Raw genomic sequence first — 57,671 nt, forward strand, 5'->3', positions numbered from 1 at the left:
CCCGCGAATTCCGCTATTGAAGGACGCGGCAATCGTTCCGTCCTCTCCGCGAGCATTCCGCGTTCGTCGATCCGTCTCGCCGGTGCGCAGGTTCAATGCAGCTTTACCTCCCGATCGCCGATCTTCCGGTCAACGTCTTCCTGGTGCTCGCCATGGGCGCGGCGGTCGGCTTCGTCTCCGGCATGTTCGGCATCGGCGGCGGCTTCCTGATGACGCCGCTTTTGATCTTCATCGGCATCACGCCGGCGGTCGCGGTGGCCTCCGTGGCGAGCCACATCGCGGCCTCCTCCTTTTCCGGCGCCCTCTCCTATTGGCGGCGGCGCGCGATCGATCCGGCGCTGGCGAGCGTGTTGTTATGCGGCGGCGTGACCGGCACGACGCTCGGCGTCTGGACCTTCACCCAGCTGCGGGCGCTCGGCCAGCTCGACCTGATGATCGCGCTCTCCTACGTCGTGCTGCTCACCACGGTCGGCAGCCTGATGTTCTCGGAAGGATTGCGCGCCTTGATGCGGACCCGGCGCGGGGCGCTGCCGCCGCGCCGCACCCACAACTGGATCCACGGCCTGCCGCTGAAGATGCGGTTCAAGCGCTCGAAGATCTATCTCTCGGTCATCCCCGTGGTGATCGTCGGCATCGTGATCGGCTTCATCGGCGCCATCATGGGTATAGGCGGCGGCTTCATCCTGGTGCCGATCATGATCTATCTCTTGAGGGTGCCGACCTCGACGGTGATCGGGACCTCGATGGTTCTCACCGTCGTCACCATGCTGTTCGCGACCATGCTGCACGCGGCGACCAATCACCTCGTCGATGCCGTGCTGGCGCTGATCCTGATGGTCGGCGGCGTCACCGGCGCGCAGTTCGGCGCCCGTGCCGGCCAGAAGATCCGCGGCGAGCAGCTGCGGCTGCTGCTGGGCTTGCTCATCCTCTCGGTCGGAATCCGCTTCGCGATCGAGCTGGTGATCCAGCCCTCCGATCTCTTCACCATCCGTGAGCTCGGAGTGAGCCGATGAGGCGCATGCTTCTCGCCATCGTCCTCGTCCTGCTGCTCGGCGGCGCTGCGCGGGCCGAGCGGCTGATTGTGTCGGTCTCGAATCACCGGGTCACGGTGACGCCGAACTATTCCGGCGAGGAGCTGGTGCTGTTCGGCTCGGTCGAGAAGGATACGACGACGCCCGCGGACCGCACGGCCTACGATCTCGTCGTCACCGTGATGGGCCCGCGCGCCGACATGGTGACGCGGCGGAAGGAGCGCACCTTCGGCATCTGGATCAACACCGACTACCGCCAATTCCTGCAGGTGCCGAGCTATCTCGCGCTGTTCGCCAACCGCCCGCTCGACGCCATCACCTCGCCCGAGATCGCGCGGCGGCAGCAGATCGGGCTCAACAACGTGCTGCTGACGCAGCGGGTCAGCGGCGACTTTGCCGACGTGGTGCCCAACGATGCGTTCCGCTCGGCCTTCATTCGCCTGCGCACCCAGCGCGGGCTCTACCGCGAAGACGGAAGCGCGGTCACGTTCCTGACGCCGACGCTGTTCCGCACCGGCATTCCGCTGCCCGCGGAGGTGCCGATCGGCACCTATGAGATCGAGATCAAGCTGTTCGCCAACGGCGCGTTCATCGGCAAGACCGAGACCGCGTTCGAGATCGTCAAGGTCGGCTTCGAGCAGTTCGTCGCCACCACCGCCCGCCAGAACGGCCTGATCTACGGCCTCGCCACCGTTGCGATGGCGCTGATGACGGGGTGGATGGCCTCGATCGTGTTCAGGAAGGACTAGCCCCCCGTCATTGCGAGCGCAGCGAAGCAATCCAGACTGCCTCCGCTGCGGCAGTCTGGATTGCTTCGTCGCAAGAGCTCCTCGCAATGACGATAGTGAACAGCGGGGCCTCCACCTACACCACCGCCTTCGCCGGCCGCGTCACCAGATAGATGCCGAGCGCGACCGGAATGATGCCAAGCAGGTCGCGCGCCTCGATGTGCTCGCCGAGGACGAGGAATGCGAACAGCATGCCGAGCGGCGGCATCAGGAAATGATAGGCGCTGGCGGCGGTGGCGCCACACGTCTTCAAGAGACGAAACCAGAGCCAAGAAGCGATGATCGAGCCGCCGAGCACGAGAAAGGCGAAGGCGCCGATCAGGCTCGGCGTATAGTCGATCGCGTCGACATCGGCGAAGGTGAGCGCGACCGGTGTCAGTACGATGCCGGCCGCGAGGTTCTGCACGCCATTGCCGATCCACAGGGATCCCTTCGGCGCCAGCAGCTTGAACAGGATGGTGCCGGCCACGATCGAAGCGAGCGAGGCCAGCGTGAAGACGATGCCGTGCAGCGAATCGGTGCCGACCGACAGGCGGTGCCAGACGATTGCGGTCACGCCGATGATGCCGAGCAAGAGGCCGCTCGCCTTGCGCCAGGTCATGCCTTCGCCGAGCAGCAGCGCGGCAAGGCCCGCGGTGAACACCGGATTGGCTGACACGATCAGGCCGCCGAGGCCGGCGGAGACCGATTGCAGGCCGGTGTAGCCGAGGCCGAGATAGAGCGCATTGTTGGCGATGCCGAGCAACGCGAAGATCGCGGCATCGCGCCACGACAACGACCAGGCTTCGCCGCGGATCAACGTGGCGCCCAGGATCAAGATACCCGCGAGCGAGAAGCGCGCGGCGAGCAGGATCAGCGGCGGGCAATGGGTGACGCCGATCTTGCCAGCGATGAAGGCGTAGCTCCAGAGCAGGCAGAACAGGCCGATCGCGAGCGGCAATGTGTTGAAGCGGCTGCGGGGGGCGGGAAGCGAGCTGGCGAGCGACATGAGGGGCATTCTCGGATGTTTTTTTCTGCCCTCGATCTAGGGAGGCCGCTTGCCATTTGGAAATTAAATGATTAACTCGCGCCCAGTGGATTTCTTAATGGAGGCGGCCGTGCTCGATCTCGAGCTGCTGCGCAGCTTCGTCTCGGTGGTCGAGGCCGGCGGCTTCACCCGCGCCGGCGAGCGCGTCCACCGCACGCAATCGACCGTGAGTCAGCAGATCAAGCGGCTGGAGGAGGATGTCGGTCAGGTGCTGCTGCACCGCGACGGCAAGGACGTGCGCCCGACCGAGGCCGGCGAGCGGCTGCTGTCCTATGCGCGGCGATTGCTCTCGCTGGCCGAGGAGGCGCGCGACGTGCTGCGCCAGCCTGATAGCGATGGCGCGATCCGGCTCGGCATCCCCGAGGACTTTGCCGCGTACCGGCTGGCAAAACTGCTGGGCGCGTTCTCGCGCTCGCATCCGGGATTGCGGCTGGACGTGCGCGCCGACCAGAGCAAGCATCTCGCCCGCGATCTCCAACGCGGCGAGCTCGACCTTGCGCTCTACAAGCGCGAGGCTGGCGCGAAGGACGCGATCGCGGTGTGGCCGGAGCGGGTGCACTGGGTCACCAGCAAGAGCCACCCGGTCGACGTCAACGTGCCGTCGGTGCCGCTGATCGGCTTTCCGCTCGGCTGCATCTACCGCGCCGGCGCCATCCACGCGCTGGAAACGGCCGGCCGCGCTTGGCACACCGCCTACACCTCATCGAGCCTCGCCGGCATTCAGGCCGCGGTCGCCGCCGGCATGGGCCTCAGCATCCTGTCGGAGATGGCGATCCAGACCGACCACCGCGTGCTGACGGCGAAGGACGGCTTTGCGCCGATCAACAAGACCGAGGTTGCACTGATGGCTTCGCCGGATGCGAGCCCGGCGACGCTGCGGCTTGCGGACCGTCTCGCGGAGTTTTGCGATACGGTGCAGAGCAAGGCGGCTTGAGCTCACCAAACCTCCTACGGCTCTCAATTCGCTGCGGATATCAGCTTGTCGCCGCACGCGCTTGCGTAAAACTTACCGCCGCATTGGCGCTTGATCGCAGCGCAGCGGGCTGCGGGCGACGCCTTCTGCGGCGCTGTGAAGCCGCAGCTGAGGCCATCGGCGCTGCGACCGGTCGTGCCGGCGGCAAACGCCGCACTGGTGGCGCTGATGCAGACGACGAGCAGGGCCGCAGTGGCGATTTCGATCAGCAGTCTCACGGTCCGCTTCTCCACACTGATGGCTGAATCTTTCGTAATCTAGCACCGAATCTGGGTTTCTCCGTGCTCCTCCGGGTTCCCAATTCGGCCCATTCCTTGCATAAATTTGCGCCAGCGCAGTGCACGGCCTCGCGGGCGACAGTTCCGGTGCAAGGGCAGGACGCGTACAGTTAAGAGTTGTTTCGACCTAGGAAGTAACGGCTTTGCAGGATTCATCGTTCCAGCCCAGTTTTCCGGCCCCCGGGCAGCCCATCGACGAACTCGCGCTGGCCGAGATCAAGGGCGCAATCCTGGCAAAGCTGCGCCTTGCCATCGGCAAGGACGCTGGCATGGCGACCAGGCACGATTGGTACCAGGCCGCGGCGCTCGCGCTGCGCGACCGCATCGTGCATCGCTGGCTCACGGCCGAGAAGCACAGCTACGACGCCGGCCGCAAGCGGGTTTACTATCTCTCGCTCGAATTCCTGATCGGCCGGCTCTTCACCGACGCGCTCAACAACATGGGCCTGCTCAAGATCTTCGAGGTCGCGCTCGGCGATCTCGGCGTCTCGCTGCCGGAGCTGCGCAAATGCGAGCCGGATGCGGCGCTCGGCAATGGCGGCCTCGGCCGGCTCGCCGCCTGCTTCATGGAGAGCATGGCGACGCTGTCGATCCCCGCGATCGGCTACGGCATCCGCTACGATTACGGCCTGTTCCGTCAGATCATCAATCAGGGCTGGCAGCAGGAATATCCTGACGAATGGCTGAGCTTCGGCAACCCCTGGGAATTGCAGCGACCCGAGGTGATCTACGACGTCAATTTCGGCGGCGGCGTCGAGCATGTCGACGACAAGGGCCGCGACCGCTCGATCTGGCATCCTGCTGAAACCGTGCAGGCGATCGCCTATGACACGCCGATCGTCGGCTGGCGCGGCCAGCACGTCAATGCGCTGCGGCTGTGGTCGGCGCGCTCGCCCGATCCGCTCAAGTTAGATGCCTTCAACAAAGGCGATTACGTCAGCGCCAGCGCCGAGCAGGCGCGCGCGGAGGCGATCTGCAAGTTCCTCTATCCGAACGACGAGAGCCCGGCGGGCCGCGAGCTGCGGCTGCGCCAGGAATATTTCTTCGTCTCCGCCTCACTCCAGGACCTGGTGAAGCGGCATCTCGCCTCCGACGGCCAGCTGCGCAACCTCGCCGGCAAGGTCGCGGTGCAGCTCAACGACACCCATCCGAGCCTTGCCGTCACCGAGCTGATGCGGATCCTCGTCGACCTCCACAATTTCCGCTGGGACGAGGCCTGGAAGATCACGGTCGCCACCCTCTCCTACACCAACCACACGCTGCTGCCGGAGGCGCTGGAGACCTGGCCGGTCGAGCTGTTCGAGCGGCTGCTGCCGCGGCATCTGGAGATCATCTACCGCATCAACGTGCAGCATCTGGCGCTCGCCGAAGCGCGCTGCCCGGGCGACATCGACTTCCGCGCCTCAGTCTCGCTGATCGACGAGAAAAGCGGCCGCCGCGTGCGCATGGGCCAACTCGCCTTCGTCGGCTCGCACCGCATCAACGGGGTCTCGGCGATGCATTCGGACCTGATGCGCGAGACCGTGTTCCACGACCTCAACCATCTCTATCCCGGACGGATCACCAACAAGACCAACGGCATCACCTTCCGACGCTGGCTGATGCTGGCGAACCCGAAGCTGACCGATTTGTTGCGCGAGAGCTGCGGCGATGCCGTGCTCGACGATCCGACCCAGCTCTCGCTGATCGAGGCGCGCGCCAGCGACGTCGAGTTCCAGAAGAAGTTCCGCAGCGTCAAGCACCACAACAAGGCCCAGCTCGCCCGCCTGATCGGCGAACGGCTCGGCATCAGGGTCGACCCGGGCGCATTGTTCGACGTGCAGATCAAGCGCATCCACGAGTACAAGCGCCAATTGCTCAACGTCATCGAAACGGTCGCGCTGTACCAGGCGATCAAGGACGAGCCGAACGGCAATTGGGTGCCGCGGGTGAAGATCTTCGCCGGCAAGGCGGCGGCGAGCTATCGCTACGCCAAGCTGATCATCAAGCTGATCAACGACGTCGCCGAAATCGTCAACAACGATCCCGCGATTGGCGGTAAGCTCAAGGTCGTGTTCCTGCCCGACTACAATGTCAGCCTCGCCGAGGTGATCATTCCCGCGGCCGATCTGTCCGAGCAGATCTCGACCGCGGGCATGGAAGCCTCCGGCACCGGCAACATGAAGCTGGCGCTGAACGGGGCCATCACCATCGGCACGCTCGACGGCGCCAATATCGAGATCCGCGACCATGTCGGCACCGAGAACATCGCGATCTTCGGCATGGAGGCCGGCGACGTGATGATCCGGCGCAAGCAGGGCCTGGATGCCTCCGACGTGATCCGCAGGTCGCCGAAGCTGCAGCGTGCTATCAACGCGATCGGCGCTGGCGAGTTCTCGCCCGGCGACCCCGGCCGCTTCGAATCCATCGCGCACGCGCTGCGCTATCTCGACCATTACATGGTCAGCGCCGATTTCGATTCCTACTACGAGGCGCAGCGCGCGGTCGATGCTCGCTGGCAGGTGACGCCAGCCTGGACCCGCGCCTCGATCCTCAATGTCGCGCGCATGGCCTGGTTCTCGTCCGACCGCACCATCCGCGAATATGCCGAGGAAATCTGGAACGTGCCGGTCAATCCGACCACGCCGTTGCTGCCGAACCTGCGCGACGCCGCAGGCTGATTTTTCCGCGGCGTGGAAGCGGCCTTACCTGCGAGGTTATTGCTTTAGCAGGATAGCCATCATATCACGGCTTGAGATTTTTCTGGCCGGAGTTGATCGTGCCTGTCGGCGAGTATGTCACCCCGGATGGGCAGTTTCGATTCCTCGTCATCTGTCCCGATGGGGACTGGACGTTGGGTTTCGACGGCTTCCCCTGGCACACGCACGGCAGCATCCTCGCCAGTCTCTCCGGGAAGGACGAGGAAACTGCCATCGACGACTTCGTCGCCCACCTGACGAGCGGCAAGAGCATCATCGCTGTAAAGCGCATAGGAGGCTCGATCACAGACGTCTGGGTTACAGACGATCCAGCGGATGATGCCCTGAGTTCGCGGCAATTTGGCCCCGATGACGAGACGATGGAGTTTCGTCGTTGGGACGGAAGCTCAGTAGAGGTCTAACCCATGCACGCCAAGCTCCTGCACCCATTCGACGAGGCCACGCGCATCACCGCTGGTGACAGCAGCTGGCAGGGGCACACCAGCGACGATTACTGGGCCTTTGTCGGCCCGTTCGGCGGCGCCACCGCCGCGACCATTTTGCGGGCGCTGATCGAGCATCCGCAAGCCGCCGGCGATCCGCTCGCCCTCACCGTCAATTATTGCGCGCCGATCGCCAATGGTCCGTTCGATCTCGACGTGCGCCTCGTCAAGGCCAACCGCTCCAGCCAGCACTGGAGCGTCGAGCTCAGCCAGGGCGGCGGCGAGGTCGCAACGCTCGCCACCGCGGTGTTCGCCGAGCGCCGTCCGTCCTGGGAGCACAGGGTGGCGCAATATCCGGATGCCAAGCCGTTCGAGCAGACGCTGCCATTCCCGAAGATCTCGGCATCCTGGGCCAACCAGTATGAATTCCGCTTCGTCGAGGGCGAGATGCGGATCGGCCCGCCGCAGGCCGAGCCCGCCAGCACCTACTCGAAGATCTGGATCAGCGACCGCACGCCGCGCAAGCTCGACATGCTATCGCTGATGTCGATGTCGGACGCCTTCTTCGGCCGCATTTTCCACGCCCGGCGCGAGCTGGTGCCGTTCGGCACGGTGTCGCTGACGACCTATTTCCACACCGACGCCGAGGAGCTCGCGGCTGAAGACATCACGCGCGTGCTGGCGACGGCGGATTCGAAGATCATGCACAAGAGCTACGCCGACCAGAACGCCGAGCTGTGGTCGCCGAACGGGCGGCTGCTCGCGACCACGACGCAGATCGCGTATTTCAAGGCGTAGCTGCTTCCGCGAACTCGTCATTGCGAGCGCAGCGAAGCAATCCAGAGATCTTTCCGCGGAGGCGGTCTGGATTGCTTCGTCGCAAGGGCTCCTCGCAATGACGGTGGAGGGATCTCGCCACAAGCAAAAAGGGCGGCCGCGAGGCCGCCCTCTTCGCATCCAAGACCGAGCGACCTTACTCCGCCGCCAGCTTCACGTCCGGGGCAGCCGCGCGCACCTCGGCGTCCACCTGTGCTTCGAACTTGGCAAAATTCTTCTGGAACATGCCGACCAGGGCGCGGGCGGTCTTGTCGAACTCGTCCTTGTCCTTCCAGGTATTGACCGGGTTGAGGATCTCGGCCGGCACGCCCGGCAGCGCGGTCGGGACCGCGAAGCCGAAATACTTGTCGGTGCGGAATTCGACGTTGCGCAGCGAGCCGTCGAGCGCGGCGGTGAGCAGCGCGCGCGTCACCTTGATCGGCATGCGCGAGCCGACACCATACTTGCCGCCGGTCCAGCCCGTGTTGACCAGCCAGCAATCGACATTGTGCTGGGCGATGAGGTCGCGCAGCATGTTGCCGTAGACGGATGGATCGAGCGGCAGGAAGGGCGAGCCGAAGCAGGTCGAGAATTCCGGCTGCGGCTCGTTGCCGAGACCGCGCTCGGTGCCGGCGACCTTGGCGGTGTAGCCGGACAGGAAGTGATACATCGCCTGCGCCGGCGAGAGCTTGGCGATCGGCGGCAGCACGCCGAAGGCGTCGGCGGCCAGCATCACCACGTTCTTCGGCTGCGGCGCGCGGCCGGTGCGCGAGGCGTTCGGGATGAAGTCGAGCGGATAGGCCGAACGCGTGTTCTCGGTCTTGGAGCCGTCGTCGAAATCGACGACGCGGGTGTCCTCATCGAGCACGCAGTTCTCGAGCACCGCGCCGAAGCGGGTCGAGGCGGCATAGATCTCCGGTTCGGCTTCCTGCGACAGCTTGATGCACTTGGCGTAGCAGCCGCCTTCGAAATTGAAGACGCCGTTCGGGCCCCAGCCGTGCTCGTCGTCGCCGATCAGCGTGCGGTTGGGATCGGCCGACAGCGTCGTCTTGCCGGTGCCCGACAGGCCGAAGAAGATCGCGGTGTCGCCCTTGGCGCCGACATTCGCCGAGCAGTGCATCGGCATCACACCGCGCTCGGGCAGATAATAATTCAGCGTCGTGAAGACCGACTTCTTCATCTCGCCGGCATAATAAGACCCGCCGATCAGGACGATCTTGCGGGCGAAATCGATCGCGACCACGTTCTCCGAGCGGCAGCCATGGCGTTTAGGATCGGCGCGGAAGCTCGGCATGTCGATGATGGTGAGCTCCGGCACGAAGGTCGGCAGCTCGATCGCCTCGGGGCGGATCAGCAGCGTGCGGATGAACAGCGAGTGCCAGGCAAGCTCGGTGAAGACGCGCGTCTTGATCCGGTAGGCCGGGTCGGCGCCGCCATAGAGGTCCTGCGCGAACAGGCGCTTGCCTTCGGCGTGCTTGAGGAAGTCCTGGTAGAGCGTCTCGAATTGCTCTGCGGTGATCGACTGGTTGCCGGCCCACCACATCTTCTTGTCGGTGGTGGCGTCGCGCACCGTGAACTTGTCCTTCGGGCTGCGCCCGGTGAACTCGCCGGTGTCGGCGCAGAGCGCGCCGTCGGCGGAGAGCACCGCCTCACCCGCTGCCAGCGAGTATTGATAGAGTTGTGGCGCACCCAGATTCCAGTGAACCTGCTTGAGATTCTTTAAGCCGAATTTGTCGGCGCCGAAGGCACCGTTGCGCACGCCCGTCTCTTGCACGAAAAATCCCTCCTAGAACCCGCGACATCAAGCGCGGCCAAGTTTGGCGCCGTCGCGATCACCGTGAATATGGGCCGTTCGGCCTCGGCTGAACGACCTAATAATGATGAACGCCGGCGTTGCCAAGCTGATCCCGCAGGATTTGGTTTATTCAAGGACCGCGCCAAACGCCGCGCATGTCAGCTCTGAAAGGCCGCATCGAGAATGTGCGGATGATCGCGCAACCAAATGCACATCTGCGCGTTATGTCCGGTTATTGCGACGCACAATCACTGCGTCAACACCCCTATCTTACCTCGCCCTCTCCGATCAACGCGAACGGTCCCCACATCGCGGGATAAGCGTTGCGCGGCGACGAGGCGTCGTCGAGATAGGTTAACATCGCGCGGCGCAAGGCTTCGGCGCGGCCGAGCTTTGGCTCGTTCTTCAGCAGCTCGAACGTCGACGTGGTCAAGCGGGTCGCAGCCTCCGAATCCACGGCCCAATGCGACACCAGGAGCGCGCGAGCACCTGCGTAGAAGAACGAGCGCGCCAATCCCGACAACGCCTCGGCACCGGGCTTGTCGCCCGCGATGGTGTTGCAGGCGGACAGAACAACCCAATCGGCATTGAGCTTGAGCTGGGCCACTTCGCTCGCGGTGAGAAGACCATCGTCGAGCTCCGTCGGCTGGTCGGGGATGGAGAGCGCCAGCGAGGGCTCCCCCAATCCCTTGACATCGCCGGCGACGAGGCCGTGGGTGGCAAAGTAGATGATGCCGTATTGGGCAAGCGCTGCACGCTTGAGCGTCGTTTCGCTGGCGTCGCGGCCGAGATGGATGTCAGCCTCGGCAGCGCCGACGTCCCTCGCCACCGCGTTCAATTCGTCGGCGGTATCGGGCAGCTGCGGCAGCGCCTGGGCCAGCCGCGCACGATCCACGCCTGCGCCGCGCCAGAAGTCGGCATAGGCGATCGTCGCGATGCTGCGTGCGGCGACCTTGCCGTTCGCGGCACGCCGGTCGGCAGGCCCTTCGGCTGCAGGGTTGAACACGGGATCGCCGAAACCGGTCATCGGCTTGACGCTTTGATCCCTGCGGGCAAAAGCGCGCAGCGATTTCAGGCTGATCACCGACGGCAGGACCGAAACGGCCTGACGCCGCAGCAGCCAGGCAGCACTGCGATAGCCCTCGAGCCGGTCCGGGATCGCAGCCTGTGGCTTCTCTGTGACCAGCAGATGAAACGGCAATGCGGTCAATGCCGCCGACGGCACGACCAGCAGGTTGCGCTTGTCCTTGGTCAGCGCCTCAACCGGGCCGAGCAGCGCGACATAGAGCTCGTTGGCAAGACCGAGGTCGAACAATCCCGATTTGCCGGATGCATCGCGCGCCTTGCCGACATCGAGCCCCCTGCGGAAGGCCGTGACCTTCTGTGCGACCGCGTCCGCTCCGAGCGGAATCTCCTTCCAGTCGACGCTCTCGCGCGTGATCGCGACGACATAGCTCCGCCTGTCGACGACGGAATAGACCACCATCGCCTCGTCGGACGCCAGCAGCGGCTGGATGTCCTTGACGGTCAGCGGCAGCGGGTTGGATAGCGAGGAATAGTCGGGAAACTCGACGGCGAGCGTCTTCTGCAATCCATTGCGCGCGCCCGCGATCGCCGCAATCCGCACGCGGCTGCGCTGCTCGGCCGCGACGTCGCGCTGCGCCGATGGCTTCGACACCGCAGCGATGATCGCCTTGTCGAGCGCTTCCGACTCGGCCGCGAGATCCTGATCCTTGCGCACGAGCTCGGCGAGCCGGTCGCTGCCGGCGGCGAGCCGCACCGCGAGCTTGTTCACGGCAGAAGCGGCAGAGGATTGCGTGCCGCGCTGGATCGCAGCAAGCGCATCGTCGAGCGCCTTCTCGCTCGCCAGCAGCGATTGCTGCCGTGCCGCGAACAGGATCGGCAGCACGACGCGCAGCTGCGCACGATTGGCCGCAAGCGTCTTCTGCGCCGACGGCAAGGCATCCGCCGTCCGCCCCGTCGCCTGCAGAAAGTCGGCAAGATTGCTCGTCGAAGTCGCAACATCAGGGTGATCCGGCCCGAGCGCGCGTTCGCGGATCGCCAGCGCGCGACGATACAGCGGCTCGGCATCGGCAAAACGCTGCTGGTGCTGGTAGAGCCCGGCGAGATTATTGAGCGAGCGCGCGACGTCGGGGTGTTCAGGCCCCAGCACCTTTTCGCGGATCGCGAGCGAGCGCTTGATCGGCGCTTCGGCACCGGCGTCGCGATTGAGGTCGCGCTCGACCTGTCCGATGTTGTTCAGGACGGTGGCGACCGCGGGATGCTCGGGACCGGCAGCCTTCTGATAGATCGCGAGCGCACGGCGGAACAGTGGCTCGGCATCGGCCGGACGCTGCTGCTTGGCGTAGAGCGTGGCGATATTGTTGAGGGATTGACCGACGTCGGGATGCTCGCGCGGCAGCGCCTTCTCGCGCACGGCAAGTGCACGCTTGAACAGCGGCTCGGCCTCTGCGAAGCGACCCTGCCGCTGATAGAGCGCGGCAAGATTGGTCAGCTCGGCCGCAATCAGGGCGTTGTCGGAGCCGAGCGATTTTTCCATGAGTGCGATCGCGCGCTTGTAGAGCGGCTCAGCCAGATCGTCCCGTCCCTGACCGGCATGGACCTGGCCGAGATTGTTCAACGCGCCCGAGAGATCGCGGCCGTTGTCCTTCTCCAGGCTGGCGACCATCGCCTGCGCCAACGGCAGCGCTTCCGAATATTTTCCGGCACCGATGAGCGCGGTGAGCCGCGCGCTCTCGGCGGCGAGACCTTTCTGCGCAAGGGCTGGCGTGGCGAGCAAGGTGGTGATGGCGAGCGCGAGAGCCGCCGTCCATGCCAAACGTTGACGCGTCATGACCCCTCTCGCTGCGAGCCCGAAAACCATCACGGTCATGGGTCGCGGCGATCGGTAGCCGCGTTCAAGCGGTTGCGCCCTGGTCCACCTTCGTGCGCGCTTCGCCAGCGAGACGGACCAGCATCTTGCGAAGCGCCGTGCCATCCGTCACCCGCTCCGGGAAGTCCAGCCGCAGCGTTGCCTGGCCGACCTGCATGTCGAGGCCTTCAGGATCACAGCCGGTACAGCGCCAGTCGCCCTCGGTGGCGCCGAGCAGCTTCGTGGCATAAAGATTGAGGGCGTCGCGATGGTCGGCGTTCATGTGCTCGACGGCGCCCTCCTCCGCCGCCAGCAGGTCCTCGGCGCCGGTGAGGTCCGTCAGGAATTGCTCCGGCTTGAGGTCGACGATCCGGCCAAAGCCGGCGACCAGATGTGTTCCCGTGGGCCGGATCCGGAAGAAGGAGAAATCCTTAAAAGAAACAAAGCCTTCTGCCGAGGGATGAGCACTCAGATACCGTCGCTGGAGCAGATCCTTGTTGGAATCGGCCTCCTCGGCCCGGCCGGACAGCATGATCCGGGCGCCTTCCAGGGGATCGCCGGCCGCGCGCTCGTCCAGCATCAGCGAGACCCTGGAGTCCGCGAGGACGTTCTTGGTGTGCACGGCGAGGCGCGAGATCAACAGGATCGGCGAGCCGTCGGGATGGCTGGCCAGATTGACCAGGGAACAATAGGGATCGCCGCTGCCGGCCATCAGCGTCGCCAGAGCCCCCTGCCGGGACCGCCTCAGCAGCGATTTGGCGAGCTTTGCGGGGTCGAAATCGGGGGTCGGTTGCATCGGCTTTCTCGGCTCAGGTGGTTGCAAGGAGGGTCTTTTTTCGGGTAAACGGGGGCCCGGTTATGGGTCGAGATGCGGCGAATCTGCCGTGTTTCGTGGAACTTGGTCACACTTCAGCCCAGCTTGCATTGCTCGGTGACAAGGTTCGAACGCCACTTCGGCACCCATGTATGCGGCGCATCACTGATTGCTCGCCGTTTCAAGCCACGACCCAAACGGAAAGCAGAAAGCAGAGAGGCTCATGCCCACAATCGCTTTGGTCGACGACGACCGCAACATTCTCACATCCGTCTCGATCGCGCTGGAAGCCGAAGGCTACCGTATCATGACCTACACCGACGGCGCTTCCGCGCTCGACGGTTTCCGTACCACCCAGCCCGATCTCGCCATCCTCGACATCAAGATGCCGCGCATGGACGGCATGGAGACGCTGCGCCGTCTCAGGCAAAAGTCCGACCTGCCGGTGATCTTCCTCACCTCCAAGGACGAGGAGATCGACGAGCTGTTCGGCCTCAAGATGGGCGCCGACGACTTCATCCGCAAACCGTTCTCGCAGCGTCTGCTGGTCGAGCGCGTCAAGGCGGTGCTGCGGCGCTCGGCGCCGAAGGATCCGACCGTTGCGCCGAAGGAGAACGACGCCAAGGCGCTCGACCGCGGTCTGCTGCGCATGGACCCCGAGCGCCATACCTGCACCTGGAAGAACGAGCCGGTGACGCTCACCGTGACCGAATTCCTCATCCTGCAGGCGCTCGCGACCCGGCCCGGCGTGGTGAAGAGCCGCAACGCGCTGATGGACGCCGCCTATGACGACCAGGTCTATGTCGACGACCGCACCATCGACAGCCACATCAAGCGGCTGCGCAAGAAGTTCAAGGTGGTCGACAACGAGTTCGAGATGATCGAGACGCTCTACGGCGTCGGCTACCGTTTCAAGGAAGCCTGAGGGCGCCTCCTCCACGGCGATCGAGAGCATCTCCGGTTCTCGTTCCATCGGGACGAGGATCGCTCTAGGATGCGGGGACCTTCGCACGGGCCGTCCTAACGCGGGCGTAAGCATTGCTTGACCGAACGCAGCCTGACCCTAACCAGAGCGCCGGGGATATCGCATCCGCCGGCGTTCAGGAGCACGTTGCCGACAACAAGCCGCAGGGCTTCCGGCCGCTGAACTGGTTGAAACGCGCCGGGCAGTTCTTCTTCGCGCTGTCCTTCTCGAGCCTGACCCGCCGCATCGTCTCGCTCAACCTCGCCGGCCTCGTCGCACTGGTGGCGAGCATCCTGTACCTGTCGCAATTCCGTGCCGGCCTGATCGATGCGCGCGCGCAGAGCCTGCTGGTGCAGGCCGAGATCATCGCCGGGGCGATCGCGGCCTCCGCGACGGTGCAGACCAACGCCATTACCATCGACCCCGACAGGCTGCTCGACCTCAAGCCGGGCGAGACCTATGGCGGCTCGGATGAGTATTCGCCGCTGGACTTCCCGATCAATCCGGAGCGCGTCGCGCCGGTGCTGCGCACCTTGATCTCGCCGACCAAGACGCGCGCCCGCATCTACGATCCGAACGGCAGCCTGCTGCTCGACAGCCGCAACCTCGAAAACGTGCTGCGCTTTCCGCTGCCGCCGCCGGCCGAGCAACCCGGCATCATCGAGCGCGGCAAGGTCGCGGTGCGCACCTGGCTGAACCGCGGCGACCTGCCGCTCTATCGCGAGCTCGGGCCCGAGAACGGCAACGGCTATGCCGAAGTGGGCGACGCTCTGCAGGGCCAGAAACGCTCGATGGTGCGGGTCAACGCACGCGGCGAGGTGATCGTCTCGGTCGCGGTCCCCGTGCTGCGCTCGCGCGCGATCCACGGCGCCTTGATGCTGTCGACGCAAGGCGACGACATCGACCAGATGGTCACCGCCGAGCGCCTCGCCATCCTGAAGGTCGGCGGCGTCGCCGCCGCCGTCATGATCATGCTGTCACTGCTGCTGGCGAGCACGATCGCAGGTCCGGTGCGCCGGCTCGCCGACAGCGCCGAACGCGTCCGCCGCCGCATCAAGGCCCGCATCGAGATTCCCGATTTCACCCGCCGCCGCGACGAGATCGGCCACCTCTCCGGCGCGCTGCGCGACATGACCAGCGCGCTCTACAGCCGCATCGAGGCGATCGAGATGTTCGCTGCCGACGTTGCCCATGAATTGAAGAACCCGCTGACCTCGCTGCGCTCGGCGGTCGAGACGCTGCCGCTGGCGCGCAACGAGAACAGCCGCGCCCGCCTGCTCGAGGTGATCGAGCACGACGTCAAGCGGCTCGACCGGCTGATCTCCGACATCTCCGACGCCAGCCGCCTCGATGCCGAGCTGCAGCGCCAGGATGCGATCCCGGTCGATTTGCGCCGGCTGCTGACGACGCTGGTGTCCGTCGCCAACGAAACCAAGCTCGGCCACGACGTCGCGGTCGAAACGCGCTTCGAGGGCCGCAGCCCGACCGACACCTTCGCCGTGAGCGGCCACGATTCCCGGCTCGGACAGGTCGTCTCCAACCTGCTCTCCAACGCGCAATCCTTCTCCGATCGCGGCAGCAAGGTGCGCCTCACCTGCCGCCGCGTTCGCTCCGAGATCGAGATCGTGGTCGACGACGACGGCCCCGGCATTCGCGAGGACGCGCTCGAGCGCATCTTCGAGCGCTTCTACACCGACCGCCCGCATCAGGGCTTCGGCCAGAACTCCGGCCTCGGCCTGTCGATCTCCAAGCAGATCGTCGACGCCCATGGCGGACGGATCTGGGCAGAGAACCGCCCTGGCCCGCCGGACGCCGACGGCACTCCGACAATTGCCGGTGCGCGCTTCGTGGTGAGGCTGCCGGCGCTATGAACGAAGGCGGGCCCAGCGTTCACGCCTCTGCCGTCAAGGTCGGGCCTTACGCCGTGCTGATCCGCGGGCCCTCGGGGTCCGGCAAGTCGCGGCTTGCCTTCGATCTGATCATGGCGGGGCGCTCGGGCGTTGTGGAAAGGGCCGTTCTGGTCGGTGACGACCGTGTCCATCTGGCGACACTCGGCCACGAAATTGAGGTCCGCCCCGCGCCTCGCCTGGCGGGCCTGATCGAGATCCGGGGCCTCGGAATCCGCCGCTGCGACTTCGTGGAGCATGCGACCGTCGGTCTCGTGGTCGATCTGGCCGCAGCCGACGCGGAGCGCCTGCCGCGGGCCGAAGCCCTGAAAACCAGCATTTTTGGTGTCGAAATACCGCGAATCCCTGTGCCCCGCGACTATTCGCCCCTTCCCCTGGTTGTTGCGGCCTTGACCACTACCAAGAGTTCATCTTCGGTTAACCCTTCAGGCGATTGTTTGAAGGGAAATGGTAACCATATGAACCCCACTATCGCGACCGAATAGACCGGCGCAGCTCCCCTCATCCATCCGTCTAGATTCAGGGAGATACGCAACATCCCCTCTTGCGCGGGGGCTCTGGATGGTCAAAGTGGCGCGTTCGTGCGGTGCACCAAAAGCGCCCGCGAGGAGTTTTCCGATGATTGGTCTAGTACTTGTGACCCACGGGCGCCTTGCCGACGAATTCAAGGCAGCGCTTGAGCATGTCATGGGCCCACAAAAGCAAATCGAAGCGATCACGATCGGCGCCGAAGATGATTCCGATCTCTGCCGAAGCGACATCATCGAGGCGGTCAACCGCGTCGATTCCGGCGACGGCGTTGCGATCCTCACCGACATGTTCGGCGGCACGCCGTCGAACCTGGCAATATCCTGCATGAGCCGGCCCAAGGTCGAAGTGCTCGCGGGCATCAACCTGCCCATGCTGGTCAAGCTTGCCAAGGTGCGCGAGGAGCGACCGCTGCCCGACGCGATCGCGATGGCGCAGGAAGCTGGCCGCAAATACGTCACCATCGCCAGCCGGGTGCTCGCCGGCAAATGAGCGAGGAGGCGCCACAAGCCGCGACCGGCGTGCCCGCGGGCGCGATCTCCAAGGATCTCCTGATCATCAACAAGCGCGGCCTGCATGCGCGCGCCTCGGCGAAATTCGTCCAGGCGGTCGAGCGCTTCGATGCGCAGGTGTGGGTGACGCGCGGCGGCGAGACCGTCGGCGGCACCTCGATCATGGGCTTGATGATGCTCGCCGCGGGTCCCGGCACGACGATCACGGTGGCGGCGGCAGGGACCGACGCCGAAGCCGCGCTCGCGGCGATCACGGAGCTCGTTGAAAGCAAGTTCAACGAGGAAGGGGTTTAGGCCCTTCTCTCACCACGCGGCCAGGTGCGCTCCCTCGCCCCGTACTTGCGGGAGAGGTGACGAAATCATTTCCCCGGCGGCGCGAAGTAGATGTTCCAGCTCATCGACGGTCCGGCCTTGCCGTTGGTGAAGCGGCGCGTTGTCATCACGATGCGCTCGGCGTTGGGCGCGACGTCCGACACCCATTTCTCGAACGCGGGCAGGCGGCCGTCGGTCGGATCGAACACGCCGATGAAGCCGTACTTCCTGGCGTCGTCGCGCGAGGTCAGTCCGGAATCCCAGGCCTCCAACGGCAGCAGCGCGGACGGATGATCCGGGCTGTAGAACACCAGCGGCTGGATCTGCTCCATCGTGCCGGCAACGACGGCCCAGCGCGACCCGAAGCGGGTGTGCCAGGCCTGGGTCAATTCGCGCGCGAGCTCCGAGCGCGCGCCATAGATCTGGGCATTGCCGGCATTGGCCGCCATCTCGCGCGCGGCGATCCAGGGCGAAGCGGCGAGCGTCGCGGCGCTGAGCACGAGCCAGATCGCAGCGATGTTGAACAGCGCGGCGCTCTGCACGCGCAGCGTCGGGATCGCGACCAGAGCGAGCGGCACCAGGAAGAACAGCGAGATGCCCCAATCCGTCTTCATGTAGATGCTGAAGGCGAGCGCGCCGAGCGGCGGGCCGACTGCGACGATGACCTGGACGATCCAGACATTCAGCGCCTGCGAGACATTGACCCCTGCATTGGCGCCGCGCGCCCAGGCGCGCGTGACGATGCGCAACGGCGCACGCAGCAGCAATTTGCCCCATGGCGGCACCAGCGCCATGGCCAGCGCCGCGAGCGCCACCGGCAAGGCCAGCAGCGCGAAGTTATGCAGCACATAGCCCGCGACCAGCTGATGCACCTGGGCCTTGTCCTGAAGGCTGTAGGTGTCGCCGGCATAGGTCAGCGGCACGAAATGCGCATCCGCCAGCCAGACGAGGTGCGGGATCATCGCCGCGACCATCGTGGCAATCGCGACCCACGGCGCGGGCGACGACAGGAAGCGCAACCGGTCGGGATGGATCAGCGCGGCGAGGCCGATCGCGCCGATCATGGTCAGCACCCAATATTTGGTCATCAGCGCCAGCGCGCCGGCAAGCCCGAGCAGGATTCCGGATTGCCAGCTCCGCTTCTCGAAGGCGTTGAGATAAGCGAGCACCAGGAGCGGCAGCGTGACGAGCTGCAAGAGGTCCGGGTTGTACTTGAAGCCCTTGAAATTGAAGATCGGGTAGAGCGCGATCATCACCACGACCAGGAACGCGCGGCGCGCATCCACCACGCGCAAGGCGATCAGCCAGCAGATCACCATGCCGACGCTCACCGTCGTCATCGCCAGCGCATAGGTCGCCCAGTCCGCCGCCGGGAGCGCCTTGAACCAGAGGCCGGCCACCCAGCCCGACAACGGCGGGTGCTTGCCATAGCCCCAGAGGAATTTCTGGCCCCAGCCCCAGGCTTCTGCGACGTCCATATGAACGTCCTGCGCCGCCTTCAGATTGATCAGGATGAAGGTCCAGAGCACCGCATGCAGGATGGCAAATTGGATCACCAGCCACAGGCGCGCCTCGGGGCGGACCGCACAGGCAACCAGGAAGGCCCGGAAGCGGTTGTAACTCAAGCGGGTCTTTGCCCGCGCTCCGGCAGTGGGAAGAGAGGTCGTGGACATGGCCGTGCGTAGCGCGTTTTGGCCCGTCATGGAATCAGCTTGGCGTGAACAAAGGCCCTGAAAATACAGCAATATGGTTGCCGCACGGGGATGTGAGTGGTATCCCGCGCCCATGACGACCGTCCCCATTTCCAACATCCGCAATTTCTCCATCGTCGCCCATATCGATCATGGCAAATCGACGCTGGCCGACCGCCTGATCCAGATGACCGGCGGCCTCTCCGACCGCGAAATGGCGGGGAAGGAGCAGGTGCTCGATTCCATGGACATCGAGCGCGAGCGCGGCATCACGATCAAGGCGCAGACGGTGCGCCTCGCCTACCGCGCCAAGGACGGCAAGGACTACATCTTCAACCTGATGGACACGCCCGGCCATGTCGACTTCGCTTACGAGGTCTCGCGGTCGCTGGCGGCCTGCGAGGGTTCCCTGCTCGTGGTCGATGCCAGCCAGGGCGTCGAGGCGCAGACGCTCGCCAACGTCTACCAGGCGCTCGACAACAATCACGAGATCGTCCCGGTCCTGAACAAGGTCGACCTGCCCGCGGCGGAGCCCGAGAAGGTCAAGCAGCAGATCGAGGACGTCATCGGCATCGACGCCTCGGACGCGGTGATGATCTCGGCCAAGACCGGCCTCGGCATTCCTGATGTGCTGGAAGCCATCGTCACCCGCCTGCCGCCGCCGAAGGGCGACCGCGACGCGACCTTGAAGGCGCTCTTGGTCGACAGCTGGTACGACGTCTATCTCGGCGTCGTCGTGCTGGTGCGCATCGTCGATGGCACGATGAAGAAGGGCCAGCGCGTGCGCATGATGGGCACGGGCGCGGCCTATGACGTCGAGCGCGTCGGCTTCTTCACGCCGAAGATGCAGCAGGTCGAGGAGCTCGGCCCCGGCGAGATCGGCTTCATCACCGCCGCGATCAAGGAGGTCGCCGACACCCGCGTCGGCGACACCATCACCGACGACAGGAAGCCGGTCGCCGAGATGCTGCCGGGCTTCAAGCCGGCGATCCCGGTGGTGTTCTGCGGCCTGTTCCCGGTCGACGCCGACGATTTCGAGACGCTGCGCGCGGCGATGGGCAAGCTGCGCCTCAACGACGCCAGCTTCTCGTTCGAGATGGAGACGTCGGCCGCGCTCGGCTTCGGATTCCGCTGCGGCTTCCTCGGGCTGCTGCACCTCGAGATCATCCAGGAGCGGCTGTCGCGCGAATTCGATCTCAACCTGATCGCGACCGCGCCGAGCGTCATCTACAAGATGAAGCTCACCGACGGCCAGGAGATCGAGATCCACAATCCCGTCGACATGCCTGATGTCGTCAAGATCGCCGAGATCGACGAGCCCTGGATCGAGGCGACGATCCTAACGCCCGACGAATATCTCGGCAGCGTCTTGAAGCTGTGCCAGGACCGCCGCGGCGCGCAGAAGGAGCTCACCTATGTCGGCTCCCGCGCCATGGTGAAATACGACCTGCCGCTCAACGAGGTCGTGTTCGACTTCTACGACCGTCTCAAATCGGTCTCCAAGGGCTACGCTTCGTTCGACTATCACCTGACCGACTACAAGCCGGCCGATCTCGTCAAGATGCAGATCCTGGTCAATGCCGAGCCGGTCGATGCGCTCTCGATGCTGGTCCACCGCACCCGCGCGGAGGGGCGCGGCCGCGCCATGGTCGAGAAGATGAAGGAGCTGATCCCGCCGCACATGTTCCAGATCCCGATCCAGGCGGCGATCGGCGGCAAGGTGATCGCGCGCGAGACCGTGCGCGCGCTGCGCAAGGACGTCACCGCGAAATGCTACGGCGGCGACATCACGCGTAAGCGCAAGCTTCTGGAGAAGCAGAAGGAAGGCAAGAAGAAGATGCGGCAGTTCGGCAAAGTCGACATCCCGCAGGAAGCTTTTATTGCCGCGCTGAAGGTCGACAGCTGAGGCGAGGCTCGGGACGGGCCAGCCGGGTCGCCGGGGCCGGCAAACAGGCGCTCTCCCGACGGCAAACAAAAAAGTGCGAAAACAACCCCATGCACAGTAGCCGCCCTCTTGGCGGCATTGTGCTTTTTCGATTTTACGAAGTCGGTTTGACCCGTCGGGCAAAACAGGGGTATGGTGGCATCATCGAACGCTTGCCTCTCAGCCGTGTATCTATTCCTCGCCCCTCTTCGCGATCCTGATGCCCTCGATGATCCGGTCGCTCGGGTGCAACACGACGCGATCACCTGCAGCTAGTCCGGAGAGAACTTCGGCCACGCGGTTATTCCGGTGGCCGATGCGGACCGGGACGGTTCTTGCACGGCCGTTCTCGTCGGCGAAAACCGCCCATTGGTCGCCTTTTCGGAACAAAGCGCTCACCGGCACGGTCAGCGACTCGGTCGCGCTCCATGTCGTCACGTGAACGATAACACGATAGTCGTGCCCGAGCGTGCCCCACTTCTCGGGCGGGTCGGTGAAATCGATGGTCACGCGGACCCGCTGCTCCTCGGTGCCGAGTGCGGAGACTTTCAGGAAACCGGCCGGGTCGACCCGGACCACCTTTCCCGCGATGGGCTGACCGCCCCAGCCATCGATCCGGACCGGCGCGCCGACCTTGATCTGGACCGCGTCAGTCGAGAGCAGGTCGGCCACGACCTCGAGATCGAACGGGTCGCCGATATCAACCAGCGGCGTCCCGGGCAGAACCGTCGTCTCGCTGTCCTGGATGATCTTCAATACCCGTCCGCTTGTCGGCGCCAGCACACGGATGCAGCAGGTCGGCTCCGCGGGAGGGATAGCGCTTGCCGGGTCCATCAGCCGGGCCGCCAGGCTGGTCCGCACTGCGCGGCGCATCTCGACCTGGGCCTTGGCACCTCTCAGGGCGGCCTCGTTGGTGGCGACCTCGAATTTCGCCTTGTCGTAGGCCTGGGCCGAGGTAGATTGCGTCCGCAACAGCGTCTGCACCCGCTGGAACTCGGTCCGCGAAAAATCCAGCGCGGCTTCGATCCGCTGCACTTCAGCTTCCTGCTGCTGGATCGCGGCGTCTGCGGCCAGGACCTCCGCCTGCAGCTGATCGCGCGATCGCGCATCGATGAAGCCGGGCAGCGTCGGTTGCATCAGGGCGACGGTCTGGTTAGCGACGACGTCGTCGCCGACATGGAGCGAAGGCCCCTGCTCGCCGAGCGGATGCGAGATTCTCAAGACCTTGCCCGCGATCGGCGCCGACACCGTGTAGACGTGGCGCACGCGGGTCTTGCCGTCGTCGTCCGCCGTGACCTCGATCGGCCCCTTCGCGACGGTCGCGAGATCGACCAGAACCGGTCGGGGCCAGGCGAACCAAGCGAGCCCTGCGAGGATCGCAGCAGCGAGCGCGGCGCCGATGATGCGTTTGGTCCAGTTGGCGGGCATGGCTAATCTCGCGTCTTGAGGACCGCAACAAGGTCCAATCTGTCGATGCGTTCTCGGATCACGGCGGCGGAAACGATGGCGGCCAGCACCACGACGGACGTGGCGATCACGTAAGTCGAGTGCTCGACGACGAGGCGGACGCGCATCAACTCGCCGGCAAGGTTCCTTTTCATTACCCAGGCGAGGCCGTAGCCCATCAGCCAACCGGGCGGTTGGGCGATCAGGGTGAGGATGGCGAGCTCAAGCAGCAGGATGCGCAGCACCTCGCCGCGCGTGAAGCCGAGCACGCGCAGGCTGGCCAGTTCGCGCGTCCGTTCGGACAGCGAAATGCGCGCATTGTTGTAGACGACGCCGAACGCGATCACGCCGGCAAGGCCCGTGTAGATACTCGCCATCGTGGTGACGAGCAGCGCGACGGTCTTGCGGAAGTTCGCCAGCGAAACGCGCTGCAGCGCCACGCCGCCGACCGTCGGTATGGACTTCACCGCCGTGTAGAAGTCCTCCGTCCGGTTCTCGTCGAGGCTGAGATTGACGCTAGTGACGACGGGCGCCTCGCGCATCAGCTTGTGCAACGCCTCGATCTCCATCATGCCCCTAATCCCGAAGTAGTCCGCGACGGTCGCGACGACCGGCACCGTCACGGATCGCCTGGCGCCCTCCAACAGATCGAGCTCGACGCTATCGCCTGGTCCGACGCCGAGGATATGCGCGAGCATGCCGGAGATGGCGAGGCCCGTCTCCGGCAGGATGACCGGCCGAAGCTCGACGTCGATGATGCGCCTGAGGTGGGCAGCAGCCGGTCGGCCGCTGATGACGATGCGCCGTTCGACGTTGCCGTGGCGGATCCGGACCGGCACCTCGCGGAACGGCTCGGCGGCGAGAACGCCCGGAAGCCGGCTCACCTGCTCCACGACATTTGCGATCCGCTTCTCGGCAAAGCCGATGGTTGCGTCCTGCCGGTCGGCGAGGAAGTAGGTCACATCGGTCAGATGCTCCATGCTGTCCCGCGTGAACAGCGAGACGACTAGGATCGCGGTGGCCAGCGCCATGCCGAGCGCCGTGAAGAAGGCCCGTACCGGATGCCGGGCGATGTTGCGGATCATCATCAGCGTCGGCTGCGACACGATCCGGTCGAGCTGGATGCGCGCCGAAAGCAGCCGGCGATAGACCGGCGGGGCCGGCGCCTGCATGGCGACGGCCGGGGGCAGCTTCACCACCTCGCGCAACGCACGGAATGCGCCGATCGCCGCAGCCGCCGCGCTAAGCGCACCTGCCGTGAGATAAACGTCCGGTGCCTTCGCGAACACCAGGAACGGAAAGTGGAAGAAGTCGCCGAACAGCGCGGTGACGTGCAAACCGAGCCAGGTGCCCACGATGCCGCCCAACACGATGCCGACCACGACGATGAAGGCAACGAACTTGAAATAGTGCAGCACGATGCTGCCGTCTGAATAACCCAGCGCCTTCAGCAGGCCGATCTGCTCGCGCTCGAGCGCGACCAGCCGGGTCAAGGTGAGATTGACGAGGAAGGCCGCGACCAGCAGGAAGATCGGCGGCAGCGTGCGGCTCATGTTGTTGAGCATGTCGAGTTCATGATCGAGCCAGGCGTGCGAGGTCTGGTCCTTGCGGCCATGCGCCGCCTGCCCGCCATAAGGATCGAGCAGGGCGTCCAGTCGCCGGACCACATCGCGCTCGGAGGCGCCGGGCTGCAGCTTGACCGCGACCGCCGAGAAGGCGCCGTCGAGATCGTAGGCAGCGCTAAGCACCTTCTCCGACATCCAGACGATGGCATAGCGGCGATCGTCCGGCATCAGGTCGCCCGGTCCGACCGTGTAAACGAACTCGGGCGACAGCGCGATGCCGACGATGACGAGCTCGCGCTTCCTGCCGTTGAGGATGGCGGAGAACCGCGCCCCCTCGACGAAACCGTGCGCCCGAGCGAACGGCTCGTTGACGACGACCTCTTCAGTCCGTCCCGGCGCCGGGAACCGCCCGGAGCGCATGTAGAGCCGGTTGAGATGCTGCTCACCCGTGTCGGCCAGCGAAACGAACTGCGCGCTGGCCGGCGCGGAGAAACCGGGAATGTCGAGTAGCGCCGGCTTGGCGATACGGGTGTCGATGGCGGCGACTCCTGGGATCTCGCCGATCCTGTCGGTGAGCGCCTTCGGTGCCCGCTTCGCCTGCGCGAACACATCGGCAAAGCCGTAACGCTCGTAATAAGCGATCCGGGTCTCCTCCAGCGATCGGTGCGAGCCCACCGCGAGCACCAGCGTCGCAACCCCCCCGCCGACGACCAGCGCGACCGCGAGCACCTGCGCCCAGAGCCGTCTGACGTCACGAAGCAGCTTGATGTCTAGCACCTTCATGTCGTCACCAGGTGAGCTCGGCGGCCTCCCGCCGGGCCTCGTTGGTCCGGATGCGGGAGATGCGACCGTCAGCGAAGAACAGCACTCGGTCGGCGACCTCCTGGATGCTGGCGTTGTGGGTGATGATGACTGTAGTGGTCCCGAGCTGCCGGTTGACGCCAAGCAGCGCCTCGATGACGCGGATGCCGGTCTTCGAATCCAACGCCCCGGTCGGCTCGTCGCAGAGCAGCACCGCCGGCCGCTTCGCGATCGCGCGGGCGATGGCGACGCGCTGCTGCTCGCCGCCGGAGAGCTGGGCGGGAAAGTGATGCATCCTCGCTTCGAGTCCGACCAGCGCGAGGGCGTCGGCCGGCCGCATCGGATTCTTGGCGACTTCGGTGACCAGCGCGACGTTTTCGTAGGCCGTGAGGCTGGGCACCAGATTGTAGAACTGGAAGACGAAGCCGACGTGATCGCGGCGGTACTTCGTGAGTTCGCGGTCCTCCAGATCCGTTAGGTCCAGATCGCGGAAGAACAGCCGGCCGCTGGTCGGACGGTCGAGGCCGCCCATGATGTTGAGCAACGTCGTCTTGCCGCTGCCGGAGGGGCCGAGCAGCACGACCACTTCCTTCTCGGGAATGTCGAGGTCGACCTCGTTGAGGGCATGCACCATCACTTCGCCGGAGACATAGATCTTAGTCAGCGCCTTTGCGGTGAAGACGGGAACGCTCATTGACGTCCTTTAAAGCTAGCGCCGTTTGCAGGCATCTCCTCGCGAAGGTCAGCCGTGACGATAGCCGCCAGAAGAGCTATGACCGGATCGCCGGTTGAGATGAGGAATGAAGGCCGGCACCTGCGCGGCATACCGGGCATAGGCCTCGCCGAACTCGCTCCGGGCCTCACGCTCCTCGTCCTTGGCGAGCTTCACGTACATGACGGTCAACACCGGAAACATCGCCAAGGTCAGAATCGTCGGCCATTGCAACAGGAAGCCGAACATCACCAGCACGAAGCCGACATATTGCGGATGCCGGACGTAGCTGTAAGGACCGGTGGTGGCGAGGCTCCGGGTCTGCTGCGCCTCGTACAGCGTCCTCCAGGCGAGGGAGATCAGGATGAACCCGGCGCCGATGAAGATGAAGCTGACGACATGGAACGGCCCCGTGTGGGGATTGGTCTTCCAGCCGAACATCATCTCGAGCAGATGACCGGCGTCGTGCGAGAACCAGTCGACGTTCGGGTAGCGCGACTGCAGCCAACCCGACAGGAAATAGATGGTGAGCGGAAAACCGTACATCTCCGCGAACAGCGCCACCAGGAACGCGCTGAAGGCGCCGAAGGAGCGCCAGTCGCGCGAGGTCTGCGGCTTGAAGAAGCTGTAGGAAAACAGGATGAACACCGCCGAGTTGACGGTGACGAGGCTCCAGAGGCCGTAAGCAGGCGGAATGTCGTGCATCACGCGCTCCTCGAATCGTTTGGCCGGCCGCCACCGTGACGGTGACCATGGCCGCCATGCATGAAGAAATGCATCAGCGGACAGGCAAGGAGCGGCAGCCAGACCAGGAGCCCCAGCACGTGAGCCCTGTGCTCGCTGAACAGCAGCACGCCGGCGATGGCCAGGAACCCGATCAGGACCAGGCCAGCCTTGGCTCTCATGGACATGCCCGCGGCATGCCGCTGTCGATAAGCGGAATGATCCTGCACCGGCATGGGCGCGCTCCTCTCGATCCCCGCAGCATAGGAGCACCGCCGCCATCGCTTTTGACGCAGATCAAAGGCTCGCGGGAGCTGAGCGCGCGAGACAATTAGCAACCGATCGTACCTTGAGATTCGTCAAGACCGACATTGCGCCGATGCGTATCGTGGACCTTCGCAACCTGGAGGACCGAACATGATCACCAAGACGCTTCTCGCCACAATCGGCGTTGTTTCCCTGCTGGCCGTACCCGCCACGGCTCAATCCACCGACAAGGAAAAGAACGGCCATCACTACAGCGGCGGACCCAAGACAGAAGTTCCGCACCACATGGGCAAGAAAGAAAAGACCGGCACCTCTGCCAACGCTCAATCAGGCGGTCATCACTACACGGGCGGCCCCGGCACGTCGTCGCCTCATCACATGGGCAACAAGAAATAGTTCGATCTTAGCGGCACGCGAAGGCAAGAAGAAGATGCGGCAATTCGGCAAGGTCGACATGCCGCAGGAAGCTTCATGGCCGCGCTGAAGCATGGCACCTGCATCGCAGCGTGTGCGATGCAGGCATCCACGTTCGCTGCTAATCGATCACGATTTCCTCTTTGCCTCGACGTATCGCGCAAAATTGTCGAGGATCGCCTGCCAGCCGCCCTGCTGCTGTTCGACCGAGTGCGTGGTTTCGGCGTCGAAGACGACACGGACGACAACACTCTTCGGGCCGGGCACGAACTCGACCTCGGCCTTTCGATCGCCGAACGCGTATTCGATCCGCTTGTGCTCGACGATCTTGGTGTAGGTGCCGGCGAAGTCGAAGCCCATGCTGCCGTCCTTGGCCTCCATCCGCGACGAGAAGGCGCCGCCGTCCCGCAGGTCGACCGTCGCCTTGGTCGTATGCCAGTCGTCGGACGCGGCATTCCACTTCACGATGTCGGCTGGCGTCGTATAGGCACGCCAGACCTGATCGATCGGGGCGGCGACGCTGGTTTCGACGGTGATCCTCATGGGCATTGCTCCAGTTGCGACTTTGACGCTCGAATTGACGGAATTCTCGCCACGTGTGCCGGGTCCATTTCCAGCACGTCCGGGACGTGTCGACCCGAGGACGATCGAGACCGGCCCATGCCGACATGGTCCGGCGTCAATGTGCCAAAAAAATTGGAGAAGTTGTGGTGTGGGCAAGCGAAGTGTGCCTGCGCGCACGCCTCGTCCTTCGAGACGACGCTGACGCGTCTCCTCAGGATGAGGCTCATTGGGCGTCGGTGCCTGTTGAAACTGCTGCCGCGGACTCCGCCCTCATCCTGAGGAGCCCGCTCAAGCGGGCGTCTCGAAGGATGGCGCAGGGAAAAAACTCTCTAATGCGATAGCCCTGACCGCCAGCTTCGCTCTTCGAGCTGTGGCGGCCAAGTCGCACTACCGTTCCGCGCTGGTCTTCAGATCGGCCTGGTCTTCCCTCGAATGGCCATCGACCGTTTCAGGACCTGCTGGGCATCGGCATAGCGGCCTTGATACTTGTAGAGACCGGCGAGGTTTTCCAGAACGCCGGCGAGATCCGGATGGTCAGGGCCGAGGGTTTTCTCGAAAGTGGCCGCCGACCGCTTGAACAGCCGCTCGGCCTCCGCGTTACGGCCCTGACGCCCGTAGAGCGCAGCCAGATTGTTCTGTGCCTGCGCGATGTCGGGATGATCCGGGCCGAACGCCTTCTCGGTCACCGCCATCGACCGCTTCAGCAGCCGCTCGGCATCGGCATAGCGATTGCGATTGATATAGGCGTCGGCCAAATTGTTCATCAGCACCGTGGCTTCGGGGTCGTCGGGACCGAGCGCCTTCTGCAGCACGGCGAGGCCTCGCTTGAACAGCGGTATAGCCTCATCGTATCGGCCCTGATGGCTGTAGACAGCGCCCAGATTGCTCAACGCCATCACGATCGATGGATCACCGCTTTTCTCGTGAATGGCGATCGACCGCTTGAGCACCGGCTCCGCTTCGGCGTAACGCTCTTCCGCACGGTAGAGATCGCCGAGATTGTTCAGCACCATCGCGACTTCGGCATGATTCGGACCGAGTGTCTTCTCGTCAATGGCCAGCGCGCGCTTGTACAGCGGTTCGGCAACGGCGTATTGGCCGAGATTGTAATGGATCGTGCCGAGGTCGTTCAGCGGCATCGCGACGTGCGCATCATCGGGGCCGAACTCCTTCTCGCGAAGGGCCAGCGACTTCTGGGCCAGAGGCAGCGCTTCCATGTACTTCCCGGCCCGATAGAGCTGCTTCATCTGCCGGGCCAGCGTGCCCGCCTCGTCCTCTTCGGCATGGGACGGCACGCCGAACGACAGGCTCAAGGCGAGCGCTGTGACTGCAACACAGATCGATGCTTTCAGAGCCTTCATCGCGCCTTCCCTCGTCGCTGACATCAGGGACCTACGCGCCGTTGGTGCTCCCGGAAGCCGGACAGGTTCAATGCAACCGCGGCTTTCCGACGCGACCGACCGCGCCAGCGCGGCTGGATGCCATTGGCAGGCGTCAGCAATTCGTCATTGCCCGAGCTGCTGCAGCACAGCAGACCATAACGCGAGCGGCTCCCTGAAGGCTCCGGGTTCGTTCGGCTTTTGACGAACGGCCGTGTGCACCATGACGAGCTTGGAGGCTGGATCGACCAGGATGAGCTGACCGCGAATGCCGATGAGGGCAAATCGGCGCTGCTCGCCGGGGAGGAGCCACACCTGATAGCCGTAGCCGAAATAGCGCGTGGCCACGCGCGGAGCGAGATGACCGTCCTCTGGCCTGACGGTCGTGGCATCCAGCAGCCACTGCCGGGGGATCAGCTGCCGGCCTTCCCAGGCGCCGTCATGGGCGAGCAACCGGGCCAAGCGCGCATAATCGCGCAAGGTCGCGTTGAAGCAGCAATAGGCGATCTCCTGCCCGCTGCCGTCGATCACCCAGGAGGCGTCCGCCTCGGTGCCGATGGGGTCCCAGATCCGGTCGCGGAGATAGTCGGCGACCGGCGTGCCCGTGGCGGCGCGCAGGACCAAGCCGAGTATCTCCGTTTCAACGCTGGCATAGTGGAATTTGGTGCCTGGCCGCGCGGTCCGCGTGTTGAACTGCGCGACGATGGCGGCGGGATCTTTCGGCGGGCCGGCGAACAAGGCCCGCCCAAGCCGGGCGATGTCGTCGTTCCCGTCATAGACTTCCGAGAATTCGACGCCTGACGACATGTTCAACAAGGCGCGGATGGACGTGTTGCCATATTCCGTGCCTGCAAGGCCGCCGACATAGGTCGAGACGAGGTCGTCGATCGACTTGATCCGTCCCTCCGAGACCGCGATCCCGACCAGCATGGCCACCAGCGTCTTGGCCATGGACATCGAGACAAAGCGGTGGTGGTCGGTCCGTGCATATTGATAATGCTCGTACAGGATGGTGTCGTCCCTGGCGATCAGGAGGCCCGTCGCCGGGTTGCGCTTGAGGTAGTCCGCAATGCCAAGCTTTTCGGTGCCAAGACTGTAGGTGACCTGTGGCTCCGGCGCGCGCTTGAATTGCCAGGGCGTCGTCGCGCGAGCGACCCGGCGCGAGGGATAGATCTCGCCGAAATGGCTGTAGCTGCCGACGAGCTTGTCGAGCGGGGGAGCGGCTCCGCGCGTGCCGACCGGATAGCCCTCAGCCGCACCGTAGAGCTCGGCATCGGGACCGCTATCCGAAAAGACCGGTCCCGGCGCGGCGGGCACGCTTCGGACGTCCTGCGCGCACGCCAGGGGCGACCAGATCGCGGAAGCAAAAATGACGGGCAGAAAAAGCCGGCGGCACCCGCGCGGCCTAAACGACGCTCCCCAGTTCATTGCACTTGCCTCCCCGCACGTTGGTGGGTGTGCGCTTCACGAGAACAACGTCGCAGGCTGGTGACGCGCGGCATGCTATCATTGCGGGCGGGCCGTGTCAGCCTGCGGTGGCAACCCGCCTTGCTCTCGCCCCGCGGATCAGTCACCATCCCTGCCGCGCACCATCAACAAGAGCAAAAGCGCCAAGGAAACGCATGAGCAAGCCGTCACGTTTCGACTATGGCTGGGTCGTTGTCGCCGCGGGCGCGCTGATGACCTGCATCGGGTTCGGCACGATGCTGTCGCTGGCGGTGTTCCTGCAGCCGATCTCGGAGGCGATGGGCTGGTCGCGCGCCGGGGTGTCGGCTGCCGCGACGCTGGATTTCCTCTTTATGGGATTCGCCGCATTCCTATGGGGCACGCTGTCGGACCGGTTCGGCACCCGCATCGTGGTGCTCTCGGGAAGCGTTCTGCTGGGACTAGGTCTCGTCACAGCGAGCCAGGCAGCAAGCCTGTGGCAATTCCAGCTTTGCTTCGGCGTGCTGATCGGGATCGCCGTGGGCAGCTTCTACGCACCGATGATGGCGCTCGCGAGCGCCTGGATCGAAAAGAACCGCAGCCTCGCGGTGGCGCTGGTCTCGGCCGGCATGGGCGTGTCCCCGGTGACGGTCGCGCCGGCCGCGAGCTGGCTGATCACGGCCTATGATTGGCGCACCGCGATGCTGACGATCGGCATCGCTTCGTGGGCGCTGTTGATCCCCGCCTGCTTCCTGGTACGTCCGGCGCCGCCAGCCGCTGGCTCCGCAACGACGGACGCGGCGCCAGAGGTCGAGATGGGCGCGGCGCAGGCGCTGCGCACGCCGCAATTCATCGCGCTCGCAGCGGCGCATTTCGCCTGCTGCGCGGCGCATTCCGGCCCGATCTTCCACATGGTGTCCTACGCGATGGTCTGCGGCATCGCTCCGCTCACGGCAGTGACGGTCTATAGCGTCGCCGGCGTCTCAGGCCTCGGCGGACGCCTGCTGCTGGGCGCGCTGGCCGATCGCATCGGCGCGAAACCCGTCCTTGTCGGCGGGCTGTTCGTGCAGGCGATGTGCATTGCGACCTATCTGGCGGTGGCGCAGCTCGGCGAGTTCTACGCGCTCTCGGTCGTGTTCGGCCTCGCCTATGGTGGGGTGATGCCGCTCTATGCGGTGCTGGTCCGCGAGTTCTTCGGCGCGCGCATTATGGGCACGGTGTTCGGTGCCGTGTCGGCCTTCGCCAGCCTCGGCATGGCGCTCGGGCCCTGGGCCGGCGGGATCGTGTTCGATACTTTCCAGCAATACACCTGGCTGCACGCCGGCTCCTTCGCGATCGGGCTTGCGGCGGTCGCGGTGGCGCTGAGTTTTCCGACGCGGCGCAGGCCATCGCTCGATCTTAGCCGCGCGACGGCGTGACACCGGACAGTGGCGAATACCGGATCTGACTTTGCATAAATGTAAGTTTGACGGATTTCGCCTCCCTCGGTCATCCTACTTCCTGCCTTCTGGCACCGATTATCTTCGTGTACCATTGCCCTTGTGACCAGATCGTTCTGGCATCGCGAGAGGCCAAATGAGGCGGCGGACGTTTCTGAGCTTCTTGGGAATGACGGCGATATCGGCGCGCGAAGCCTTGGCCCAAAAGCGCGTTCCGGTCGTGGGATTCGTCGGATTTGCCACGCCGGAAATCGACAATGCGGTGCTCGTTCCGTTCCGGAAGGCGCTGGCCGAGCTGGGTTACGTGGAGGGCCGCACCATCGTCATCGAGGCCCACTCGACGGCCGGCGATGTGTCGCGGGGCCTTGCATTGATCGACGACCTCGTGGCCAGACAGGTGGACGTGCTGCTTTCGCCCGGCCCGGCCGCAGCACGCGCGATCATCAGGAAAACCAATATTCCCGTCGTCGCCGTGGCGCTGCCTGCGGTGCAAAGCGACCCTGAATTGTTTCAGAGCCTCGCGCGGCCGGGCGGCAGCCTCACCGGCTTCGCCGCGTTCGGCGAGGAGATGTCGGCCAAGCGCATCGAGATGATCCGGGAGATCCTGCCCTCGCTGAAGCGGATCGGCGTCTTGAACAATGCGACGGACCCGACCTTCAGCGCCTGGGGCGCGCAAACCATCGAGGAAGCACGACGCGCCGGGCTCGAACCGGTGCGCCTTGGACTGACGAGCGCATCGCCGGCGGCGGTTGCCGAGCAATTCAACGTGCTCGCGGGCGCCGGCGGCAACGCCGTGATTGTCATTCGCGACTACATGACCGCCGCGATGCAGGACGCAATTTGCCGTATCGGCATCGACATGAAGATCGCCGTCATCGGCCAGCAGAAGGAGTTCGCGCATGCCGGCGCTCTGATCAGCTATGGCGCCGACATCGGCGACCTGTTTCGTCGCGCCGCGGGCTATGTTGATCTGATCCTGAAGGGACAAAAGCCGGCAAATATGCCAATCCAGCTGCCAACCAAATTCGAACTGGCCGTCAATCTCAAGACCGCGCGGGCGCTTGGCGTGACGATCCCGCCCACCATCCTCGTGCTGACGGACGACGTGATCGAGTGACGGGTCGTTGAAAATCCGCCGATTGCCGCGCCGTGAGGCGGGCTCAAATCCAGTCATTCGCGAAGCTTCGGCGGAGCAGTTCATGGAATGCAGCATCCGGCCCGCGCTCGACGATGACGCCGCGGCCATCAGCGCGGTCATCTTGCCTACGCTGCGCGAAACGAATGCGAAGGACTATACGGCGGAGATCATCGCGCGGATCGAGCCCAGCTTCGGCCCGGATGCCGTGCGCCGGCTGATCGGGCAGCGTACCGTTTTCGTCGCCACGATCGGCGGCCGCCTGGTCGGAACGGCAAGCCTCGACGGAAGCGTCGTCCGCACAGTCTTCGTTGCTCCGGACGTTCAGGCCCGCGGGATCGGCAAGCTGCTGATGGCCGAGATCGAGCGCACAGCGCGCGAGCGGAACAATTCCGTCCTTGACGGTCCCTTCATCGGTCACTGCAGAGACCTTCTATGCGCGACTGGGGTTCAATGCCGTGCGCGACAGCTATTATGGGGACGAACGCACGATCATCATGGAGCGGGTGCTCATCGAGCGGACCTAGACCTGGTCCACACCATGGCAATCGCCGCGGAGAGCCCGACGCGTGGTGGTAGTTCGAGCTCTTGCGGAACCCATCGCCGACGGACGGGCGCGAGTATCTCGCCGTTCTTGCCAGTTCTGATTAGTAAGCACGAAGCCTGATGGTCCGGTCTCGATCTACCGATACGAGCTGAATTGCGCCAGTTGTGTTCGACGCGCGATTTGTAGCCGCAACGAAAGTCGAGTCGCGCTTCGAAAAGTGGAAATTAGTTTTGCGACATAATCGTAATGACTCCGACGCAAAAAAAGAAAATAGGGTGCAATCAACAAGAATATAATGGGAGGAGCAGATGGATACTGCGGGTCGCCTGCGCGCGATGGCATTATTGTGCCGTCAGACAGCCGCGCGTCATCCGGATCGAGGTTGGAAACTACTCGCGGAAGCTGAATATTGGGAGCACTTGGCCAATGATGCGCCGCTCGAGCATGTCGACCATTGCTCGGTTCGCTCACCGCTTCACCGTGAGCACGCTATGATACAATCGGCCACGGCCGACGCGAGGTGAGAGCGAAACAGAATAATTTGTTAGCTTCTGTGTGCCTAACCTGAAGAGTGCCGCCCACCGCCGATGCGGCACATTGGAATGGGAATGCCGGCCCCGGCTGTTACCCCATCCTGCGGCTGGGGCCGTTTTGAACTTTCGCAGCATCGTTCAAACCCGATCCACAACCATGCTCAGAAGCATCGCTATAGCGCTCTTCGGAAAAGGCATCTTGTCTCGGCTCGATCGAGCGCTCTCCCATGGTCGCAATACTGAGGCTGCGCCCAGCCTTGTGCGGGACATCGGCCGAGGCTTCGGGCTGTAGGGCGCCGTCCACGCGCCTCGTCGATCAGGCAGCGCCTGCCCTACCGGCGACTATTTCTTCAACAATATTCCTTTCGCTCGCGCCATTCGCCTGACTGATCCGGCGTGGCGGCCCAGTTCGGCGGCAATCTTCGATACCCCAATGCCCTGCCGGGCCAGCGTGACCAGCCGTCGAACCTCCTGCTCGGCCCATTGCTTCGGCTTCGGTGTCTTCATGGTGCGACCCCACGACCGCACGACTTAACGACGGCAGCTGACGGTCCGCACTTGGGAAACTTACGGGTGGCGCGCCCGGGCCATTATCCGTCCGAACCTCCAAACGGAAATTGACCGACGCCGCGCTGTCATGCGCCCCGGCCTTTGGCCTCGTTGTTGAGGCAGATCAAGGCTGCTGGCGCCGGGCAAGGCGGGAGAGGCCGATGGGCGAAGCGGTGCGTTCTTAGATATCGTGGAGGCGAGCGGTCACGCCACCAGCGCGGCGTCCTCGTTGCCGTCGATGCCGCGCTGTGCCGCCAGCAGGCCGACGATCTCCGCATGCGGCCGGGCCTTGCTGAACAGGAAGCCCTGGCCCTCATGGCAGCCTTCGGCGCGGAGGCAGCTGAGCTCGGCTTCGGTCTCGACGCCTTCGGCGGTGATGGTGACGCCAAGGCCCTTGCCGAGGCTGACGATGGAGCGGATGATCGCCTGGGCCTCGCGGTTGGCCGCGAGATCGCGCACGAAGGACTGGTCGATCTTGATCTTGTCGAACGGGAAGCTGCGTAGGTAGCTGAGGCTGGAATAGCCGGTGCCGAAATCGTCCATGGAGATGCGCACGCCGAGCGCGCGCAGCGCATGCAACGTCGCCAGCACCTGCGCGCTCTTCTCCAGCAGCAGCGTCTCGGTGATCTCGAGCTCGAGCCGCCGCGGCGCCAGGCCGGAATGTTTCAGCGCGTCAGTGACCATCGAGAGCAGATTGCCGCTGCGGAACTGGAGTGGCGACAGGTTGACCGCGACGCGGACGTCGTCGGGCCAGGCCGCGGCGTCGAGGCAGGCCCGGCGCAGCATCAGCCCGCCGAGCGGATTGATCAGGCCGGTGTCTTCGGCGACCGGAATGAACTCGGCCGGCGACACCATGCCGCGCTCGGCATGCAGCCAGCGCACCAGCGCCTCGAAGCCGGTGATGCGGCCGCTCGCGAGGTCGATCAGCGGCTGGTAGTACGGCCGCAGCACGTCATTCTGGATCGCATCGCGCAGCTCGACCTCGATCTTGCGGCGGCTCTGCGCCTTCGCATCGAGCGCGGCCTCGAAGAAGGCGAAGCTGCCACGCGCATCCAGCTTGGCGCGCGACAGCGCCATGTCGGCGCTCTTGAGCAGCTTTTCGGAATCCTCGCCGTCGCCCGGCGCCATCGCAATGCCGATCGAGGCACCGATCACCACGGAGTGACCGTCGAGCAGATAGGGATCGGCAATGGCCGCAAGGAGGCGTTTTGCGAGACCCACCGCATCTTCCGGCCGAGCCAATCCGCTCTGCAGAACCGCGAACTCATCGGAATTGAGCCGGGCCAGCCCATCCTCGTCGCGCAAGGTGGAACGCAGCCGCTTGGCGACGCCGCGCAGCAGCTTGTCGCCGACCGCGTGCCCCAGCGTGTCGTTGACCGCCTTGAAATTGTCGAGCCCTAGTATCAGCAGCGCGACCTTCTCGGAGCCGCGGCGCGTGTACAGCAGCATCTCGTCCATCTGCTGCCGCAGCAGGCTGCGATTGGGCAGACCGGTCAGCCCGTCATGCTGGGCCATGAAGGCGAGTCGCGCCTCGGCGCGCTTGCGCTCGGTGATGTCCATCAGCGCGAGCAGCACCGCGGGCCGCTCGGCATAAGTCAATTCGCGGGAATAGATCGCAAGGTCGATCAGCCCACCGTCGGCCTTGACGTGCTTCCAGGTGCGGCCGGCCTGATCCTCGCCGGTCCCATCGACGGTCCAGGGCGGCTCGCTTTCGAACGCCTGCAAAGACCGGATCTTCAATCGCTCGAACTCGGCGCGGCTGTAGCCATAATGCGCGACCGCGGCATCGTTGACGCCGAGGATGCGCTCGTCGTCCAGCGCGCAGACGATCATGGGCACGGGATTGCCGTCGAACAGCAGGCGGAACGAGGCCTCGCGCTGCTTGAGCTCGGTGATATCGACGCGCAGGCCGACGACGCCGCCGTCATCGGTCAAGCGCTCGTCGATCAGGATGACGCGGCCGTCCGACAGCTTCTGCTCGTGGCGCGCGCCGGGCTTGTAGAGTTTTTGCAGGCGCTCTGCGATCCAGGCTTCTTCATTGCCGATGGCCTCGGGATAGTCGCCGCGGGCGACGCCGATGCGCAGCGTGTCCTCGAGCCGCGCGCCCTCCTCGAACAGATCGGCGGTCTTGCTGTAGATCTCGGCGTATTTCCTGTTCCAGAGGACGTAGCGGCCTTCGGCGTCGAGAAACACGATGCCCTGCGGCAGGATGTCGATGGCCTGGCGCAGGCGCTCATGCGACTTGCGCGCCTCCGCGATCGCGGCTTCCGCCTCGGCACGGCTGCGCAGGATTTCGTCGTGTTCGGAAAGGGCACGGTGCGCGCACGCGAAGCGCGGCTTGCGCGCCTTTTGGCCGGCGCGGGCAAGCGTGCTTTGCTTTCGCTTTCTTGTTCTTCGAGACCCCAAACTCAACTTCACTCGTCCCAGTCGCGTCCAGCGGCCGCAAGTTTTGAGGCAAGTGTCTGAAAAAAAAGTAATCTTAGCCAGCCGCGGTCCGCGCGCGGCGCGCTTACTGCCTGTTTGCGCGGCGTGGCGGGCGGCGGCAGGCGCCATCAGACTGAGTGCGGCGCCGCAATCAATGAGCGATCTGGCGCAAAATTGCGCGCGCGCCTGAATCGGTTCCGAAATTGCGCGCGATTGCATGCGAACCGCAATATTTTCTGCGCGCTGCGCACGAATTTTGGTCAATGCAGGATACGGTTATTACACCCTTAAGAAACGGCGGGTCGAGACGCGATTCGGGGCGCGCTGCGATGAGCCGGCGGCGGGCTCGTCGCCTCGTTCTTAACCCTGGTGCAGCATTGGGTTATAAGAGCGTCAGCATGAGTCGCCGCGGCATCACCCTCCTCCTGCTCTCGTTCGTCTGCCTGGGCGCCGGTGGCGCGCTGGCCCAGGACCGTGGCAGCATCAACCCGAAGCCGCTGCCGCCGCTCGCCAATCCCAACGACCCCGATCTCGCCGCCAAGGAATTGTTCGCGCGCAAGCTGCTGCCATCGAAGGGGCCGGCCCACGTCATCGGCTCCTACACCAGGGGCTGCATCGGCGGCGCCGCGCAGATGCCGGTCAACGGCGACAATTGGCAGGTGATGCGGCTGTCGCGCAATCGCAGCTACGGTCATCCCGACATGATCGCGCTGATCAGGCGGCTTGCCGCGAAGGCGCACAAGGACGCAGGCTGGCCCGGCATCCTGGTCGGCGACATCGCCCAGCCGCGCGGCGGGCCGGCGCTGTCAGGCCATGCCAGCCACCAGATCGGTCTCGACGCCGACATCTGGCTGACGCCGATGCCGGACCGCCGGCTCTCGCGCGAGGAGCGCGAGGAAATGTCGGCGGTGATGATGGTGCGCCAGGACCGGCTCGACATCGACCCCAAGGTGTTCACGCCAGGCCACGTCCTGGTGCTGCGCGCCGCGGCGCGAGAGCCCGCCGTGCAGCGCATCTTCGTCAACGCCGCGATCAAGAAGGCGCTGTGCCGCGAGGCCAAGGGCGACCGCGCCTGGCTGTCGAAGATCCGCCCCTGGTGGGGCCACGACTACCACTTCCACATCCGCATGCACTGCCCGGCCGGGGCCGGCGAATGCGAGGGCCAGCCGTCACAGGCCGAGGACGAAGGCTGCAAGCCCGCCGATCTCGCCTATTGGTTCTCCGATGCGGTGCTGCACCCCAAGCCGCCGCCCGAGCCGCCCAAGCCGAAGCCGCCGATGACGCTCGCGCAGATGCCGGCAACCTGCAAGGCGGTGCTGCATGCAGGGGATGCGAAGCCGTAAGGTTCGCTGCCACGGAGGTCGTCCCGGGGCGCGCGGCGAGCACGGGACCCATAACCACAGGGAGTGATACTTGCGCGAAGCAGGTCACTCCGAGTCTTCGCCCAACGCAATCCTGTGGTTATGGATCCCGGGCTCGCGCTACGCGCGCCCCGGGATGACGAACTCGCCGGCCCGATAGAAGCTGGCCGACAAACGGCCGGCTTTGACCTGCGGCCACGGCCTGCTATGTTTGCACTGCGATATCCCCGCCGGCCGTAAGCCGTCGCCAGGGGACCGTGGAACAGCGCGTCCGCCCGTCGCATCTGACCAGCCAACGCCAGATTTCGCGCGTGCAACCTTGCGCGCGCGAGCCCGCACGGAGCGCATCCATGTTTCGTCTGTCAGGACTTTTCACCGCCTTCGTCATTCTCGCCGGCACGGCCGTCGCGCCCGCCGCGGCCGAGGACAAGACCATCACCGTGTTCGCCGCCGCCTCGATGAAGAACGCGCTGGACGAGATCGACGCCGCCTACACCGCCAGGACCGGGGTCAAGTTCAGCGTCAGCTATGCCGCTAGCTCGGTGCTGGCCAAGCAGATCGAGCAGGGCGCGCCGGCCGACGTGTTCGTCTCGGCCGACACCGACTGGATGGACTACGCGATCGCCAAGAAGACCATCAACGAGCCTTCCAGAGTGAATCTGCTCGGCAACAGCATCGTGCTGATCGCGCCGAAGGATTCCAAGATCGACAGCGTGACGATCGCGCCAGGTTTCGATCTCGCCAAGCTCGCCGGCGACGGCAGGATCGCGACCGGTGACGTCAGGTCGGTACCGGCAGGCAAATACGCCAAGGCAGCGCTGGAAAAGCTCGGGGCCTGGCAGGCGGCAGAGCCGAAATTCGCCATGGCCGAGAGCGTGCGCGCGGCGCTGACACTGGTCGCCCGCGGCGAGGCCGTGCTCGGCATTGTCTATTCGACCGACGCCAAGATCGAGCCGGGCGTGAAGATCGTCGGCACCTTCCCGGCGGATTCGCATCCTGCGATCATCTATCCGGTCGCGGCGACCAGCATCGCCAAGCCGGAGGCGAACGGCTATCTCGCCTTCCTGCGCACGGCGGCGGCCAAGGCCATCCTGGAAAAATACGGCTTCAAGTTCCTCATCAGCCCGACGACCTGATTGTTGCGACCTGATTCTTGCAACCTGATTTTACAACCTGTTTTCTGCGACCTGATATGACGACTTGATGTTCGAGATCTCTCCCGCCGAATGGACGGCGATCCTGCTTTCGCTCAGGGTCGCCGTCATCGCCACGCTGGTCGCAACGCCGTTCGGCATTGCGCTGGCGTGGCTGCTCGCGCGGCGTGACTTCTGGGGCAAGTCGGTGCTCGACGCACTCGTGCATCTGCCTCTTGTATTGCCGCCTGTCGTCACCGGCTATCTGCTGCTACTCACCTTCGGCCGGCGCGGTCTCGTCGGCAGTTTTCTCGCCGACCATCTCGGCATCGTCTTCGCATTCCGCTGGACCGGTGCTGCGCTCGCCTGCGGCGTGATGGCGTTTCCGCTGCTGGTGCGGCCGATGCGGCTGTCGATCGAGGCGATCGACCGCCGGCTTGAGCAGGCTGCGGAGACCCTCGGCGCAGCGCCGTGGAAAGTGTTCTTCACGGTGACGCTGCCGCTGGCGCTGCCGGGCGTGCTCGCCGGCATGGTGCTGGGCTTTGCCAAGGCGATCGGCGAGTTCGGCGCCACCATCACCTTCGTCTCCAACATTCCAGGAGAGACCCAGACGATTTCGTCCGCGATCTATTCGCTGATCCAGACGCCGGACGGCGATGCCGCTGCGGGAAGGCTCGTGATCGTCTCGATCGTGCTCGCGATCGGTGCGCTGATCGCGGCCGAATGGTTCGCCCGCCGCGCCACGCAGCGGCTGCACGGGAATTGACCATGCTGCGCGTCGACGTCGAAAAACAGCTCGGTGAATTCTCGCTGTCCGCTTCCTTCAGCAGTGAGGGGCGCGTCATCGGGCTGTTCGGCGCCTCGGGCGCCGGCAAGAGCTCGCTGGTCAACATGATCGCCGGCCTGCTGCGGCCTGATCGCGGCACCATCGCGATCGACGGCGAGATCGTCGACGACACCGCGGCCGGCATTCACGTGCCCACTTACCGCCGCCGCATCGGATACGTGTTCCAGGATGCGCGGCTGTTTCCGCATCTGAGCGTGGCGCAGAACCTCGACTACGGACGGCGAATGAACGGGCTTGCGCCCGATCCGGCGCAGCACAAGCGCATCATCGACCTGCTCGACATCGGCGCGCTCAGGGATCGCCGTCCCGGGAAGCTGTCCGGCGGCGAGCGCCAGCGCGTCGCGCTCGGCCGCGCGCTGCTGTCGAAGCCGCGCCTCCTGCTGCTCGACGAGCCGCTCGGCGCGCTCGACGAGGGCCGCAAGCTCGAGATCCTGCCCTACCTGGTGCGGCTGCGCGACGAGGCCAATGTGCCGATGGTCTATGTCAGCCACGACGTCGCCGAGCTGCGCCAGCTCGCGACGCAGATCGTGATGCTGAAGCAGGGACGGGTGACGTCGTTCGGCGGGGTGAAGGTGCTGACGTGATCGGGCCAACCCCCGCTACCAGCCGCGGTCGACGTTTCGCACTTCGCCGGTCCGGGCATCCACATCGACCTCGATCCAGCGGCCGGCGCGGTCGCGGCCCTCAATCTGCCATTCGTCGCCGAGGAAGTTCGTGTGCGACACCGTCGCAACGCCGAGATCGGTCGCGACGTCAAGCGCAACCTGCATCGAGATCTGATCGCCGGTGTCGTAGGCCATAGCCGGCGCCGCTGCGCCCAGCACGAGGACAGTCGCGATCGGAAGGGCGAACTTTCGCATTGGCGTACTCCTGTCAGTCCAAACTTCTATACAGCTTAGAACGAGAGGCAATGCGGAGCGTTCCGGATCCGGATGTCACGAAGCCGCGCAAAACTTCGGCGGTTGCGGCGATTTGGTGGCAGTTCCTCTTCGCAAGTCAAACTCCGGCGACCGAAGTCCAGACATCGGCGAGCTTCTTTCTCACCGCCTGCGCGCGGGTCAGCGGCGGCGGCGTTTCGTCTTCTTCCGGCAGACGCAGGCCGACGACGTTGACGCGGCCGCCGGAGATTGATCGTGCGACCAGCACGATCTCGTCCAGCGGCAGCTCGGCGCCCTCTTTCGGCGCGTGGTCGAGATGGACGTCGAAATAATCTGCCAGGGTCAGCTTGCCGTCGTCCTCGCCGACCTTCACACCGTAGATCGCGGCGAGCTCGGCGAGCGTGTGCTCGCCGGAGACCATGAAGTCGCCGAGCAGATGCGGATCGGGCGCGGTGCTCGGCTGCATGTCGACGAAGAAACGGTCGAGCGCTTCGGCCTTTTCCGGCGGCGCCAGCAGATAGATGTAGTCGCCCGGTGCGATCGGATCGGCCTCCGTCGGCGTCAGGATGTGCTCGTTGCGGATCACCAGTGTCGGCTTGGACCAGGACGGGATCAGGCCGCGACGGAAATACAGGCTCTTGGGCCGCACCGGATAGCCGACCAGCTGCTGCTCGAGCTGGCCGGGCAGATCGAGCTCGACGCGGCGGGGGCCGCGGTCGGCGCGGGGCAGCGCCACGTGCAGCTTGCGCGCGGCCGGCGCCAGGGTCCAGCCTTGCAGCAGAAGCGAGATGATGACGACGACAAAGGCCACGTCGAAATAGAGATAGGCCTTGGGCAGCCCGACCAGCATCGGGATCGAGGCCAGGAAGATCGCGACCGCACCGCGCAGGCCGGTCCAGGCGATGAAGATCTTCTCACGCCAGTTGAAGCGGAACGGCGACAGGCACACGAACACCGCGAGCGGGCGCGCCACCAGCATCAAGACCAGCGCGACGGCGACCGCTGGCAGCACGCTGGAACCCAACCGGCTCGGCGAGACCAGAAGGCCGAGCAGCACGAACATCACGATCTGCGCCAGCCAGGTCGCGGCGTCGAGGAACGTCACCACCGAATTATGCGCGCGGGTCGGCCGGTTGCCGATGATGATGCCGGCGAGATAGACCGCGAGGAAGCCGGAGGCGTGCATGATCTGCGAGCCGCCGAAGATCACGAGCGCGGCCGTGGTCACGAAGGGCGCATGCAGGCCCTGCGGTAGGGCGACCTTGTTGAGCGCGATGACGACGAGGCGGCCGCCGATGACGCCGACGACGGCGCCCAGCACCGCCTCCTGGATGAACTCCATCAGCACATGGCCGGGCGAGCTGGTACCGACCGAGATGTATTCGACCAGCATCAAAGTGAGGAAGATCGCGAAGGGATCGTTGGTGCCGGATTCCGCCTCCAGCGTCGCGCCGACGCGCGGGCGCAGACGCAGGCCCTGGGTGTGCACCAGGAGGAACACGGCCGCAGCGTCGGTCGAGGCCACCACCGCCCCGACCAGCAGCGACTCCGACCAGTTGAGGTCGAGCGCATATTTGGCGAACGGCGCCGTGACCAGCGCGGTCAGCAGCACGCCGACTGTCGCGAGCACCACGGACGGCGCCAGCACGGTGCGGATGCTGGCAAAGCGCGTGCGCAGGCCGCCGTCGAACAGGATCAAAGCGAGCGCGACGGAGCCGACCAGATAGGTGGTGCGGACGTCGTCGAACTGGAGCTGACCTGGGCCGGAATCGCCGGCGAGCATGCCGATGATGAGGAAGACGAGCAGCAAGGGCGCGCCGAAGCGCAGCGCCAGCAGGCTGGAGAGGATGCCGGCCATGACGAGGACGGCGCCGAGCAATATGGCGAGACTGACGGAATCGAGAGAGGCCATCCACCTTCCGGGTAAGAAATCGCTGGAATTTCATCCTTATCGTCGGTGGACTCGCGCGCCAACCCATTTTCGCGCTTCGCGGCAATCTGCCCGTGTTTTACGGCCTTAACGCGCTTCACTTCACGGTGTATCGATGGCCCGGCCGCGTCCTTTGTGGGATTGTCCGGCGCCCTCGAATCAATTCCTCCCCGCTTGCCGACGAGACCCGATGGACATGGACCTCAAAGACTTCATGGAGTTCGTGCAGACCACCGCACGCAGCGTCGGGGCAGAATTCTCCTCACCCTGGTTCTACCTGCAATTCGGCCTCATCCTGGCCGCCGCCGGCATCGCCTATGCCGCGGAGGCCGCCATTCGCAGCCGTGCCGACCTGACCTCGCTGGCGATGCGCTGGCCGCTGCCGCTCCGGCATTTCGTCCGGGTCATGGTCGCCAGCGCCTCGACGGCGGTGTTCACGCTGCTCGTGATCGTCTCGCGCGTGGTGATGTATCACGCGACCTGGCCGAGCCGTTCCTATCTCCTGATGGTCGCAGCCAAGCTTGGTTTCGCATGGCTGGTGATCCGGCTCGTGACCTCGGTGCTGCGCAACGCCTTCATCGTCAAGCTGGTGTCGATCACGGCATGGTTCATCGCCGCGCTCTCCATCGTCGGCCAGCTCGATGCGACGGTCGACCTATTGGATTCCTTCGCGATCGTGCTCGGCGGCCTCAGGCTGACCCCCCTCCTGGCGCTGAAGGCCGGCGCGCTGCTGCTGATCGCACTCTGGCTCACCAACATCGCCAGCAATTTCGCCGAGAGCCGGATCAATTCGACCACCGACCTGACGCCGTCGGTGCAGGTGCTGCTGGTCAAGATCATCCGCATCGGGCTGCTCACGGTCGCCATCGTGATCGCGCTCGGCGCGGTCGGAATCGACCTGTCGGCGCTCGCGGTGTTCTCGGGCGCGGTCGGCGTCGGCATCGGTATCGGCCTGCAGAAGATCGTCGCCAATTTCATCTCGGGCATCATCCTGCTCGCCGACAAGTCGGTGAAGCCCGGCGATCTCGTCACCATCGGCGACAATACCGGCCGCATCAGCGCGATGAAGACGCGCTATATTTCCGTCGCTGCCGGCGACGGGCGCGAATTCCTGGTCCCGAACGAGGATCTGGTGACGCAGAAGGTCGTCAACTGGACCTATACCGACAAGAACACGCTGGTGAAGATCGCCTTCGGCACCAATTACGACGCCGACCCGAAGCTGGTTTGTACGCTCGCCGCCGAGACCGCCGCCGCTCATCCGCGCGCGCAGAAGGGCAAGCCGCCGACCTGTCTCCTGACCGAGTTCGCGGAAGCCGGGATGAAGTTCTCGCTGACCTTCTGGATCGCCGACCCCGACGGCATGGACAAGGTCAAGAGCGACGTGATGCTGGAGCTATGGGACGCCTTCAAGCGCGAGGGCATCCGGGTTCCCTATCCCGTCCGCGAAATCCGTATCCGCGGCGGCGCCCTGCCGGTGGAAACCGCCGTGGAAGTCCCGAATTAAGACGCTTTCGTAAGCCAAGGTTGGTAGCCTCGGCTTGCATGAAGGCCGCCAATCATTAAATTGGGGCGTGAAATCAAGCCTTTCCGCCGATATCGAGATCAGCCCGAGAAGACCTGACACGCATGAGCTACGTCGACGCCACCGAGACCTCCCTGCGCAAGACCGGACAGATCAAGCTGCATGGGCCGGCCGCCTTTGCCGGCATGCGCAAGGCGGGCGCGCTGGTGGCCAGGTGCCTGGACGAGCTCACCGACATCGTCGGGCCGGGCGTGCCGACCTCCAGAATCGACGAATTCGTCCGCGACTTCGCCTTCAGCCATGGTGCCTATCCGGCGACGCTGATGTATCGCGGCTACCGCTACTCGACCTGCACCTCGCTCAACCATGTTGTCTGCCACGGCATGCCCGGCGACCGTCCGCTGAAGGAGGGTGACATCGTCAACATCGACGTCACCTTCATCGTCGACGGCTGGTATGGCGATTCCAGCCGGATGTATGCGATCGGCCCAATCGCCCGCAAGGCCGAGCGGCTGATCGAGGTGACCTATGAAGCCATGATGCGCGGCATCGCCGCGGTGAAGCCCGGCGCCACCACCGGCGACATCGGCCACGCCATCCAGAGCTTCGTCGAGCCGCAGGGCATGAGCGTGGTGCGCGATTTCTGCGGCCATGGCCTCGGCCGCATGTTCCACGACGAGCCGAACATCATCCATATCGGCCGGCCCGGCGAGGGCGTGCAGCTCAAGCCCGGCATGTTCTTCACCATCGAGCCGATGATCAATCTCGGCAAGCCGCACGTGAAGATCCTGTCCGACGGCTGGACCGCGGTGACCCGCGACCGCTCGCTGTCGGCGCAGTTCGAGCACTCGGTCGGCGTGACGGCGACCGGCGTCGAGATCTTCACGCTATCGGCGCGGCACGGCGAGAAGCAGATCGGGTGAGCCCGGTGCGTCAGCTATTGCTAGCGGCGGCCCCCTTTGGCGGGTGGCGATTCTGCCTTTGCGCACCAACGCGTCGAGGACGCGCTTACTGACCTAGGCCCGAGTCCGGGTCTCGGTTGATCGTCCCAGATCTTGCCTTCGCCAGAAGGCCCCCCACAACAGCGCTGAGACGCACGCGACGGGCAACAGGCGGCCGACGTCGAGGTGAAAGCACGTGCATGATAGGAAAAGCATGACCACAATCACGTCGGTTTCGCTGACTGCGCAGGGAGTCGCACCTTTCCATGATCCGCCTCCGGTGTTCTAATGCAGGCGTCTTGACTGGGCATGGAGATATGGTCATGGCGGGTTCTGTCGAGCGGTGGCGGACGACATGAAGATCTACCTGCCGGACAACGAGCAGGCGCGGCAGCAAGCCCTCGAAACCTATCGCATTCTCGATACGCCGCCGGAGATCGCCTATGATGAACTGGCGGACTTGGCGGCGCAGATCTGCGGCTGCAGCGCCGGGCTGCTGACCTTCCTCGACGACAAGCGACAATGGCTCAAGGCCAAGTGCGGCCTGCCGCCTGACCTTACGCACGTGCCCAAGGAGATCTCGATCTGCCAGGCGACGATCTGCCATGACGATCTCATGTATGTGCCTGACCTCACGAAGGATCCGAGGTTCAGCGATTCGCCGTTGGTCGCCGGCGAGTTCGGGCTGCGCTTCTATTGCGGCATGCCGCTGATCAGCGAGGAGGGATACGCGCTCGGAACGCTGTGCGTCATCGATTTCGAGCCGCGCGAGCTCAGCTTCGAGCAGCAAGAAGCAGTGCGGCGGATCTCGCGTCAGGCCGTGGCTCAGCTCGAGCTCAGACGTAGACTCCGCGAGCGCGACGAGATGCTGGCCGAGCTCGACAAGGCGCGCGCAATGGCGGAGGCGGAGCGGAGCAAATCAGATGCGCTCCTGCTCAACATCCTCCCCCCTGCGATCGCCGAGGAGCTCAAGGCCAACGCGAAGGTGCGGCCGCGCTTCTACCAGTCGGTCAGCATCCTCTTCGTCGATTTCGCCGACTTCACCCGGCACGTCGAGGCGATCGAGCCGGCGCAGGTCGTGCACCAGCTCGACGAGTACTACAGCACGTTCGACGAGATCATTGCGCGCCATCGGCTCGAAAAGATAAAGACCATCGGCGATGCCTATCTCTGTGCCGGCGGCCTGCCCGAGATCAACCGGACGCACGCTGTCGATGCCGCGCTGGCGGCGCTCGAGATTCAGGACCTGCTCGCCAAGGCGAACCGTCAGCGCGAACGGCTGAGGCTGCCGCTCTGGATGGCGCGAATCGGCATCAACACCGGCCCGGTCATCGCTGGCGTCGTCGGAACGCGCAAGTTCAGCTACGATATCTGGGGCAACGCGGTGAACGTCGCCGCGCGCCTGCAGGCGGCCGCCGATCCCGGACGGATCAACATTGCCGAGGCGACCTGGAACCTGGTCAAAGCGCGCTTCACCTGCGAACCGCGCGGCAGCATCGAGGTGAAGGGCAAGGGGCCCACCCCGATGTACTTCCTCGATCGTATCAGGCCGGACCTGGCTGCCGATCCCGCAGGCGTCGTGCCCAACGATAGCTTCTGGCGTCACCAGGGCCCATGATCGCCAGCTGAGACGAAGGGCGGGAAAAACGGTCGGCTGATCATCATCCGCTTCATGCCGGAAGTGCACCTATGCAAGGCGCGCACAATTGACGGTTGCAAAAACCACCATCCCCGGCAATGCTGGCGGCCGATGCCCGCCAAGCCGGACCACGACAAGAGCAGACCTGACGACACGCCGCACTATCACGGCCATCGCGAGCGGCTGCGCGAGCGCTTCTATAGCGCGGGCGCGGATGCGCTCAGCGATTACGAGCTGCTCGAGATGGCGCTGTTTGCCGCGCTGCCGCGGCGCGACACCAAGCCGCTGGCGAAGACGCTGATCAAGACCTTCGGCTCGTTCGCCGAGGTCGTGCATGCGCCAGTGGCGCGCTTGCGGGAGGTCGAGGGGGTCGGCGAGTCCGCGATCAACCAGCTCAAGCTGATCGCCGCGGCCGCGCATCGCGTTGCCAAGGGCGAGGTCAACAGCCGCAACGCGCTGTCATCCTGGAACGAGGTGATCGCCTATTGCCGCACAAGCATGGCGTTTGCCGACAAGGAGCAATTCCGCCTGCTCTTCCTCGACAAGCGCAACCAGCTGATCTCCGACGAGGTGCAGCAGACCGGCACGGTCGACCACACCCCGGTCTACCCGCGCGAGGTGATCAAGCGCGCGCTCGAGCTGTCCGCGACCGCGCTGATCCTGGTGCACAATCACCCCACTACCCCCCTTCGCGATCACGCTTGGTCACGCTCGATACCTTTAAAACACCTATAAAATTAGTACTTCTAGCGCATTGCGCACTGGGGGCGGCCATGGCAAATTGGGAGCGGTTAGAGGGGTAGAGCACGGCCTTCCGATCCCAGCAAACGATCCCCGTTTCTCCCCGACCGATCCCAGTTGCGGAACAGAAAAAACGCCATGCCAAGCCTGACCGACACCGCGATCCGACACGCGCTGAAGCGCGTCGAGCTCAACCGGAAACAAGAAAACCTCGCAGATGGTGAAGGCCGAGGTACCGGCCGACTCGTCCTCGTCCTCAAGCCGATGCCGAAGCGCGTGACCGCCGACTGGATGGCGCAGCAATGGCGGGACGGCAAACGTGCGAAAAAGAAGCTCGGCGCTTATCCATCCACGTCCTTGGCTCAGGCGCGCGAGATCTTCAAGCGCGACTACGCCGATGTGATCCAGAAGGGTCGGAGCATCAAGATCGCAACAGATACCCGCCCCGGCACCGTCGCTGATCTGTTCGAGGGCTATGTCGCGTCGCTCAAGGCCGCCGCCAAGCCGTCCTGGAAGGAGACAGAGAAAGGGCTTAACAAGATCGCCGACACGCTCGGGCGCAACCGACTCGCGCGCGAAATCGAGTCTGAGGAGATCGTCGAGCTTATCCGACCGATCTACGAGCGTGGCGCCCGCTCGATGGCGGATCACGTGCGATGTTACATCCACGCGGCATATAGTTGGGGGATGAAATCGGACAACGACTATCGGAACACATCCCCGCGCCGCTTCCGTATCCCATACAATCCGGCCTCGGAAATTCCGACCGAACCCAAGGTCCAGGGCACGCGCTGGCTCAACGAAGAAGAATTCGTTCAACTCTATCGCTGGCTGGAATGCCCCGATACGCCGGTTCATCCCTCCTATCCTCGCGCTGTGCAGCTGATCATGCTGACCGGTCAACGCGTCGAAGAAATCGCGCGCTTGCATGTCGATCAATGGGATGCGCCGGAGAAGATCATCGACTGGTCCAAAACCAAGAACCTTCAGCCGCACGCCGTCCCAGTGCCGTCGATCGCCGCCGAACTGATTGCGTCGATCAACCCAAATAAGTACGGCTGGTTCTTTCCCTCAGCGAAGGACCCATCCAAGCCCGTGAGCCACGGTACGCTCTATAGCTTCGTTTGGCGCCAGCGAGACCGCGGCGTGATCCCGTATGCAACAAACCGGGACCTCCGGCGAACGTTCAAGACTCTGGCCGGCAAGGCTGGCGTGTCGAAGGAAATTCGAGATCGTCTTCAAAATCATGCGCTGCAAGACGTCAGCTCTAAGAACTACGACCGCTGGCATTACATGCCTGAGAAGCGTGCCGGTATGGCAAGATGGGACAAGTTCGTCCGCTCTATGCTCACTAAGAAGCGCTTGAAAGCAGCGGCATGACCAAGCGCCCCTCCGGGCCCGCGGCTCCGCGAAAGGGCGCGCGACCGGCGACCGAGATCGACGCGCAGAGCTACTCGGCATTCGTTGGCGATCTCAAGACGAAGATTGCCGAGGCGAGGCATCGTGCTGGCCTATCGGTGAACCGCGAATTGATCCTGCTGTACTGGACTGTCGGCCGCGACATTCTCATTCGGCAAGAGAAAGAAGGTTGGGGCGCCAAGGTGATCGATCGCCTGGCCGACGACCTTGGCCGCGCCTTCCCCGAGATGACAGGTCTGTCCGCCCGAAATCTCAAGTATATGCGCGCCTTCGCGGAGGCTTGGCCCGACGGCGAATTCGTGCAACAGGTTGTTGCACTATTGCCTTGGGGCCATAACGTCCGCCTGCTGGATGCCCTTAAGACGCGCGAGGAGCGCACCTGGTACGCTCGGCAGGCTATTGAACACGGGTGGAGTCGTAACGTCCTTGTCCACCAGATAGATAGCAAGCTTTTCGCCCGGCAAGGCAGCGCACTCACCAATTTCTCGCGGACCCTACCGGCCGAGCAATCCGAGCTTGCGCAGCAGATCCTCAAAGACCCCTATACGTTCGACTTCCTCTCGCTTGGCCCAGAGATGCTGGAGCGTGATCTCGAACACGGCCTGATCGAACATCTACGCTCTCTCATCCTCGAACTCGGCAAGGGCTTCGCGTTCGTCGGCAGCCAATATCATCTCGAAGTCGGCGGGCAAGATTATTACCTCGACCTCCTATTCTATCATCTGCGCCTTCGCTGCTTCGTGGTGATCGAACTGAAGATCGAGGACTTCAAACCCGAGTTCGCAGGAAAGATGAACTTTTACCTGTCCACCGTGGACGAGCAATTGCGTCATCCTGACGACAAGCCGACCATCGGCATCATCCTGTGCAAGGGGCGCAACGAGGTAATTGTCGAATACGCCCTGCGAGATTCCAGCAAGCCGATGGGCGTCGCCCAGTATCAGCTCTCCGCCGCGCTCCCGCCCCAGCTCGAGGAGGATCTCCCGACGGTAGCGGAGTTTGCTAGAGAGTTCCCGTTGATGTCTGTGGTCAAGCTACGCATCGAAATCGAGCGCGCGGTGCGCGACCTCGCCGACAAGAGAGGCGTCGTCTTCGATCGGCCCGTCGGCATCATGAACATGCTGCGCGACCTACGCCGACAAGGGTCGGTGCCGGCCAGCACCGAGCAGATGCTCAGCACTCTGCAAACTATGAACGCAGCCTCGCACGGTGTGGACGTCAACTCGGAGGCCGCGAAACGGGCGGTCGAAATCGGCACGGTCTTCCTTGCCGAACTCAAGGCACTGAACAACAACGGATGAAAATGATAACGAAAGCCGTCTATCGCGACCCCCATAGAAGCATAGGACCCACCTCGTGGAAGACAGTTGGCCGACGTGGCTCAAGGTTATGGAAAATGGCATCGTCGGAGAGGCACGCACGCGCTCGTTCCTGATCGACCGGTTTTGGGTGCTTGAGCGCAGCGTCGACACCGACGGCGCCGATTTCCTCATCCAACGCCGCACCACGACACAGCGATTCACGGACAAGGTTCCGCCTCGTGTCGGCGCAACCCAAGCCAAATACTTTCAAGATCGGCGTACGACCCACCACATCCCTAAAAGCTATGTCGTTGATGTCGGCGGAGCTCCGCTCGAAGGGTTTTTCGCACTTCTCCACGTCGGAAAAGAGGACGAAGGCGAGATGTATCTGCTATCTGCACGGCAGATAGTCGATACGTTGTCGATAAGCAGCACCCATTCACCCGTAAGCTATGTCGTCGGCACCACCGCGCTCCAGGACGCCTTCCGCATCAAAGCGCGCAAACTCGCGCTCGATCAGATCGAGCACAGCTTGAAGAGCCAGACCTACTATCAGTCGGCCGCTTTCTTGGACCAGCTCAACATCCCATATCGACGCTTCAGTGAAAACGACATCGAATTTCCCTGGACACTTCCGCTCCCAAATCCCGTCGGCGAAATCCCGAAGATGTTTGTGGAGCAGAAGGAAGAGCTGAGAAAGATTGTCCTTCGATATGGAGGAAGTGTTGGGAGCCATCGACGCGGTCCTAACCGAAAAAGATCCGCGCCGCGCCGTCGAGCTGATGGATGCCCTACGCGACCATGTTGACGGTTACGGGAAGATCACCTTCGGGGGCAGAGCGGACTTTCACTAGGGCGACTTTCCGAGCGCACTCGACACGCACGATCGTTGGCTACTGGGCCTACAGGCAGACGGCCTCCTAGAACCGTACATCGCCATGGGAGACAAACTGCAGAAGGCCCTCATCTCGCATACGACGGCTCATCCCCTTATCGACAAAGGCGATTTCTTGCAGGCAACTCTCGAGTACGACCCGACCGCGCTCATCGTCGCCAATCTGTCCGTCAAATCGGGCAAACCGCCCGCGAGAGAGCCAGAGATCAAGGCTCCCGGGCATGTTCGCATAGCAACAACTCTTAGCGATTTGGTCCCGCGCAAAATGAACCCGATGGACTACACGATCGAGAATGTCTGGTGGAACATCATGCGCTACGTCATCGAGCAGCGCTATCCAGATCCGGACTTCGATTAACACTGCTTACGGATCACCAAGCTCGAAACCGCGCCCCTCAACCTCGCCAACGAGCGGCGGCGTTTCGGCTATCGCCGGTTGTTCGTCTTGCTGCGGCGGGAGGGCGAGCCATCGGGGATCAACCGGATCTACCGGCTTTACCGCGAGGAAGGGCTCACCGTCCGCAAACGGCGGGCTCGCCGCAAGGCCGTGGGGACCCGTGCCCCGATCCTGGTCGAGGCGAGGCCGAACGCGCGCTGGTCGCTGGACTTCGTCCACGACCAGTTCGCCAATGGCCGACGCTTCCGCATCCTCAACATCGTCGACGACGTCACCAAGGAATGCCTGGGCGCCATTCCGGAGACGTCGATCTCGGGGCGGCGCGTGGCCCGCGAACTGACGGCAATCGTCCAGCGACGCGGCAAGCCAGGAATGATCGTGTCCGACCATGGCACCGAATTCACCTGCAACGCCATGCTCGCTTGGTGCAAGGACGCAGCCATCGATTGGCACTTCATTGCGCCGGGAAAGCCGATGCAGAACGGCTTCGTCGAGAGTTTCAATGGCCGAATGCGCGATGAGCTACTCAACGAGACCCTGTTCTTCGATCTCGATGACGCCCGCGCCAAGATCGCCAACTGGGTCGCCGACTACAATCTCCAGCGTCCCCACTCGTCGCTGAAATACCTGACCCCCGCGGCCTACGCCGCCCACCTCACCGCAACGGACGATCGGCTGCGCAACCCCGACCAGCTCCGCCGATCGTCCGTTGCTCCATCCGCGCCACTTGGCGTACAAAACCCCAAGACTCTAACTGCCGCCGGATGAAAATGCAGTGGCAGGTCAGCGAGGATCGACTTGACCGAGCCATAGGTGCGCGCGCCGATGTCGATCGCCCGCGCAGCCGCCGCGTCCAGCCGTTCGCGCCCATAGGAGGCGGCGAGCCTGAGGATGCCGAGGCAGGCGCGGAAGCCTTGTTCGGGGTGCGAGCGCTCGTCGAGAATGAGGTCGCACAATGCGCTGGTTGCCGGCCCGATCGCGGCGGCGTCCTGACGGATACGCCCGATAGTCCAGCCGGCGTAGCGCCGATGGCTGGAGGCTATGTGCTCCGGCACGGTGGTGTGCTTGTGATTGCCACTCATGCGCTGATGCGCGGCAATCCGCTCGCCCTTGTGGAAGATCTCGACGGTGCGGGCGGTGAACCGCACCTCGACCTCGGCACGCGCGAAGCGATGCGGAACGCTGTAATAATGCTTCTCCACCTCGACGTGATAGTCGAGGCTGACGCGGCGGATCCGCCACTCGGCGAGCAGGTAGGGGCTCGCCGGCAACGGCTTGAGCGCCGGCCGGTCGATCTCCTCGAGCAGCCGGCGGCGCGTCACGCCGAGCCGCCGGATCGGCCGCTCCTCGTTGAGCCTGGTGAGCAACTCGCCGATCGCTGCGTTGACCTCGGCGAGGCTGTAGAAGACGCGGTGGCGCAGGCGGCCGAGCAGCCAGCGCTCGATAATGAGGACGGCCTGCTCGACCTTGGCCTTGTCGCGCGGCTTGCGAGGTCGCGCCGGCAAGACGGCCGTGCCGTAATGCGCGGCCATCTCCGCATAGGTGCGATTGATCTGCGGGTCGTGGAGGCTCGCCTTGATGACTGCGACTTTGGTGTTGTCAGGCACCAAGAGCGCCGGGACGCCGCCGATCGCCGCGAAGGCGCCAACATGGGCGCTGATCCAGTCGGCGAGTCCCTGCGTCCACGTCGCCTGCGCGTAGGTGAAGCTCGAGGCGCCGAGCACGGCGACGAAGATCTGCGCCGTCCTCCGCTCGCCGGTGAGGCGGTCGACCACCACCGGCACGCCGTCGCCCGCGTAGTCGACGAACAGCTTGTCGCCGGCCGCGTGCGCCTGGCGCATCGTCACCGACAGGCGTCCCTCCCAGGCGCGGTAAAGCTCGCAGAAGCGCGAGTACCGGTATCCGCCGGGCTCGGCGCCGATGTACTCCTCCCACAGGATCGACAGCGTCACATGCTTGCGCTTGAGCTCGCGGTGCACCGCCGCCCAGTCGGGCTCGGCGATGCGGCGATGACCCTGCCGGTTACCGTTGCCGGTCTTGGCGAACAGGCGGGCCTCCAGGGCCGCGTCCGTGAGTTCGTCGGGCAACGGCCAGCTCAGGCCTGCGGCCTCGAATCGCCGGATGGTCAGCCGCACTGTCGAGGGCGCCGCGCCCATCCGCCGAGCAATCTCGCGGCTCGGCAGCCCAGCCGCCTTCATCCTGATCACATCGCGCACACGGCGCATCGCAAGCCTCTCCGTCGGCATCCAGGGTCCCCCTTCGCAAAACCGAAAGGTTGACCCTATGGGAGCCAGAAGAGGTCTCGTCACCCGGGCGACATCATCCCGGAATGGTGGGCGAGATCATCTCGGAATCCTGGGCGACATCGATCGGAATCCGCAACCCTACAAGCACGCCACTCGAATCGGTTGGCTCCTCCGTGGGTCCTCTAGAAGCGCGCGTATGCGCGCCGCGATCTTCCGTGCCTCCTCGGGCCCGGGTTCGAGCTTCACGCAATCGAGGATGCTGAGCAGCGCCTGGGCCTCCTCAGCATTAAACGTCGCGACTTGTCGATCTGCCAGGCTCAAAGATTGATCGGCCGCCCGGGCCTGATTGGCTGCAAGCACCGCAAGCGCCTGCGAGCGTAGGGAGGTGGCGTGTCGCTCCAAGGTGTGCATTCCGTTTGGACCTGCAAGGTGGCGTCGCAAGCGATGGTGGCCAGCCCGTCCTCGACGACTGAGGCTGACCACCTTTGCTCCCGAGAGGCTGAAATTCTCAAGATGCTACCAATTTGTATTCTGAGAACAGTTGGAGAGCACCTGCCAGCACGAGGGGGTTGCCGCATCCCCGCGTGCCTGTATAAAATGCTCGGCCTGTAACTGTTCGAGCTGGCTCCGCTCATAGGAGTAACGCCTTGCCCAGGACCGAAGTGGCAATCCGAGCATTCACGGACTACGTCCGTAGGCCAAGCCATACACCGGCAGAAGACACGTACGGCCCACAGCGAACTAAAGAACAGCTGGCCGATTGGCGATCCCGGGTTGAAGTTATCCGCTCAAAAATGGACGCGGTGGCGGATTGCCCGATTTCGACCTTATCCGAATTCGAGGCGCTCAGACGCGAGATGGGGACAGATTTTCCCGCAACGCCACCCGCTTTACTTAACCGTGTAGCGGACGCATTTTTACACCGTGGTTCGGCGGATGCCCGACCCTCAATCAGGACGGAGCCGGATGATGCCTAGCACATTCTCGCTGCACAAGATCGACGAAGCGATACGCGACCTCGAAGAAAAAGTTGCTCACGGTGCAGAAATCAGCCGCGAGGAGCTCGCGAGCAGCATTCTGCGGATTACGAAGCGTCTTCGAGATGAACTCGAAGCGGCGGTCACGGTAGTCGATAGCCTCAAGGATCACACCGGACTCACGGTGGCAGCCGCGCGACCTAAACAGCGGGAACGTTAGCGGCCACTTGACTCGACGCTTGGAAGTGGACCAATAAAGTGCTGTCCCTGCCACTCGCTAGTGACTTCTACGCAGCCAGCCTCAGCGACGAAAGAAGCTGACGGGGATACATCATCCCGACGAATGCCCTAGCGCAACTACCAGGATAGGGCGGTGACTTGGCGATCAGTCCCGGATCGTAGGCAGCACGGGCGCGGCGCGCTGGCGAAAGTCTCACAGGCATCCCACCCGAGAACCGGCTGGTACGGGGATGTCCCGGGTTCTGTTGAATTTCTGAAGAGGTCGGCGTTGCTCACCTTGAGCCGGTAGGCTCGGGGTGCTGATTCCACAAAGGAGAGCAACGCCATGACGAGAGATATCACACCGGCTGGTTCGCCGGCGACTGGGGCTGTGGACGAAGCGTTTGCGGAAGTGCGGGCGAGCTTTGATCGGTTCTGCCTTGCGGCGGGGATCGAGGCGCTCGGCACGATGATGGAGGCGGATGTGACGATTTGGACCACCAGAAGGTCGAGCGCGGACAGATCGGCAGCCATGAAGTCGGCCAGCCGCGCCGCCGACAGCGCTACGAACCTCCGCGAGGCCGCCGACTCCGAAACCCCCGATCCGGGCGGTGCCGGCACGTCACCCTCGGGCAGCCGGACAGCGCGGCCGAACCGGCGCGTCGACACATTGATCAGCATCAGGTTCATCGCCCAGCGACCGAGCCAGTCCTCCTGCGCCGCCGTTTCCCAGCTCGGGATCGTGACCTCGCGGCCGTCCACGCCCCGGACCCGCGGGCGCTCGACCTCGATGCCTGGCGGCGATTGAAGAGCACGAACCAGTTGCCGAAAGTCATCGCCGGTGTAAAGTTCATCGACGGAATCGAAGTCATTCCGAACACTGAAAGCCACGCCGCCTGATCAGGCCGCGTCACCCAAAATCAGCCATAGCTCCCCCCAGCGGGGCGCTGTCCAAACCACCGGGGCCAGCTCTGGGCGCTACCCGGTAAGCGGTACGACGTATCAGTTTTTCGTGCACCTGGTGCGCGATTCAGACGGTCAGCTCTACAATGTCGAAGAGCCGCCGCACGGGCCGGGAGAGTTTGAGGTCGTCACGGCGATCAGCCATAAGCGTGCAAGTGCTTGGATGCGCGTCAAACCGGCCCCTCGTCGTCGTGTTGTGGCTGCCGCTGTTCATACGCAGGCCGAACGCCTTTTGTCTGCGGCCTGAACGTCTTTATTGTTCTCGACGGCAAGCGGCCCACAAGGGCCGCTTTTCGTTTTGTGAATGACCGTGGGCGCCTGTCAGCTTTCGGTAAGCTAGCCCGGATACGGAGCCATTGGGTTAGCGGCACGTGGCAGGGACGGCGCAATGGCTCCAGAACAGTCAGCGCCGAGTCACGTGCCGCTAGCCTCAATGGTAGTGCGGGCGAGGCAGGGACAGCGTCTGATCCAACGCAACCGAACAGCGGCGAGTCTCGCCCGCACCGCCTGCGATCTGGGATCGATAACCATCACGGACACTCAGGGAGCGAGAGGAGATTGTCCGGCTGAATTCCGTCCACTGTTGTCTTGATGTACTTGTGTTGGCCGTCGGTGGCGACGATGACTTCGACAGTGACGCCTGATTCTTCGACGTAGTACTCCCACTCACGGCTTTCGAGGTCTCGGATAGTCTTCTTAACGGATAGCTTCCATCGCGTTCCGTCTGAATTTACCCCGCCGACATTTTTGATTCTCTCGTGTGCGCTTCGCCTGTCAGTCTTGTTTATGCAACAAATGCGCACGCGTTTGGGCATGCTGGTGCCTCCCATCTCTGCAAGCTGTCGGGCCAGCTTAGAGACTGGTCGAGGAGGAAGGACCGGCCGATTCTGGTAGTTGTGCCGCGCGGCGTTTTCCGGTGATTGTATCTCACCGTCAGCTTCCTCCGTCGCTGAGGCTGGCTGCGTTGAAGTTAGCGGCGCGTG

At 64.3% G+C, this 57,671-nt stretch carries 49 protein-coding genes and 3 pseudogenes; 31 read left to right on the forward strand and 21 right to left on the reverse strand.

The features are described from left to right. Window positions 1-95 precede the first annotated feature (95 nt). Together I6F21_RS33855 and I6F21_RS33860 are read left to right on the forward strand one after the other, a co-directional pair. Window positions 96-1,013 (forward strand): sulfite exporter TauE/SafE family protein, encoded by a 918-nt coding sequence (locus I6F21_RS33855; RefSeq protein WP_074448058.1) that lies wholly within the window; start codon window positions 96-98, stop codon window positions 1,011-1,013. Beyond that, window positions 1,010-1,780 carry a TIGR02186 family protein gene (locus tag I6F21_RS33860; RefSeq protein WP_036014162.1) on the forward strand — a complete coding sequence of 257 codons (771 nt, stop codon included), beginning with the start codon at window positions 1,010-1,012 and terminating at the stop codon, window positions 1,778-1,780. The genes I6F21_RS33855 and I6F21_RS33860 overlap by 4 nt, the downstream gene beginning before the upstream one ends. 115 nt (window positions 1,781-1,895) lie before the next feature. On the opposite strand, the gene I6F21_RS33865 is transcribed toward I6F21_RS33860, so the two are convergent. Further along, entirely contained in the window at window positions 1,896-2,807 is a 912-nt protein-coding gene (locus I6F21_RS33865) for a DMT family transporter (RefSeq protein ID WP_036014164.1), read from the reverse strand. A 109-nt stretch (window positions 2,808-2,916) separates the two neighbouring features. Here I6F21_RS33865 and I6F21_RS33870 point away from each other — a divergent pair, with 109 nt between their 5' ends. After that, window positions 2,917-3,780 (forward strand): LysR substrate-binding domain-containing protein, encoded by an 864-nt coding sequence (locus I6F21_RS33870; RefSeq protein ID WP_225127163.1) that lies wholly within the window; start codon window positions 2,917-2,919, stop codon window positions 3,778-3,780. A 23-nt stretch (window positions 3,781-3,803) separates the two neighbouring features. On the opposite strand, the gene I6F21_RS33875 is transcribed toward I6F21_RS33870, so the two are convergent. Then, window positions 3,804-4,037: a hypothetical protein gene (locus I6F21_RS33875; RefSeq protein ID WP_057027807.1), complete on the reverse strand. Its 234-nt coding sequence runs from the start codon at window positions 4,035-4,037 to the stop codon at window positions 3,804-3,806. 203 nt (window positions 4,038-4,240) lie between these two features. On the opposite strand from I6F21_RS33875, the gene I6F21_RS33880 reads away from it, so the two are divergent. From I6F21_RS33880 to I6F21_RS33890, 3 genes are all read left to right on the forward strand, one after another. After that, on the forward strand, window positions 4,241-6,757 hold the full coding sequence (locus I6F21_RS33880) for a glycogen/starch/alpha-glucan phosphorylase (RefSeq protein WP_225184085.1): 2,517 nt from the start codon (window positions 4,241-4,243) through the stop codon (window positions 6,755-6,757). Window positions 6,758-6,855: 98 nt separating this feature from the next. Then, on the forward strand, window positions 6,856-7,197 hold the full coding sequence (locus tag I6F21_RS33885; RefSeq protein WP_225184086.1) for a hypothetical protein: 342 nt from the start codon (window positions 6,856-6,858) through the stop codon (window positions 7,195-7,197). Window positions 7,198-7,200: 3 nt separating this feature from the next. Further along, window positions 7,201-8,016 (forward strand): thioesterase family protein, encoded by an 816-nt coding sequence (locus I6F21_RS33890; RefSeq protein ID WP_036014176.1) that lies wholly within the window; start codon window positions 7,201-7,203, stop codon window positions 8,014-8,016. A gap of 175 nt (window positions 8,017-8,191) precedes the next feature. Here I6F21_RS33890 and I6F21_RS33895 read toward each other — a convergent pair whose 3' ends face one another. From I6F21_RS33895 to I6F21_RS33905, 3 genes are all read right to left on the reverse strand, one after another. After that, the gene (locus I6F21_RS33895) at window positions 8,192-9,808 is read right to left on the reverse strand and encodes a phosphoenolpyruvate carboxykinase (RefSeq protein ID WP_109145474.1); all 1,617 of its coding nucleotides are present in this window, start codon (window positions 9,806-9,808) and stop codon (window positions 8,192-8,194) included. A gap of 286 nt (window positions 9,809-10,094) precedes the next feature. After that, window positions 10,095-12,683, reverse strand: coding sequence for a CHAT domain-containing tetratricopeptide repeat protein (locus tag I6F21_RS33900; protein ID WP_225184087.1), 2,589 nt, complete (start codon window positions 12,681-12,683; stop codon window positions 10,095-10,097). Between the two features lie 64 nt (window positions 12,684-12,747). Next, window positions 12,748-13,497 carry a DUF2470 domain-containing protein gene (locus tag I6F21_RS33905; protein ID WP_225134029.1) on the reverse strand — a complete coding sequence of 250 codons (750 nt, stop codon included), beginning with the start codon at window positions 13,495-13,497 and terminating at the stop codon, window positions 12,748-12,750. Between the two features lie 241 nt (window positions 13,498-13,738). Here I6F21_RS33905 and I6F21_RS33910 point away from each other — a divergent pair, with 241 nt between their 5' ends. From I6F21_RS33910 to I6F21_RS33930, 5 genes are all read left to right on the forward strand, one after another. Next, window positions 13,739-14,440: a response regulator transcription factor gene (locus I6F21_RS33910; RefSeq protein WP_008542552.1), complete on the forward strand. Its 702-nt coding sequence runs from the start codon at window positions 13,739-13,741 to the stop codon at window positions 14,438-14,440. A gap of 113 nt (window positions 14,441-14,553) precedes the next feature. Then, a complete protein-coding gene (locus I6F21_RS33915; RefSeq protein WP_036026440.1) occupies window positions 14,554-16,350 on the forward strand; it encodes a sensor histidine kinase in 1,797 nt (598 codons plus the stop codon). Beyond that, complete coding sequence (locus I6F21_RS33920) at window positions 16,347-16,871, forward strand: HPr kinase/phosphatase C-terminal domain-containing protein (RefSeq protein ID WP_225184088.1); 525 nt, start codon at window positions 16,347-16,349, stop codon at window positions 16,869-16,871. Before I6F21_RS33915 ends, I6F21_RS33920 begins: the two co-directional genes overlap by 4 nt. A gap of 133 nt (window positions 16,872-17,004) precedes the next feature. Next, on the forward strand, window positions 17,005-17,406 hold the full coding sequence (locus tag I6F21_RS33925; protein ID WP_007597752.1) for a PTS sugar transporter subunit IIA: 402 nt from the start codon (window positions 17,005-17,007) through the stop codon (window positions 17,404-17,406). Next, window positions 17,403-17,720 (forward strand): HPr family phosphocarrier protein, encoded by a 318-nt coding sequence (locus tag I6F21_RS33930; protein WP_036014186.1) that lies wholly within the window; start codon window positions 17,403-17,405, stop codon window positions 17,718-17,720. Before I6F21_RS33925 ends, I6F21_RS33930 begins: the two co-directional genes overlap by 4 nt. 65 nt (window positions 17,721-17,785) lie before the next feature. Here I6F21_RS33930 and I6F21_RS33935 read toward each other — a convergent pair whose 3' ends face one another. Then, complete coding sequence (locus I6F21_RS33935; RefSeq protein ID WP_225184089.1) at window positions 17,786-19,411, reverse strand: glycosyltransferase family 39 protein; 1,626 nt, start codon at window positions 19,409-19,411, stop codon at window positions 17,786-17,788. A 112-nt stretch (window positions 19,412-19,523) separates the two neighbouring features. Here I6F21_RS33935 and lepA point away from each other — a divergent pair, with 112 nt between their 5' ends. After that, window positions 19,524-21,335, forward strand: coding sequence for a translation elongation factor 4 (gene lepA / locus I6F21_RS33940; RefSeq protein WP_036041840.1), 1,812 nt, complete (start codon window positions 19,524-19,526; stop codon window positions 21,333-21,335). A 210-nt stretch (window positions 21,336-21,545) separates the two neighbouring features. Here lepA and I6F21_RS33945 read toward each other — a convergent pair whose 3' ends face one another. The 5 genes from I6F21_RS33945 to I6F21_RS33965 are packed head-to-tail and all read right to left on the reverse strand — an operon-like array spanning window position 21,546 to window position 26,836. Next, entirely contained in the window at window positions 21,546-22,781 is a 1,236-nt protein-coding gene (locus tag I6F21_RS33945) for an HlyD family efflux transporter periplasmic adaptor subunit (RefSeq protein WP_036026436.1), read from the reverse strand. Window positions 22,782-22,783: 2 nt separating this feature from the next. Next, window positions 22,784-25,147 (reverse strand): FtsX-like permease family protein, encoded by a 2,364-nt coding sequence (locus I6F21_RS33950; RefSeq protein ID WP_225184090.1) that lies wholly within the window; start codon window positions 25,145-25,147, stop codon window positions 22,784-22,786. A 4-nt stretch (window positions 25,148-25,151) separates the two neighbouring features. Then, the gene (locus I6F21_RS33955; RefSeq protein ID WP_036026433.1) at window positions 25,152-25,859 is read right to left on the reverse strand and encodes an ABC transporter ATP-binding protein; all 708 of its coding nucleotides are present in this window, start codon (window positions 25,857-25,859) and stop codon (window positions 25,152-25,154) included. Between the two features lie 48 nt (window positions 25,860-25,907). Further along, window positions 25,908-26,582: an isoprenylcysteine carboxylmethyltransferase family protein gene (locus tag I6F21_RS33960; RefSeq protein WP_225184091.1), complete on the reverse strand. Its 675-nt coding sequence runs from the start codon at window positions 26,580-26,582 to the stop codon at window positions 25,908-25,910. Next, on the reverse strand, window positions 26,582-26,836 hold the full coding sequence (locus tag I6F21_RS33965) for a DUF2933 domain-containing protein (RefSeq protein ID WP_036026429.1): 255 nt from the start codon (window positions 26,834-26,836) through the stop codon (window positions 26,582-26,584). Before I6F21_RS33965 ends, I6F21_RS33960 begins: the two co-directional genes overlap by 1 nt. A gap of 181 nt (window positions 26,837-27,017) precedes the next feature. Here I6F21_RS33965 and I6F21_RS33970 point away from each other — a divergent pair, with 181 nt between their 5' ends. Then, the gene (locus I6F21_RS33970) at window positions 27,018-27,263 is read left to right on the forward strand and encodes a hypothetical protein (protein WP_036026427.1); all 246 of its coding nucleotides are present in this window, start codon (window positions 27,018-27,020) and stop codon (window positions 27,261-27,263) included. A gap of 147 nt (window positions 27,264-27,410) precedes the next feature. On the opposite strand, the gene I6F21_RS33975 is transcribed toward I6F21_RS33970, so the two are convergent. The 3 genes from I6F21_RS33975 to I6F21_RS33985 form a co-directional block, all read right to left on the reverse strand. Then, complete coding sequence (locus I6F21_RS33975; RefSeq protein WP_225184092.1) at window positions 27,411-27,824, reverse strand: SRPBCC family protein; 414 nt, start codon at window positions 27,822-27,824, stop codon at window positions 27,411-27,413. Window positions 27,825-28,252: 428 nt separating this feature from the next. Beyond that, complete coding sequence (locus I6F21_RS33980; protein WP_036026425.1) at window positions 28,253-29,206, reverse strand: tetratricopeptide repeat protein; 954 nt, start codon at window positions 29,204-29,206, stop codon at window positions 28,253-28,255. A 144-nt stretch (window positions 29,207-29,350) separates the two neighbouring features. Next, window positions 29,351-30,541, reverse strand: a complete 1,191-nt coding sequence (locus I6F21_RS33985; RefSeq protein ID WP_225114596.1) for a serine hydrolase — start codon at window positions 30,539-30,541, stop codon at window positions 29,351-29,353. Between the two features lie 305 nt (window positions 30,542-30,846). Here I6F21_RS33985 and I6F21_RS33990 point away from each other — a divergent pair, with 305 nt between their 5' ends. The 3 genes from I6F21_RS33990 to I6F21_RS34000 all read left to right on the forward strand — a co-directional run bounded on the left by I6F21_RS33990 (window position 30,847) and on the right by I6F21_RS34000 (window position 33,890). Next, on the forward strand, window positions 30,847-32,067 hold the full coding sequence (locus I6F21_RS33990) for an MFS transporter (protein ID WP_036026423.1): 1,221 nt from the start codon (window positions 30,847-30,849) through the stop codon (window positions 32,065-32,067). Between the two features lie 190 nt (window positions 32,068-32,257). Beyond that, a complete protein-coding gene (locus tag I6F21_RS33995; protein WP_036014208.1) occupies window positions 32,258-33,205 on the forward strand; it encodes an ABC transporter substrate-binding protein in 948 nt (315 codons plus the stop codon). Between the two features lie 82 nt (window positions 33,206-33,287). Further along, on the forward strand, window positions 33,288-33,890 hold the full coding sequence (locus I6F21_RS34000; protein ID WP_225184093.1) for a GNAT family N-acetyltransferase: 603 nt from the start codon (window positions 33,288-33,290) through the stop codon (window positions 33,888-33,890). Between the two features lie 755 nt (window positions 33,891-34,645). On the opposite strand, the gene I6F21_RS34005 is transcribed toward I6F21_RS34000, so the two are convergent. Beyond that, the gene (locus tag I6F21_RS34005; protein WP_162130849.1) at window positions 34,646-34,810 is read right to left on the reverse strand and encodes a helix-turn-helix domain-containing protein; all 165 of its coding nucleotides are present in this window, start codon (window positions 34,808-34,810) and stop codon (window positions 34,646-34,648) included. Window positions 34,811-35,056: 246 nt separating this feature from the next. Next, entirely contained in the window at window positions 35,057-37,258 is a 2,202-nt protein-coding gene (locus I6F21_RS34010; RefSeq protein ID WP_225184094.1) for an EAL domain-containing protein, read from the reverse strand. Window positions 37,259-37,674: 416 nt separating this feature from the next. Between I6F21_RS34010 and mepA the strand changes: the two genes are divergently transcribed. The 4 genes from mepA (at window position 37,675) to modC (ending at window position 41,201) form a co-directional block, all read left to right on the forward strand. Further along, window positions 37,675-38,619: a penicillin-insensitive murein endopeptidase gene (gene mepA / locus I6F21_RS34015; protein WP_225134037.1), complete on the forward strand. Its 945-nt coding sequence runs from the start codon at window positions 37,675-37,677 to the stop codon at window positions 38,617-38,619. 368 nt (window positions 38,620-38,987) lie between these two features. After that, window positions 38,988-39,773, forward strand: coding sequence for a molybdate ABC transporter substrate-binding protein (gene modA, locus I6F21_RS34020; RefSeq protein WP_225145591.1), 786 nt, complete (start codon window positions 38,988-38,990; stop codon window positions 39,771-39,773). A gap of 67 nt (window positions 39,774-39,840) precedes the next feature. Beyond that, window positions 39,841-40,536 (forward strand): molybdate ABC transporter permease subunit, encoded by a 696-nt coding sequence (gene modB / locus I6F21_RS34025; RefSeq protein WP_225147218.1) that lies wholly within the window; start codon window positions 39,841-39,843, stop codon window positions 40,534-40,536. A gap of 2 nt (window positions 40,537-40,538) precedes the next feature. Further along, a complete protein-coding gene (gene modC, locus I6F21_RS34030; RefSeq protein WP_036014214.1) occupies window positions 40,539-41,201 on the forward strand; it encodes a molybdenum ABC transporter ATP-binding protein in 663 nt (220 codons plus the stop codon). Window positions 41,202-41,216: 15 nt separating this feature from the next. Here modC and I6F21_RS34035 read toward each other — a convergent pair whose 3' ends face one another. Both I6F21_RS34035 and I6F21_RS34040 read right to left on the reverse strand, forming a co-directional pair. Continuing rightward, entirely contained in the window at window positions 41,217-41,477 is a 261-nt protein-coding gene (locus I6F21_RS34035) for a PepSY domain-containing protein (RefSeq protein ID WP_036014215.1), read from the reverse strand. 136 nt (window positions 41,478-41,613) lie between these two features. Further along, the gene (locus tag I6F21_RS34040; RefSeq protein WP_128265039.1) at window positions 41,614-43,407 is read right to left on the reverse strand and encodes a potassium/proton antiporter; all 1,794 of its coding nucleotides are present in this window, start codon (window positions 43,405-43,407) and stop codon (window positions 41,614-41,616) included. A gap of 208 nt (window positions 43,408-43,615) precedes the next feature. Here I6F21_RS34040 and I6F21_RS34045 point away from each other — a divergent pair, with 208 nt between their 5' ends. From I6F21_RS34045 to I6F21_RS34085, 9 genes and pseudogenes are all read left to right on the forward strand, one after another. Further along, complete coding sequence (locus I6F21_RS34045; RefSeq protein ID WP_225172568.1) at window positions 43,616-44,932, forward strand: mechanosensitive ion channel domain-containing protein; 1,317 nt, start codon at window positions 43,616-43,618, stop codon at window positions 44,930-44,932. A gap of 122 nt (window positions 44,933-45,054) precedes the next feature. After that, on the forward strand, window positions 45,055-45,873 hold the full coding sequence (gene map / locus I6F21_RS34050) for a type I methionyl aminopeptidase (protein WP_036014218.1): 819 nt from the start codon (window positions 45,055-45,057) through the stop codon (window positions 45,871-45,873). A 373-nt stretch (window positions 45,874-46,246) separates the two neighbouring features. Further along, a complete protein-coding gene (locus I6F21_RS34055; RefSeq protein ID WP_051057161.1) occupies window positions 46,247-47,509 on the forward strand; it encodes an adenylate/guanylate cyclase domain-containing protein in 1,263 nt (420 codons plus the stop codon). A 132-nt stretch (window positions 47,510-47,641) separates the two neighbouring features. Then, complete coding sequence (gene radC, locus I6F21_RS34060; protein ID WP_225184095.1) at window positions 47,642-48,265, forward strand: DNA repair protein RadC; 624 nt, start codon at window positions 47,642-47,644, stop codon at window positions 48,263-48,265. Between the two features lie 144 nt (window positions 48,266-48,409). Beyond that, window positions 48,410-49,651 carry a site-specific integrase gene (locus I6F21_RS34065; protein WP_109145490.1) on the forward strand — a complete coding sequence of 414 codons (1,242 nt, stop codon included), beginning with the start codon at window positions 48,410-48,412 and terminating at the stop codon, window positions 49,649-49,651. Next, window positions 49,648-50,991 (forward strand): PDDEXK nuclease domain-containing protein, encoded by a 1,344-nt coding sequence (locus I6F21_RS34070; protein WP_225184096.1) that lies wholly within the window; start codon window positions 49,648-49,650, stop codon window positions 50,989-50,991. Before I6F21_RS34065 ends, I6F21_RS34070 begins: the two co-directional genes overlap by 4 nt. Before the next feature lie 55 nt (window positions 50,992-51,046). Continuing rightward, window positions 51,047-51,799, forward strand: a complete 753-nt coding sequence (locus tag I6F21_RS34075) for a hypothetical protein (protein ID WP_225184097.1) — start codon at window positions 51,047-51,049, stop codon at window positions 51,797-51,799. Between the two features lie 130 nt (window positions 51,800-51,929). Further along, entirely contained in the window at window positions 51,930-52,244 is a 315-nt protein-coding gene (locus I6F21_RS34080; RefSeq protein WP_225130970.1) for a hypothetical protein, read from the forward strand. Window positions 52,245-52,286: 42 nt separating this feature from the next. Next, a pseudogene (locus I6F21_RS34085) lies at window positions 52,287-52,940 on the forward strand (IS3 family transposase); the annotation flags it as partial. Here the strand turns inward: I6F21_RS34085 and istA are convergent. Continuing rightward, window positions 52,925-54,508: an IS21 family transposase gene (gene istA / locus I6F21_RS34090; protein WP_346656845.1), complete on the reverse strand. Its 1,584-nt coding sequence runs from the start codon at window positions 54,506-54,508 to the stop codon at window positions 52,925-52,927. The pseudogene I6F21_RS34085 and the gene istA overlap by 16 nt on opposite strands. Window positions 54,509-55,498: 990 nt before the next feature. On the opposite strand from istA, the gene I6F21_RS34095 reads away from it, so the two are divergent. Then, window positions 55,499-55,726 (forward strand): hypothetical protein, encoded by a 228-nt coding sequence (locus I6F21_RS34095; protein ID WP_225152829.1) that lies wholly within the window; start codon window positions 55,499-55,501, stop codon window positions 55,724-55,726. Between the two features lie 345 nt (window positions 55,727-56,071). Continuing rightward, window positions 56,072-56,215, forward strand: a pseudogene (locus I6F21_RS34100) (IS256 family transposase); the annotation flags it as partial. On the opposite strand, the pseudogene I6F21_RS34105 reads toward I6F21_RS34100, so the two are convergent. Both I6F21_RS34105 and I6F21_RS34110 read right to left on the reverse strand, forming a co-directional pair. Continuing rightward, window positions 56,215-56,517 (reverse strand): annotated as a pseudogene (locus I6F21_RS34105) (IS256 family transposase); the annotation flags it as partial. The pseudogenes I6F21_RS34100 and I6F21_RS34105 sit on opposite strands and share 1 nt — an antisense overlap. 701 nt (window positions 56,518-57,218) lie before the next feature. Further along, window positions 57,219-57,503, reverse strand: a complete 285-nt coding sequence (locus I6F21_RS34110) for a DUF3892 domain-containing protein (protein ID WP_225184098.1) — start codon at window positions 57,501-57,503, stop codon at window positions 57,219-57,221. Window positions 57,504-57,671: the final 168 nt, after the last annotated feature.

The sequence above is a fragment of the Bradyrhizobium sp. NBAIM03 genome (genome assembly GCF_020194055.1).
Classification (GTDB): Bacteria; Pseudomonadota; Alphaproteobacteria; order Rhizobiales; family Xanthobacteraceae; genus Bradyrhizobium; species Bradyrhizobium yuanmingense.

Coding starts and splice junctions, on each gene's coding strand:
- I6F21_RS33855 (WP_074448058.1), top strand. CDS start 96: ATGCAGCTTTACCTCCCGATCGCCGATCTTCCGGTCAACGTCTTCCTG.
- I6F21_RS33860 (WP_036014162.1), top strand. CDS start 1,010: ATGAGGCGCATGCTTCTCGCCATCGTCCTCGTCCTGCTGCTCGGCGGC.
- I6F21_RS33865 (WP_036014164.1), bottom strand. CDS start 2,807: ATGTCGCTCGCCAGCTCGCTTCCCGCCCCCCGCAGCCGCTTCAACACA.
- I6F21_RS33890 (WP_036014176.1), top strand. CDS start 7,201: ATGCACGCCAAGCTCCTGCACCCATTCGACGAGGCCACGCGCATCACC.
- I6F21_RS33900 (WP_225184087.1), bottom strand. CDS start 12,683: ATGACGCGTCAACGTTTGGCATGGACGGCGGCTCTCGCGCTCGCCATC.
- I6F21_RS33905 (WP_225134029.1), bottom strand. CDS start 13,497: ATGCAACCGACCCCCGATTTCGACCCCGCAAAGCTCGCCAAATCGCTG.
- I6F21_RS33910 (WP_008542552.1), top strand. CDS start 13,739: ATGCCCACAATCGCTTTGGTCGACGACGACCGCAACATTCTCACATCC.
- I6F21_RS33920 (WP_225184088.1), top strand. CDS start 16,347: ATGAACGAAGGCGGGCCCAGCGTTCACGCCTCTGCCGTCAAGGTCGGG.
- I6F21_RS33925 (WP_007597752.1), top strand. CDS start 17,005: ATGATTGGTCTAGTACTTGTGACCCACGGGCGCCTTGCCGACGAATTC.
- I6F21_RS33930 (WP_036014186.1), top strand. CDS start 17,403: ATGAGCGAGGAGGCGCCACAAGCCGCGACCGGCGTGCCCGCGGGCGCG.
- I6F21_RS33935 (WP_225184089.1), bottom strand. CDS start 19,411: ATGTCCACGACCTCTCTTCCCACTGCCGGAGCGCGGGCAAAGACCCGC.
- lepA (WP_036041840.1), top strand. CDS start 19,524: ATGACGACCGTCCCCATTTCCAACATCCGCAATTTCTCCATCGTCGCC.
- I6F21_RS33945 (WP_036026436.1), bottom strand. CDS start 22,781: ATGCCCGCCAACTGGACCAAACGCATCATCGGCGCCGCGCTCGCTGCT.
- I6F21_RS33950 (WP_225184090.1), bottom strand. CDS start 25,147: ATGAAGGTGCTAGACATCAAGCTGCTTCGTGACGTCAGACGGCTCTGG.
- I6F21_RS33955 (WP_036026433.1), bottom strand. CDS start 25,859: ATGAGCGTTCCCGTCTTCACCGCAAAGGCGCTGACTAAGATCTATGTC.
- I6F21_RS33960 (WP_225184091.1), bottom strand. CDS start 26,582: ATGCACGACATTCCGCCTGCTTACGGCCTCTGGAGCCTCGTCACCGTC.
- I6F21_RS33965 (WP_036026429.1), bottom strand. CDS start 26,836: ATGCCGGTGCAGGATCATTCCGCTTATCGACAGCGGCATGCCGCGGGC.
- I6F21_RS33970 (WP_036026427.1), top strand. CDS start 27,018: ATGATCACCAAGACGCTTCTCGCCACAATCGGCGTTGTTTCCCTGCTG.
- I6F21_RS33975 (WP_225184092.1), bottom strand. CDS start 27,824: ATGAGGATCACCGTCGAAACCAGCGTCGCCGCCCCGATCGATCAGGTC.
- I6F21_RS33980 (WP_036026425.1), bottom strand. CDS start 29,206: ATGAAGGCTCTGAAAGCATCGATCTGTGTTGCAGTCACAGCGCTCGCC.
- I6F21_RS33990 (WP_036026423.1), top strand. CDS start 30,847: ATGAGCAAGCCGTCACGTTTCGACTATGGCTGGGTCGTTGTCGCCGCG.
- I6F21_RS33995 (WP_036014208.1), top strand. CDS start 32,258: ATGACGGCGATATCGGCGCGCGAAGCCTTGGCCCAAAAGCGCGTTCCG.
- I6F21_RS34000 (WP_225184093.1), top strand. CDS start 33,288: ATGGAATGCAGCATCCGGCCCGCGCTCGACGATGACGCCGCGGCCATC.
- I6F21_RS34005 (WP_162130849.1), bottom strand. CDS start 34,810: ATGAAGACACCGAAGCCGAAGCAATGGGCCGAGCAGGAGGTTCGACGG.
- mepA (WP_225134037.1), top strand. CDS start 37,675: ATGAGTCGCCGCGGCATCACCCTCCTCCTGCTCTCGTTCGTCTGCCTG.
- modA (WP_225145591.1), top strand. CDS start 38,988: ATGTTTCGTCTGTCAGGACTTTTCACCGCCTTCGTCATTCTCGCCGGC.
- modB (WP_225147218.1), top strand. CDS start 39,841: ATGTTCGAGATCTCTCCCGCCGAATGGACGGCGATCCTGCTTTCGCTC.
- modC (WP_036014214.1), top strand. CDS start 40,539: ATGCTGCGCGTCGACGTCGAAAAACAGCTCGGTGAATTCTCGCTGTCC.
- I6F21_RS34035 (WP_036014215.1), bottom strand. CDS start 41,477: ATGCGAAAGTTCGCCCTTCCGATCGCGACTGTCCTCGTGCTGGGCGCA.
- I6F21_RS34040 (WP_128265039.1), bottom strand. CDS start 43,407: ATGGCCTCTCTCGATTCCGTCAGTCTCGCCATATTGCTCGGCGCCGTC.
- I6F21_RS34045 (WP_225172568.1), top strand. CDS start 43,616: ATGGACATGGACCTCAAAGACTTCATGGAGTTCGTGCAGACCACCGCA.
- map (WP_036014218.1), top strand. CDS start 45,055: ATGAGCTACGTCGACGCCACCGAGACCTCCCTGCGCAAGACCGGACAG.
- I6F21_RS34055 (WP_051057161.1), top strand. CDS start 46,247: ATGAAGATCTACCTGCCGGACAACGAGCAGGCGCGGCAGCAAGCCCTC.
- radC (WP_225184095.1), top strand. CDS start 47,642: ATGCCCGCCAAGCCGGACCACGACAAGAGCAGACCTGACGACACGCCG.
- I6F21_RS34065 (WP_109145490.1), top strand. CDS start 48,410: ATGCCAAGCCTGACCGACACCGCGATCCGACACGCGCTGAAGCGCGTC.
- I6F21_RS34070 (WP_225184096.1), top strand. CDS start 49,648: ATGACCAAGCGCCCCTCCGGGCCCGCGGCTCCGCGAAAGGGCGCGCGA.
- I6F21_RS34080 (WP_225130970.1), top strand. CDS start 51,930: ATGGGAGACAAACTGCAGAAGGCCCTCATCTCGCATACGACGGCTCAT.
- istA (WP_346656845.1), bottom strand. CDS start 54,508: ATGCGCCGTGTGCGCGATGTGATCAGGATGAAGGCGGCTGGGCTGCCG.
- I6F21_RS34095 (WP_225152829.1), top strand. CDS start 55,499: ATGCCTAGCACATTCTCGCTGCACAAGATCGACGAAGCGATACGCGAC.
- I6F21_RS34110 (WP_225184098.1), bottom strand. CDS start 57,503: ATGCCCAAACGCGTGCGCATTTGTTGCATAAACAAGACTGACAGGCGA.